Here is a 57,671-nt window from a genome sequence, read left to right as displayed (position 1 = left end):
CATTTTCCTTGCGCTCGCTATGACTATCGCCTGTGTTCGCCTGATGCTCCCGTTCGGCGTGCCGCGGGTGGTGATCCACGCTAAGGACTTTAGCGTTGTGGGCGAGAAGGGCATCTTGAATTTGGTGCGCTTTGCCGGAGCGGTGCGCGAAAAGGTTCTCTACAAGGATTTGTAATATGATTCTTTCTAGGTTTTTATCGCGGATAGACTACGAATCATACGAAGATCTCTACGAGAACTTTAAACTCTCTATCCCCGAGAATTTCAACTTCGCCTACGACGTCGTGGACGTGTACGCCAAGGAGGAGCCCAAACGCGAGGCTCTTGTGTGGTGTGACGACAATGACGAAAGCCACATCTTTACGTTTAAGGACCTGTCGATTGCTTCCAAGCGTACGGCGAATTTTTTGGTAAGCGTTGGCGTCAAAAAGGGCGACCGCGTGATGCTTGTGCTCAGGCGTCGTTACGAGTTCTGGTTCTTTTTGCTGGCGCTCCACCGCATTGGGGCTATTGCCATCCCGGCGACGAACATGCTTGCCGCCGAGGACTTTGAATATCGCTTTAATGCCGCCGAAGTCAACATGATTGTGACGTACGACGATCCCGCCCTGCAAAAAGAGGTGGAGACGGCGCAAAAGAAGTCCCCGTCGCTCAAGAGCCTTGTGACGGTTGGCCAGCCGCGCCAGGGTTGGATCAGCTTTTACGACGACTACGAAATCAGTTCGCCGGAGTTCGACCGCCCCACGGGCGAGGCCGCGACGACCGGAACCGATACCATGGTCATCTACTTTACGAGCGGGACTTCGAGCAACCCGAAGATGGTGGCGCACACGTACACCTACCCGCTCGGGCATATCATCACCGCGAAGTTCTGGCAGAACGTGGTGGACGGCGGCCGACATTTGACCGTCGCCGAGACAGGCTGGGCCAAGGCGCTGTGGGGCAAAATCTATGGCCAGTGGCTTGCGGGCTCCGCCGTGTTCACCTACGACATGAACGTGTTCATTCCGGGCAAGCTGCTCGAAAAGATGGTTGAGTTCAAAGTGACCACCTTCTGTGCGCCGCCCACGGTATACCGCTACCTGCTTTTGCAGGATCTTTCCAAGTACGACCTTTCGAACCTCAAGTACTGCACCACGGCGGGAGAGGCCTTGAATGTGGACATCTACAACAAGTTCCTTGCCAAGACGGGCATTAGCATGCGCGAAGGCTACGGTCAAACCGAGCTCACGCTCACTACGGGAAACTTTCCGTGGATGGAACCGCGCCCGGGTTCCATGGGCAAGCCGTCCCCCGGCTACCGCATGGACATTGTGAACGCCGAGGGTGAAAGTTGCAAGCCCGAGGAAGTTGGCGAGATCATTATCCGTATTGATGAGGGCAAACCCTTTGGCATGTTCGGCGGCTACTATCGCGACGAAGAGCGCACCGCGCGTGTGTTCGAGGGCGGAGTGTACCACACGGGCGACACCGCCTGGCGTGACAAGGACGGCTATTACTGGTTTGTGGGCCGTACCGACGACCTCATCAAGAGTTCGGGCTACCGCATTAGCCCCTTCGAGGTGGAAGAAGTTATCCACAAACACCCGGCGGTTTTGGAAGTCGCGGTGACTGGTGTGGAAGACAGCTCGCGCGGGCAGGCCGTGAAGGCGACCATTGTGCTGCAGAAGGGCGTCGAGGCGTCCAAGGAGCTGGCGAAGGACATCCAGCTGTTCACCAAGAAGGTGGCTGCCTCGTACAAGAGCCCGCGTTTCATTGACTTTGTGACGGAACTCCCGAAGACCATTAGCGGCAAGATTCGCCGTGCGACCATCCGCGATAAGGACAAGGCGGAAATCGAAAAGGCTGCCGAAGCAAAGTCCGACGAGGTGGAAAAAGCTGCGGAGTCGAATCCCGCAGACTGCCCCCCGGAAACAAAGGAAGGAAATTGACTTGAGCTGCGTAGCGGCAACGACCGGCGTCGTTATCCTGAGCACGATAGCGTGAAGGATTCAGGAGTAAAAGGAAAAATATGGACAGAAGAAGAATTGTGATTACTGGCATGGGCGCCGTGACGCCCGTAGGCAAGAACGTGAACGCCCTCTGGGAATCCATCAAGCAGGGCAAGTGCGGCGTAGGGCCCATCACCCTGTTCGATGCGAGTACGAGTTCCGTGAAAATCGCCGCCGAAGTGAAAGATTTTAAGCCCGAGGATCACGGCATTGACCCGAAGGACGCCGGTCGTATGGCTCGTTTTACGCAGTTCCTGCTCGCCGCCTCTAACGAGGCCATCGCCGATGCAAAGCTCACCGAAGACGATTTGCGCGCCGATACGACGGGCATTGTCGCCGGATGCGGCCTTGGCGGCATGGACGTGATTGATGAAACGTTTACGCAGTACATTGCCCGCGGCAAGCGCCGTGTTTCGCCCCTCGCCATGCCTGAACTGATTCCGAACGAAGGCGCTGCCAACGTCTCTATCGCGCTCGGCATCACGGGCTGCGCCTGGACTATTGCGACCGCTTGTGCCTCGGGTACCGACGCCATTGGCGTGGCGCTTGACGCCGTACGCAGCGGACGCCTGGATGTTTGCCTCGCGGGTGGCTCCGAAAGCGGCATCACCGAATACTCCATTAAGAGTTTTGCCGGCATGCATGCGCTTACCGACAAGTTCAACGACTGCCCCGAAAAGGCTTCGCGCCCCTTTGACAAGGACCGCTCCGGTTTTGTGATGGGCGAGGGCGGTGCCGTGCTCATCCTCGAAGAACTGGGACATGCGAAGGCCCGCGGCGCCCATATTTACGCAGAACTTGCGGGCTACGGCGCTTCCGCCGACGCCTACCATATCACGAGCCCCAAGCCCGATGGCGAAGGTTGCGCAAAGGCGTTTATGCGCGCCATGAAGGATGCGGGCGTCACTGCCGAAGACATTGACTACTACAACGCCCATGGCACTTCCACGCACTTGAACGACATGACTGAAACCGCGATGCTAAAGATCGCCCTCGGCGAACGCGCCTACAAGATCAAGGTCAGTAGCACCAAGAGCATGACGGGTCATTGCGTAGGCGCCGCCGGTGTTTGCGAAGCCATTATCAGCACGCTCGCCATTCGCGATTCGTTCTTCCCGGCGACCATCAACTACGAGACTCCGGATCCGGAATGCGACCTCGATTACGTGCCGAACAAGGGCGTCGAAGGCAATATCGACGTTGCCGCCTCGGCATCCCTTGGCTTTGGCGGTCACAACGGTGTCGTGATTATCAAGAAGTTCGCTGAATAGCCTGCCTGCGGGCTATTCTACGCGCCCCGCTAGTCCCGTCCGCGAATTATTTCAGCGTCCAGGTCGTGCCTTCCTTGGAGTCCTTGATGACCACGTTCATCGCGGCGAGTTCGTCGCGGATGCGGTCACTTTCGGCCCAGTTCTTGTTGGCACGGGCTTCCTTGCGGGCGGCTATCAGAGCTTCAATCTTGGCGACATCCACGCCGTCGTTCGCGCCCTTCTTGGCGTATTCTTCACGAGGCTGGTCGAGCTTCAGACCGAAAATCTGGTCGAAGTCGGCCACCAGGGCGGCCTTCTCGCCGTCATCGATATCGCTCTTGAGCATCGTGTTCATGATGCCGAGGGCGCGCGGCATGTTCAAGTCGTCGCCGATAGCGTCCTTGAACTCGTTCTGGAATGCCTTGGCTGCATCGCTGGTAATCGCGGTAGCCTTGCCGATCAGCGGGTCCGTCTTCTTGTGCAAGCTCTTGAGGCCTTCCTTGGCGCCTTCCAGGGCTTCCCACGTGAAGTTCAGGTAGTTACGGTAGTGGCTGCCAATCGCGAAGAAGCGGTAGTCGAGCGGGTTGAAGCCGCGGTCCATCAACAAGGAAACTGTCAGGAATTCGCCGCTGGACTTGCTCATCTTGCCGAACTTCTGTTCAGTTGTGCCGTCTTCGAGCTTTTCTTCGCTTGCGGTGCGCAGGAATTCGCCGTGCATCCAGAAACGGGCGAAGGTCACGCCGTTCGCGCATTCGCTCTGGGCGATTTCGTTGGTATGGTGCACGCGGATGTGGTCGGTACCGCCGCAGTGAATATCGAGCGTCGGGCCGTTGTACTTCATGGCCATGGCGGAGCATTCGATGTGCCAGCCGGGGAAACCAACGCCCCACGGGCTGTCCCATTCCATGGCGCGCTTCTTGTCCTTCGGGCTGAACTTCCACAGAGCAAAGTCGGTGGCGTTCTTCTTTTCGCCCATGTCGATGCGGCTACCCTTGCGCAGGTTTTCCACGTCGAGGCGGGCGAAGTCGGCGTAGCGCGGGAACTTGAGGCTGTCGAAGTAGATGCCATCGCTGGTGCGGTAGGTGTAACCCTTTTCTTCCAGGGTCTTCACCAGGTTGATCTGTTCCTGGATGTGCTGCGTCGCCGGCGTCCAGCGGGTCGGTTCCTGGATGTTTAAGCGGTGCCAGTCGGCCATGAATGCGTCGGTGTAGAACTTCGCGATGTCCCAGACGGACTTGCCTTCGCGGGCGGCGCCCTTTTCCATCTTGTCGTCGCCGGAGTCGGCGTCGCTGGTGAGGTGGCCCACGTCGGTGATGTTCACAATGTGGTTCACCTTGTAGCCGTAGTACTTCAGCGTACGCACCAAAAAGTCTTCGAAAATGTAGGTGCGGAGGTTGCCGATGTGGGCGAAATGGTACACCGTCGGGCCGCAACAGTACATGCGCACGGCGGGAACGCCTTCCGGGAGAGTGAATACTTCTTTCTTGCGCGATGCGGTGTTGTAGAACTGTAGAGCCATTTTAGCCTCCGTTAATGCGGCGCAACATGCGCCAAGCGGGAACAAAGATAGAATTTTTACGATTTGCGTGCAGCCAGTTCTTCAGGTGTACGGGCGAGGATGTCCCAGTCCCCGCGCTTGATGATCTTATAGGCGTATCCCTGCTCGGTCAAGAACAGCTGGCGGTTCATGGCGAATTCCTGTTCCTTGGAATCCTGCGTCACGATGCTGTAGAAGTGTGCCGCACCGCCGTCGCTCTTGGGCCTAAGCACGCGGCCCAGACGTTGGGCCTCTTCCTGGCGGCTGCCGAACGTCCCCGAAACTTGGATGAGCACGTTGGCATCGGGCAGGTCGATGGCGAAGTTGCCGACCTTCGAGACCATCAGGTTCTTTTGGCTGCCGTCACGGAAGGCGGCGTACAAGCGTTCGCGTTCCTTGTTTGGGGTCTTGCCCGTGATGAGCGGGATTTCCAGGTCCTTAGAGAGCGCTTCAAGCTGGTCGATGTACTGACCAATGATGAGCACGCGGTCGTCGGGTTTGTCAAAATACTTGAGCAGGCGTTCAACGATATCCGTTTTCTCGGGGTTCGTGCTTGCGAGCGTGATCTTTTCACGGATGGGGGCGAGCGCGTACTTCATCTTGAGCTCCGTTTCCATGGGGATGCGAATCTCGTTACAGTCGGCGGTCGCGATCCAACCCTGTGCCTCGAGTACGCGCCACGGGATGTCATACTTTTTAGGGCCAATCAAGCTGAACACTTCTGTTTCTTTGTGGTCTTCACGTACGAGCGTTGCTGTGAGGCCAAGGCGACGGGTTGCCTGCATCTCGGTGCTCAGACGGAAAACGGGGGCGGGGAGCAAGTGCACCTCGTCGTAAATCATAAGGCCCCATTTTTGCTCGCTAAACAGCGGGAAGTTGGCGAGTTCCTTCTTCACTTCTTCGTCGCTCATCTCGAGGTTCTCGGTGTTCGTCTCTTCGCCTTCTTTTTTGACACGCTTGCGCTGGGTCAAAATCTGGTAGGTCGCGACTGTTACGGGGCCGATTTCCTTGACTTCGCCGGAGTATTCCTTCACCTGGTCAATGGTCAGGTTCGTCTTGTCGCAAATTTCGCGAATCCACTGGCGGCTTGCCGAGATGTTCGGGGTGAGAATGAGCGTCTTGGTTTGGATGAGCGCCATGGTCGCAAGGCCAATGACGGTTTTGCCCGAACCACAGGGGAGCACGATCACTCCCGAGCCGCCCTTTTCGCTTCCGCTGGCGTAGAACACCTGTGCGGCTTCTTTCTGGTAGTCGCGGAGTTCGAACTTTTTGCCGGCGAGGGTCGTTTCGCGGAGCTTGATTTCGAGCGGGTCGCCCACGGTGTAGCCTGCGAGGTCCTCGACGGGGAAGCCCGCGTTGGTGAGCGCCATCTTGAGGTGGCCGCGGCGTTCCGGGTCCATCACGGCATGCGTATCGTCGATGAATTCGAGTACAAAGTCCTCGACTTCCTTGAGCTTGCAGATTTCGACGAACATAATCTTGTCGTCGGATTCCATGATCAGGCGGTCGTCCTCTTTTTTGAGCCGCAATAGCCCGTAGCGGGCCATGTAGTCTTCGATCTCGGTAATGACCGATTGCGGCACAGGGTAGCGGCTTTCGCGTTCAAGCCTTTCGACGACGTCCTGGGCGCGCAGTCCGGTGGCGGCGGCGTTCCAGAGGGAGAGGTGGCTAATGCGGTAGGTGTGCAGGTGCTCGGGGCTCTTCACCAGCTCGGTAAAGGGGGCAATCGCATCACGGGCCGTTTCGTAATTGGGGTTGTCGACCTCGACCATAATTTCGAGGTTGCTCTGAACAATAATTGCGCCATTCGGATTCATAGGGAGCGCAAAGATAGTAAAAAAAAGGGCCTGAGGCTAGATGTGCGATGTGGAGTGTGAAATGAAAAAAGTCCCGAAACCTTGACGGATTCGGGACTTTCGAGCCACCCAGCAGATTTGAACTGCCGACCTGCTGATTACGAATCAGCTGCTCTACCAGCTGAGCTAGAGTGGCATAGCGGGGTCAAAAATAGCAATAGGCTTGTTTTTTGTCAAGATAAGGGAGGGGCCGGTTGGCAAAGTCCGTGTTTTTTGCTATGATTGGGTCACAAATTTTAAAATGGAAGTCGAAAATGGCTAACGAAGCAAATCAGAACAATTCTGAACTCAAGGATTTTTTTGTCAATCATGGAACCAAGGCTCTGGTGGGCCTGGTCATTATCTTGGTCGTTGTTGCGGGCATTGTCCAGTTCCGCGATAGCCAAAAGGCTGCCGCTGCCGAACAGGCCGAACTTCTTGGCGTGGGCATGACGTACCTCTATGCCGACCAAAAGGATAGCGCCCTGGTGGAATTCGAGTCCCAGATCAAGGCTGGCAAGATTGACGGTTTGGCTCTTGCCAAGGCGGCCCTCTTTGCAGGCAACATCAAGTTCGAAAAACAAGATTTTGACGGTGCCGCGGCACTCTTCCAAAAGTCGCTCGACAATGCCGGTTCTGTGGTGCTGGTCCGGTCTGCCGCCATGCACGGCCTTGCTGCTGTGAAAATCGAAAAGGGAGACTATTCCGCTGCTGCCGGTCTCCTCGAAAAGTACGTGAGTGAATTCGGCAAGCGTACGGGCGACAAGGAAGATCGCTTCCAGAAGGAAGAACCGCTGGACGAAGCCCCGATGGTGGCCGACGCCATGTGGAAGTTGACCCTCGTTTACCAGCAGCTCGGTGCTAACGACAAGGCCAGGAACATGGCCGAACGCATTGTCGAAGTCTATGGCGACAACCAGGTGTACGCCGACAAGGCCAAGAAGTTCTTGGCGGAATAATAAAAAGCTGTAAATGCGAATTTGACGCCTCGTGAAAACGAGGCGTTTGTCTTATGTGAGGGCGTTCTTCCAGCCGAAGACGAAAAAGCCGAAGTAGAACATCACCCATAGGAGGTCGGCGGGCGTCATAGGCGTCCCCCAACGGAGCGTCTTCTTTTTGGGAATCAGCCCGCACAAACATCCCATAATAAATCCATAGGCGTGCCCCAGAATGTCGGCGTTCTCGCCAAGGCCGAGGAACACGGCGAGCGAGAGCGCCCCGCACAAAGGCGCGAACCTGCGCAAAAGCCCGCGAGTCTCGTGCGGCATCAGGCGGAACTCGATAACCGCGAGCGCACCGATGGCGGCGAACACGAACGACGAGAACCCGAGGGCGCGGTAGTCGGCCTGCACTGTCGCCGCGACACAAAAATTCGCGATGGCACTCCCGATGGCAAGGAACGGCACCATACGGGCGAGCGGGATGCGGTAAGACATCAGGTTCAACACGATGTAACCCGTGACTAGGTTCCCGGCGAGGTGGCGTGCGTCCCCGTGCAGCGTGATGGCGGTAATCGTTCGCCACCATTCCCCTCGCAAAATCTTTTCGGCGTCGGCGATGCCTTGCAAATGCATGCGCTGGATAAAGTTTCCAAAGTCGGCAAACGTGCATAAGATGGGCACGAGCAACACCCAAATGGGCTGCAGGCTAAAGCTGAGCGGGATGGGCGGGTTCTCCTCTTTGGGAGGGTTCTCCTTGATGTAGAGCCCAAGCTGGAGCCTGGACCGCGCCTCATTCTCGGGCGTGACAAAAATTTCGAAGGGCCCTTCGGGCGAGCGTTCCAAACGGTGGACAATGTTCTGGGAAAGCAAAACCAAACTGTAGTCACGAATTTGTCTGTAAGTTCCAGTGGCAACCTGTACAGATTCCTCGGGCAGTTCTTCGGTCAAGGCATCCCCTTGCGGCGCAGCACTATTTTGGGGGCTCTGGTTCGTTTCGCTCTTCGGTTTGTCCACCGGGTCGTTGTCCCTGTTCGTCGGGGGCCGACGTCGCACCATGGGGCTCATAAAACGCGGGCTCATGGCGCTACTCCTGTTCAATCTTGGCGGCAGAAGTCAGGGCGAAGTGCCCGTCGGCGGTGAGGCATTCGGCGCGCAGGTAGGCGTAGTCGCCGGCGTTCACGGCAATGTCGGTTTCGGACCTTGCTGCGACAACGCTCTCGAGGCACAGTTCCTCTTTGTCGGCGAACTTCCCGCTGGGCAGGCGCTTGCGTCCGTAAATGCGGATGTAGCGGAACGCACCGCCGTAGTCCTCGGTGTTCCGCGCGTGGAAAAAGATGGCGTTGCTGTAGGTCTCGATATTGGCTTCGTCCATGCGTTCCCACCACAGGGCAGGTCCGTTCGTGATGTAGCAGTTGTCGCCTTCAAACGCCTTGTGGAGCGACTCTGCGGTCAAACCGTGATTCGCATTGGCGGAACTGGACCAAACTTGCTTGATGGCGGTACGCACGTTCCCGAACACGTGGTCGCGGGAGTGCTTCAGCGAAATGAGCGGCAGGTCCACGGCGGTCGTGTCGTTCAGGTCTCCGTGGGCGTCGTTCCCGCCAATGGGTAGTAAAAAGTTCCCCTTGCCCAGTTCCTTGATCCAAAACTCTCGACCGAGTTTAAATCCTTCGTCCAAGACGCCGTTCCAAAACTGGATGCCGCGTAGTCCGGCCAGGTCTTCGCTGTTCCAGTAACCGCGTCTGAAAATAAATTTCTCCAAAAGCCCCATTTGCTGGAAGGGGTGCGCGGCAAAACAGTGCGACTCGGTGTCGTTTGCAATTTGCAATACTTTGCGTGTGGGTTTGTTCTCGAGCCAGTAGCGCCCGCAGTCGCCAAGTCCGGGCAGGTAGCCGTCATTTGCCATCACGGTCACGTGGACGTTTTCACCCTTGCTGTTGCCTGCCGAAACTTCTTCGCCGGCGAGCATCAGCGGGCATCCGTCGCGATTGGAACCATCGTCGTTGTTCAGCGCGGCCACTTCGTCGCGGAGCGCCTTGAACCGCGGTGCGGGGGACAGCGCTTCCTTGGTGTAGTCCTCGTCGGTAAAGGCGAAGTCGTAGGCGTGGTCGGTGCAGCTTACAAAGTCGAGGCCAATGGATTTTGCTGCCTGCTGGAACACGAAGGGCGAGGCGCCGAATTCCACGTGGTCGCGTGAATAGTGCGTGTGAGAGTGCGTTTCGCCAACTGCGAAACCGGGCGCTTTGGGGGGCGCCTTGGCAAGGACCTGGACCTGGAGCGGTTGTGGTCTCAGCCCCGGCAAATTCCAACGGTTGAATGTGCGCTTGCGTTCTTTGCCGCGCGCAGTGTTCGGTCCTATGGCTTTGATGGTCGCCTTCGGGAAAATGCGGTATTTGCCCGGGGAGAGCTTCCCGAGTGGCACCGGGAAAAATTCAACAGCTTTGCTTGCGTTGAGGTTCAATTCAAAAGTGCGGGCCTCCGTTGCATCGCCTTCGCGAGTAAACTCGACTTCTGCCGATTCCAAAACAACAGGGAAGCGGTCGGCGTCACGGATTACAATCCACAAGGTTGGCTCTGCCGAGGGCACCACCTGGAAAGGCATGTCAAAAATAATTTCGGGCCATGGTCTGTACAAAAGGGACCAGGGCAATTTAAACTTGAAGTGCGTTTCCGCGTAACGCAACTTTTCGCCCGGCCACAAACTCATCACTGCCCCTTTGCCACTGGTGCGCTTTTGACTGCTGGCGTACTTATTTCCGTCTTCGTGGCTCCGTCACTTTCCTTGACCTCGCCGTCGTTGTCGCCTTCGTCTTCATCTTTGGGCTTCGGCTTGTTCCAAACGCCAAAGCTCACGCGAATCTGCAACTGCAATCCGCCCACGTTCCACTTGGCTTTTTTGTCGTCGGCCCCGCCGGGCACAAGGTCGGCAAAGGTCTTTTTCGATTTTACGCTAATGGAGCTGAAGCCTATGTCGCCAAAGACGTTCACGTTTTTCCAGTTGGCAATCAGGTAACCGATGCTAATGCCAAAACCCGCTCCCAGCGGGGAATTCTCGGCATCGATTTTTCCCCAGGTCGAATAGATCTCGGTGCCGGGCAATGTCCAGTACCAGCGGAGGACAATGCTAAAGAGCCCTCCATCAGAAAGCGTCATTAGGTTGAGCGGTATGGCAAGGCGGTATTCCAAATAAAGCGGAACGCCCTGGATTGTGTAACTGTAATTGTGGGTCTTGTTCCGGCGGTCGGTCAGCACCACGGATTCGTTGTCGTAAATAAATCCGAGGCCCGCGCTAATAAAATGGTCCTGCAAAACCTGGAATTGGAGACCGCCTGTGATGGGGAAGCAAAAGTTGACCTTTTGGAAGTCCTGCTTGGCTACGGTGAGGGATTCTTCTGCGGTCAGGGCGTTGGCGCGGAACTCCTGGTAAATGGTGTCGATGGCGTCCTGGAAGTATTCACGTTCTTCAAAACTCAAAAACGAAATGGCCGGCTGCAAAAAGATGGAAATCCGGGAATTGTCGTGCTGCACCACGTCGTCACTGGCGGCGAACGCGCTTGTGGCCAAGAGAAGGCTCAAAACACAGCATATCTTTTTTACCCAGCCGCCCATTCACAATCCTAGTTGAGCATTTCCTTTTCTTCTTTTTGCTGACGCTTCTTCTCGGAATCCTTCTTCAAGCGCTTTTCGAACTTGGCCTCGGCCTTGGCGATTTTCTTTTCGGTCTTGACGAGGAGCTTTTGGATGTCCTTGTCGTTTTCGACGAGTTCCTGCTTGGCTTGTCCCAAGTATTCGCGGGCCGACTCAAACTGGTCCAGCTCGGTGTAGGCTTGGGCGATGAGGAACAAGACCTCTTTGCGGCGCGGAGACTTCTGGTAGGTGTCCAGGAACTCCTTGAAATAAATGACGGCGGCCTGCGGTTTGTCCATGCGCAAATAAAGACGCCCTGTTTGGAATTCCTTTTCGGCCAGGCGTTCGACCAGCAGGTTGTAGTAGTAATTCACGGAGTCGCGTAGCGGCGAATCGGGGTAGTTGGAGAGGTAACGCTCAAAGTCCTTCATGGCGATGGTCGTGTTGGCTTCGTCACGGTTCACGCGGAATTCCATGTTGAAACTCGAAATGGCCTTGCGGAACTCAGCGGTCTCCACGAACGGGGAGCCAGGGAAGTTCACAATGAAGCTGCCGTATTCGCCACGGGCCTCAATCCATTCTTCCAGGTTGAAGTAGCTCTCGGCTAGCAAAAACTGCGACTGCTCCATATAGCCTGTGCCGGCACACAGCGAGAGGATGTCTTCGAGTTTGTCTTGTACGCGCCCGTACTTACCTTCCTTGAACATCGCCTCGGCTTTTTCGTACTTGCCACGGCAGAACTCTGTATGACTCACCTTGCCAGATCGATCCGAAGAACAGCCACTAAACAATGCGGCCAAAATCAAAAGGTTGAGCAATATGGGTAACTTTGCAAAAGATTTCATTTTTTTTTCTTTGGTTAATTCTAATTTTCACGCATCAAATTAGAAAAAACTGGTCGTCAAGAACAATGATTTTAGTCCGTTATGTGTTGAAAGAGCTTATTGCGCCGTTCCTGGCGGCTCTATTTGGCATCACGTTCTTGTTCATTGTTGACTTCCTGGTGAAGATTCTGGACAATGTGCTTTCCAAGGGTTTGCCTGCCTCCACGGTTCTCGAAATCTTTGTGCTCAACTTGGCTTGGATGCTTTCGCTCTCGATTCCCATGGCCGTTTTGGTGGCGTGCCTCATGGCTTTTGGCCGCATGTCGGGGGACCACGAGATTACGGCGGTCAAGGCGGCAGGCGTTTCGCCGCTTTCGATGATGCGTCCGGTGCTCTTGGTCTCCATGCTGCTCACCGTTTTGATGGTGCTTTTTAACAACTGGGTTTTGCCCGAGGCGAACCACCGTTCGGTGGAACTCATGAACGCAGTCTCCCGCAAAAAGCCGCATGTGTTCATTGATGCGGGCAGGCTCATAACGCAGTTCCCCGATGTTCAGTTGTGGGTCAACCGGATTGACCCGGTCTCGGGGACGCTCTATGGTATCCAGGTCTACGAGATGGAGCGCAAGGGCGCCCCGCGAATTGTATACGCCGACAGTGCCACCATGGATTACGTCGATAACGGCGCCACTCTGATGTTCCGGCTCCGCAGCGGCGAGACCCACATTGTGGATCCCGACGACCCCTCCAACTACTTCCGCATCCGGTTCTTCTCGCAGGACCTCGCCATGAAGAATGTGGACGACCGCTTGGAGCGCCGCAGCCGCAATTACCGCAGCGACCGTGAAATGCCGGTCGAGATGATGATGGACGTGGTGAAAGAGGCCCGCGCCCGGTACGACACTATTTGGAACGAGGCCATGGGGGAGCGCCTTCCCACGTTGCTCAATGTGCGGTCGGGTCTTGTGGGCGATACCGTCGTTCCGGACTCCACGGGCAAGCTCCAGGTTCCTGACTCCATCCAGCTTCGTCGGTCTTTGCAAAAAGTTCGCACCCAGGAGATGACTTCGCTTCGCAATACCGAACGCGTTTATGGCCGGCTGGAATTCGAAGAAAAACGGGCGGCACAGTACTTGGTCGAGATCCACAAAAAGTTCAGTACCTCCTTTGCTTGCTTTGTATTTGTGTTGATTGGCGCCCCCCTTGGGATTATGGCGCGCAAGGGCGGTATTGGCACGGGCATCATCTATAGTCTCGCATTCTTTGTCATTTACTGGATTTGCCTTATTGGCGGCGAGAACCTGGCTGACCGCTTGATCATCTCTCCCGAGCTTGCCATGTGGGCATCCAACATCATCATTGGCGTCTTTGGCGTGTTTATCACCATCGCAATGGTCCGTGACCGCTTTAGCGGGGATTCCAAGTTCTTTAGGGCGATGCGCGCCATTGGCGGGTTCTTTAAAAGGCTTACCGGGAGGTTCGGATGAGATTCTCCCGCTACCTCATTTGGAACTTTTTAAAAATGTTCCTCATCGTGACCATCGGCGCCATTTTAATGTTCGCTGTGATTGACTTCGTGGGCAACATCAAAACGTGGCTTGCTCGCGATATGAAGGACGTGGGCGAGTACTACTTCTGCTACTTGCCTTACATGCTCTACTTGATTACGCCCGTGGCGATGTTCATCGCGGTGCTTGCCTCCGTGGGCAACATGGCTCGCCATTTGGAAATGTCCGCCATGCAAAGTTCGGGCCAGAGCCCGCTTAAAACGCTCATGCCCATTTTCTTTTTTGGAGTCGTTATTTCTTGCGCCTCCTACCTGATGAGTGAATTGTGGCTCCCTGACGCCAACCACAAGCGTTTGGAACTCATGCAGACCAACGCCCAAAAGCGCAAGAACCCGCGCATCAAAGAGAAGCAGAACTTCACGTTCATCGATAGCGAAAAGATAAGCTGGTTCTTCAAGTATTACTCGGGCCGCACCAAAATGGGACGCGATGTTGTTTTGCTTTTGCGCGAGCAAGGGCACATGCGCGAACGATACGACGCCAAGCTAGTGCGCTGGGTCGAGGAGGACAGTGTTTCGTACTGGTCTTTTGAACGAGGCTTCCACAGAATCTTCCAGAAGGACGGCTCCGTCACGGTCATTCCGATTGTAAAGGAGAACATGCTTGGCCGGGTGAGTACGCATCCCGACGACCTTATCAACGAACGTCAGGTTGCCGACGAGATGGATTCCAAGATGGTGCGGCACCGTATCGAAGTGCTTAAGCGTTCTGGCGAAGACACCCGGGTGATGGAGACTGCCTACTATTTTAAGCAATCTGCACATTGGATGAACCTGATTGTCCTCTTGATTGGGGCGGCTCTTTGCCACCGATATACCCGTTCTGGGGGGCTTTCCCAGAAGTTCGGTATTGGACTTATTTTAGTTTTTAGTTATTATATCTTAGAGAGGATCGGATTGAAGATGGGCGAAAATGGGGCGTTGACTCCGTTCTTTGCCGCCTGGATAAGTCATTTTGCTTTTGCAGGCATCTCGGGCGTCATGCTTTACCGGTCTTTTAGATTGTAGAAGGCAGGAAATGTTAGTATCGAATATTCTTTTTATTGTCGCCGGTTTGTTGCTCGGCCTGGCTTTCCAAGGGGGAATGCTGTTGTTCCTCATCCCGGTGGCGGGTGTGGCCGCTGCACTAGGCTACATGAACTTGCCCCGTGTGCCAGGGGGCAAAACGGCCTCGATTCCGGTCATCACTACGGCGATGCGCGCTACGGGCATTAGCCCCGCGGTTTCTCCCGATATTCGCAATTCCATCAAGGACGAAGCCGTTGAATTCAATGAACCGAATTCTACCTTGCGTGTGAACCAGTGCTGGGCGCGCACCAATGCCGACGTGACCCGCGCCACAAGCGACTTGTTGCAGGGACTCAAGCGCATCATTCCAAACGCGTATTCGCTGATTGTGTTCTCGCCCATGGCGAGTGCCAAGGAATGGGGCATCCGTTGTTTCCAGAGCGACCCCAATGCCCAGGTGGCGACCGACGTGAAAATCACCGAGAACTCCGGGCTCATTAGCCAGTTGTTCCGCCCCGAGGTGAACCGCCTGCTCGAGGGGGACCTCATGGGCGGCAAGACCCTGCTCTACTACATCGACAACCCGATGATCAAGTCTTTGGTGGCGGTGCCTATGCTGGACCGCGACAAGAACCGCATTGGCGCGATTGTGGTGGACTCGCTTTACCCCAACGCCTTTAGCCAGTCTACGGCGCAGGCGTTGACGTTTATCGCCAGCAATCTGTACACGCTCACGTTCAAGAGCTTTGCCTCTACAAAGAACTACATCGCTCAGCAGCAGTTCAGCGTGCTGTACAACTATCAGCACAAGTTCTTCCAGACCATGACGGTGAAGGATATTTACCGCCAGATTTTTGAATACATCAAGGAGAACATTCCCTTCGACAGGATGATGATTCTCGCCCTGGACAAACAGGAAAATCTTCCTCCGCACAAAGAGAGGGAAGGCCGCGTGGTTTGTGTCGACGGCATTGACTGCGAACAGTTCTCCGGTAAAAAGTTCACTCTTTCCGACAAGGGTCTTGCGGTGCTCGCTCTCCTCAAGAACCGCCCGGTGGAGCGCTTGTTCTCTTCGAGCATGGGGCAATACGTGCCGCGTATCGACAACAACGAAAAGCGCAATATGGATATCCGTCAGTTGTTTGTGATGCCGATTGCGACCGAGAACAATGCAGAACAGGCCGAGCTCGCCATTTGTCTGGAAAGCCGCACTCCAGGCCGTTATACCGAGCACGAGATGGAACTCCTCAAGGCGTTTGCCGGTGTCGCCGGTTTTGCATACGCCAGGGCTTGCCAGTTTGAACAGGGCAAGGACCTCGCTTCTCGCGACGGGCTTACGGGGCTTATCAACCACCGCACCCTCCACGAGACGCTTCGCACCGAAAAGATCCGTGCCAACCGTCAGCAGTACAACATTGGCGTGCTCATGATGGACATCGACCACTTCAAGAGCGTGAACGATACCTACGGTCATCCGATTGGAGACGTGGTCATTAAGGGAATTGCGGGCGCCATCAGCGGCGAAATCCGCAAGGAAATCGACTTGGTCGCCCGCTATGGCGGCGAGGAATTTGTTGTAGGACTTATCGACACGACGCCCGAGGGCATGCTCGAGACGGCGGAACGCATTCGCATTGCCGTGAGCAAGCTGGAGTTCGATGTGCACCAGGCGGAACCGCTCCGCGTTACGGTGAGCATTGGCGCCTTCCTCGTGGCTCCGGAATTCCACGACATGAAGAAGGCGGTGAATAATGCCGACCAGGCTTTGTACAAGGCCAAGGAAGGCGGCCGTAACCAGGTCATCCAGTACACGGAGCTCCCGGTGGAAGCGGTTGTATAAACTGCTAAAAAATGAATAATGAACAATGAATAATGTGAAATGAGTAATTAAACGTTCCGCATTTTACATCTCACATCCTGCATTTCAAATTATGTTTACTTTAATCGATTGGATCGTCCTCTTCGCCTACCTTCTCTTTTCGCTTGCGATTGGCCTTTGGGTTTCTCGCGGCAACAAGAACCTCAAGGAATACATGTTCGGTGGCGGCGCCATGCCATGGGTGGCCGTGGGCATCAGCCTTATCGCGACTTCGGTGAGTGCGACCACGTTCCTCGGCGCTCCTGCCGATGTGTATGGCGACGACATGACGTTCCTCATGTTCCAAATCGGCGCCTTGCTCTCTATTATTGTTGTCGGTTTCGTGTTCATCCCCCGGTTCCGTTCAGCGGGCATTAACAGTGCCTACGAGTTGTTTGAACGCCGGTTCGGTTCCCTTGCCGTGCGTCGCCTGGCGGCGCTTTTCTATTGCCTGCATCTGCTGCTCCGCACGGGCATCTTGCTCTATGCTCCGTCGCTTGTGCTGGCGCAAATTTTGCATGTGGACTTGCGTGTGGCGATAGTCGTCTCTGCCGCCGTCGCCATTTTTTACACTTGGTTTGGCGGCATCAAGGCGGTCATCTGGACCGACGTGATGCAGTTCTGCGTGTTCTTTGGCGGTGGAGCCTTGGTGCTGATCCTCATCTCGAACGCCGTGGGCGGTTTTGGCGAGATGGCTGCCATGGCAAGCGAGGCAGGCAAGACCCGCTGGTGGAATCCGTCCATCGACATTTCCGACGCACGCACGCTTGTTTCGGCTGGCTTTGCCTATGCAATCCTCGAGATTGCCATTCGCGGTTGCGATCAGCAGTTTGTGCAGCGCTACCTCAGCTGCAAAGACGTGAAGGCGGCGAACCGTTCCAGCATCCTCTCGATGGTGCTCGGTTGCGCGGTTTCGATTCTCTTTTACTGGGTAGGCGCGGCGCTGTTCGTCTATTACAAGGTGACGTGTGTTTCGAGCCTTCCTGAGGGCATCGGTCAAAACGACGTGTTCCCTTACTTTATTGTAAACGGTCTCCCGATAGGTGTGACAGGCCTTATAGTCGCCGCCATCTGTGCTGCGGCCATGAGTAGTCTCTCGGGCGCCATCAATTCCCTCAGCAACACCTCGGAGCACGATTTTTTGGGCTGGAAGGAGGACGAGGGCATTGGCGGCCTCAAGCGAGCCAAAATCTGGACGGTCGTGTGGGGAGTCTTGGGCGTATTTTTTGCGCTCTTTGCGGCGACGCAGCAGGGGAGCCTCCTCAAGAATGCGCTCTTCTTTACCGGGCTCTTTACCGGCCCTCTCCTCGGCATGTTCATCCTCGCGTTCTTTGTCAAGAATTTGCGCCCGTGGATGGTCATCGTCGCGGTTCTCTGTGGCATGGCGAGCCTTGTGCTCATTCAGGGAATCCCTGCATTTGGTGTTCCGGCTCTCCTCGGCGGCATCTTTAGCTGGCCGTGGATGCCCTTCATCAGCATGACGACGACCATCGTTGTCGCCGTTGCTTTGAAGCTGGTCTGCACGCCTTTCCTTAAGACTCGCAAAGCATAACTTGAAAAGCATAAAAGGAGTCGTCATGAAATTCGGAATGATTTCGGGAATCGTTTTTTGGGCACTTGTTTTTACCGGCTGCGATTGTTGCAAAAATACGCCCGAGGTCCCAAAGGTGGATGTTTCTGGCAGCAAGTCGCAAAAATATGCGGCGAATCAGTTCGTTTCTACTTTTTCGCTGGAACTCCGTGATGCAAGCAAGGACGGCGTCTACAAAAAGTTGACCGAGCGCCGCCAGCGTATTTTTGAAGTGACAAAGTCCATTGACGTTGACGAATCCGGCGTAGAGCAGAACAGCGTCTCCCTGACCAAGGAATGGTCGTACGACCATGGCGACCGCCGCCTTGTGGGTTACGTAGCCAGGCAGGAGTTTAGCGTCAAGCTGGATTCGCGCAAGGATGCTGCGATGCTCACGCAGCTTCTTTCGACCGAGCCCGACGTGGAAATCTACCCGACTTCGGCAACGGTCAAGAATTTGGATTCCCTCCAGGGTGTGGTTATCGAAGCAGCGGTCAAGAATGGCCTTGCCAAGGCGTCGCACTATGCCGCGGGTGCAGGCCTCAAGCTGGGAAAGGTCCTTTATATAGGTGGCGACGAAGCTGGAGTCATTCGTCTCGGGGCGCGGCGCTCTAAAAGCATGCTCTATATGGCGAACGCAACAGATGCTGCAGGAACCCTCGACGAGAACTCCATTGCCGACTCGGTCGAGGTCCAGGCGAAAGTTCACCTTTCCATAGAACTCAAATGATCGTTACGAACAAATTATTTTCTTGTGTCGCTTTCTTTTTGTCAAGGGAAAGCTCGTAAAAAACATCACTTTTTTTGTTGATAAGTTCTAACTATTTGTTCATTATGGGGTTAGGTCTATTATATACTCCAAGTTGGAGTAATGATAATTTGGGCCTTATGGACAACCTGTTGATAGAATTTGTGTAAATTTTTAGAAATATTACAAAAAAATTATAATTTTTTCAAAAAAATCGTCTTTTTCTAAAAACTTTTATTATCTTATAGCCTACATCTTGTGGTGCACAACCCTGTTTAAGCACAAGATATAGTAATTTTGGGTTTTTTGGCTTCAAATGTCCTTTTGGCTGCCAAATACCGGATAGAAGGATCGGATTAGATGATTTTTACAGTCAAAAAGCGTGACGGCCGCGAAATGCCGTTCAACATTGAGAAGATTTCTGAAGCCATCATCAAGGCTTTCCGCGCCTCCGGCGAATTGAACGAACAAATTAAAGCTTCCCAGGACCAGCTGGACCTCCTTGGCCACGAAGACCTCCTGACCAGCTCCGCCCTCAAGGTGTCCGCCTATGCCGTGGGTCGCCTCGAAGCCGAGGGCAAAAACAAACCCGACATCGAAGAAATCCAGGACGCCGTCGAAAAGGCACTTACTGAATGTGGTTATGCCGACACCGCCAAGAGCTATATCTTGTACCGCGCCGAGCGCACCCGCATCCGCGAAGTCAATACGCGCCTCATGCACACGCTCCGCGACATTACGTTCAGCTCCGCCAAGGAGTCCGACCTCAAGCGCGAAAATGCGAACATCGACGGCGACACCGCGATGGGCACCATGCTCAAGTACGGTTCTGAATCGGCCAAGCACTTCTACACGATGATGATGCTCAAGCCCGAGCACAGCCGCGCCCACATGGACGGCGATATCCACATCCACGATCTGGATTTCTACTCGCTCACCATGACGTGCTGCCAGATCGACCTGAAGAAGTTGTTCAAGAACGGCTTCAACACCGGTCACGGCCACCTGCGCGAACCCAAGGACATCCGTAGCTACGCCGCCCTCGCCGCTATCGCCATTCAGAGTAACCAGAATGACCAGCACGGCGGCCAGTCCATCCCGAACTTTGACTATGCCATGGCCGACGGCGTGCGCATCACGTACCGCAAGTCCTACCTCTCGAACATGGTGAAGGCGCTCATCCTTCTGACGGGCAAGACCGAAGAAGAAATCCAGCCTGTCGTGAAGAAGCTCCATACGGAAATGGCCGAGATGGGCATGGTCGCGACCCTCGTGCCGAACGAGAAGTTTGTCGAGGCCGAAGCCCGCGAACTTTCCAAGACTTTCGATGTCGAGACGGTGATGAAGGCCCAGAAGTTTGCCGAGAAGATGGCCTACGAGGAAACCGACAAGACGACGTTCCAGGCGATGGAAGCGTTTGTTCACAACCTGAACTCCATGCACAGCCGCGCCGGTGCGCAGACCCCGTTCTCTAGCATCAACTACGGCATGTGCACCGAACCGGAAGCCCGCATGGTGATGAAGAACCTGTTGCTCACCACCGAGGAGGGCCTGGGCGGTGGCGAAACGGCCATCTTCCCGATCCAGATTTTCCGCGTGAAGAAGGGCGTGAACCTGAACGAGGGCGACCCGAACTACGATTTGTTCAAGCTTGCTTGCCGCGTGAGCGCGAAGCGCCTGTTCCCGAACTTCAGCTTCCAGGATGCCCCGTACAACCTGCAGTACTACAAGGAAGGCCATCCGGAAACAGAAATCTCTTACATGGGCTGCCGCACCCGCGTTATCGGCAACAACTACGACCCGACCCGCGAAATCTCGTACGGCCGCGGCAACCTGAGCTTCACCTCCATCAACTTGCCCCGTATCGCCATCAAGATGAAGTCCGTGGACCTGTTCTTCAAGGAACTCGACCGCATGCTGCAACTGGTGAGCGACCAGCTCATGGAACGCTTTGCCGTCCAGAGCAAGCGCAAGGTCAAGAACTTCCCGTTCCTCATGGGACAGGGCGTCTGGATCGATTCCGAGAAGCTCGGCTGGGAAGACACCGTGGGCGAGGTCATCAAGCACGGAACGCTTTCCATCGGCTTCATCGGCCTTGCCGAAACGCTCGTGGCCCTCACGGGCAAGCATCACGGCGAATCCGAAGCGTCCCAGGAACTCGGTCTCAAGATTATCAAGCACATGCGCGAATTCTGCGACAACGAGTCCAAGCGCCTCGGTCTCAACTTCAGCTTGCTCGCCACGCCGGCAGAAGGCCTCTCGGGCCGCTTCGTTCGCATGGACAAGAAGAAGTTCGGCATCATCCCGGGTGTTACCGACCGCGATTACTACACCAACTCGTTCCACGTGCCGGTGTACTACAAGATTTCGGCCTTCAAGAAGCTCGCTCTCGAAGCCCCGTACCACGCGCTCACCAACGCTGGCCACATCAGCTACATCGAGCTCGATGGCGACCCGACGCAGAACCTCGACGCGTTCGAGAAAATCGTGCGCTACATGGCCGAGGTGGGTATCGGTTACGGCAGCATCAACCATCCGGTCGACCGTGACCCGGTCTGCGGATTCGTCGGTGTCATCGGCGATGTGTGCCCGCGTTGCGGACGTAGCGAAGGACATGCGATTTCCGAGGCGAAGATCGAGGAACTGCGCAAGCTTTATCCCGGCATGCCCGTGTTCAGGGGTGTCCGGTAACCAGTTTTAACAAGCAAGGAGTAAACAACAATGTCAGAAAAAGAACTGAACAAGTTTGGCGAAGGCGTCGGATTCGAACGCATCCGCCGTATTACGGGCTACCTGGTCGGAACAGTCGACCGCTTCAACAACGCGAAGCGTGCCGAAGTGAACGACCGTGTCAAGCACGGCGTGTAATGCCTGGACATTTGTCCGGGTACGAAACACCTGCTAGGTAATCTTAGGCGGGCATGTCCCGCCGTTTTTTATTTTGTTGTAAATAGGGATTTTTTTAGGAATGGAACAGGAAACTCCGAGACTTCGCATTGCGGGCATCGAGCCCGAATCTTTCGTGGACGGTCCGGGCATTCGCATGACGGTCTTTACGCAGGGATGCCACCACAACTGCCCCGGTTGCCAGAATCCGCAGACGCACGATTTCAACGGCGGGCATTTTATCGAAATCGACGAAATCCTTGCGATGATTGACGAGAACCCTCTGCTCGACGGTGTCACGTTTAGCGGTGGCGACCCGATGGACCAGGCGGCGGCGCTCGTTCCGCTAGCCCGCGAAATCAAGGATCGCGGCCTGAGTCTTGTAATCTTTACGGGGTACACGTTCGAATACCTGCAGCAGCACTGGGAAGAAATCCCGTCGTTCCTCGACCTGCTCGCCTATGCCGACATCCTTATCGACGGCCCGTTCGTCATGGCGAAAAAGTCGCTCGAACTCAAGTTCCGCGGTTCGAGCAACCAGCGTATCATCGACGTGCAGCAGAGCCTGGTGAAAGGCCACGTGGTGCTTCACCAGATTCAGCTGGACGAGATGAAAGAACATCCGGAATGCGTCCTGCAGGGCTAGCCTGTTGCAAATCGGGGTGAAATAATATAGTTTCACTTCGAGGTGCCCTATGCTAGCAGATTTGCGAAAACCCCAAGTTTATTCACTTGCACTCGTGGCCGCTGTGGCCGTTGGCCTGGCTGCCTGCGGTGACGATGACAGCGACTTCAGCGCGCGCCCGGAGAAGCTGCCCGATAACGCAGTCTTGTCTATCGACGACTTGAGCAACTGCACCGCCAAGAAGGCGGGTAGCCTCGAGTTTGTCAAGGACACTCCCTATGTTTGCGTGGAATCTGGCGACAAGTTCAGGTGGGAGAAGGTTTCCCAGACTGAGGACGAGCCGGAAGATTTCAAGGTCTGCAACCAGGGCAGGGAGGGGCAATACGCCCTTGCGTCCGAGGAAGAAATTCTTTACACCTGTTCCGACGAGGAGTGGATTCCGGTGGGTGGCGTGTCTTCCAGCAGCGGCAAAGAAGGCGGCTCCAGCAGTTCTGCGTCGAAGTCGTCGGATAGCGGCAAAGACGTGGAGAGCTCCAGCAGTGTATCTTCTAGCAGCGGCAAGTCCAGTTCTAGTGGCAAAAGTTCAAGCAGCGTAACCTCCAGCAGCTCCGAGTCAAGGTCATCGGATAGCGGCAAAGATGCGGAAAGCTCCAGCAGTGTATCGTCCAGCAGCGCGGCTTCTAGCAGCGGAACTTCCAGTAGCGAAGTACGCAGTTCTTCGAGCATTCCGTCGTCGTTCAGCGTGGGCGATGACAGAAGCGTTTACGATGTCAAAAACAACACCCTGACGGACTACCGCGACGGCCAGGTTTATAGAACTGTAACGATTGGCGAACAGACCTGGATGGCAGAAAACCTGAACTTTGCTTACTTGGTGGCCTCAGATTCCCTTGACTCCACCAGTTTCTGTTATAATAATGATCCTTCCCGATGCTCCAAGTACGGCCGCCTTTACACCTGGGCTGCCGCGATGGACAGTGCTGCCATATTTTCTAATAATAGCAAGGGCTGTGGCTATGGTACGAGGTGTTTCCTGACATCTACTGTGCGGGGGGCTTGCCCTAAGGATTGGCACCTGTCGACGCAAAGCGAATGGTTCAAGTTGATTGCCCTGGTCGGAGATGAATCTGAAGCGGGTAGATTGCTCAAGTCCACCGAAGGTTGGTTTATTGATAAAGAAGGGACGGATGCCTATGAGTTTTCTGTGCTCCCTGCGGGCAGAAGCTCCATGGGTGTGGCCTCCCGTGTGGCGTATACGGAAAGGTCTAGCCAAGCGTACTTCTGGACTGCTACAGAGTGCGGTTCCGGTAATGATGCGTACGGCATATCTTTTTATTCCGCCGACATAGTCATGAAAAATTACTCCTTCTTCAAATACGAAGGATATTCCGTCCGTTGTGTTAAGGATGTTGTTCCTTCATCTTCTAGCGCTACGCCGAAATCAAGCAGTCGCATGGTAATTGAGTCCAGCAGTAGCGTCAATCAGGCGGTTGTTGACCCTTCGACGGTGGTGACGGGAACCATGACTGACGAGCGTGATGGTCAGACCTACGGGACTGTGACGATTGGTGAACAGACCTGGATGGCGGAAAACTTGAAGTTCTCTTACAAGGCGGACCCGGATTCCCGTGATTCCAGCAATTTCTGTTTTAGTCATTCGGGTGATTGTATCAAGTATGGTCGCTATTACACCTGGGCTTCCGCGATGGACAGTGCGGGTGTATGGAGTTCGGATGGCAAGGGCTGCGGTATCAAAGAGTTATGTACGCCAACCTTGCCTGTCCAGGGTGTTTGTCCTAGCGGATGGCATTTACCTAGCAACTATGATTGGCAGGTCTTCTTAAGGGCGGTCGGCGGATCCCCAAGAAAAGTCAGTGTGTCACTTTACTGGAAAAGTGAGTTTGGAACGAATGAATATAGGTTCTATGCGCGTCCTGGAGGGCTCCTGTCTGGAGATCGAACTTATATGTTTGAAGGCTCGGGCGCTTATTTCTGGAGTTCTGCAGGGTTCTATTTGCACATTGACGTCGGCAACACCATGTTCTTGTATCAAAGTGATGGCAAGGAAAATGTAGCGTATAACGTCCGTTGCATAAAGGACTAAAAGCATAGAGCGGGAAAAGCGTGCTAAACGAGTGTCGTAGAAAAATGTGTGCATTTTTCTCCTCATAGAGGATAACTCAACTAGAGAACTAAAGTTCTAAGTTTTGTATATATGACCGAGTGACGCCGCGGACGCCGAAGGCGTCAAAAGGGATTACTCGGCTTCGGGCCCTCGCTACGCGAGCCGAAGCCTCGCCCTACGGGCTTGAGGCTTGCGCCTCAAGTGCTGAAATTTTTCAGTTATGCTCACGATGTTCGCATGTGAAAAATTTCAGTCGCACCCTCTTCTCGGCTCCGAGTTCCTTTTTATCCCGGCACATAAAAAAAGAAACCACCCAAAAGGGTGGTTTTCTTTTTTTAGAGCGGGAAAAGGGACTCGGACCCTCGACCCCGACCTTGGCAAGGTCGTGCTCTACCAACTGAGCTATTCCCGCGAGGTGAGCACAATTATAGCTTATGGATTTAAGTTTGTCAAGGGTTTTTGCAAAGAAAATATCAAAATTTCCCGTTTTTTACCCCTTAATTCGAAAAATCCCTCTTTTTTGCTCAGGTACCCGTGGGGGAGGGGCTTGGGCAAAATGTCCTGGAGTTCCTGGGAAATCAAAAATTCCTGCCCCAATTTGGCGCAAAGGGACTGGATTCTGCTGGTGGTGTTCAGCACGTCACCGTGGTAGGCCATTTCGCTGCCAAAGTTCCCGACCTCGGTCGAGATGACCTTGCCGCAGTGAGCCCCCGCCTTGAACGTCGGGGCGATGCCATAGCGTCTCAAGAACTTCGCCTTGGTCTTTTGCAGGCACTCGTCAAAGTCGTAAAAGAGGTTGATTGGGCGCGCTTTCTTTTTGCAGTTCTTGATTTTCCAAGTGATGAACGCGCCGTCGCCTGCGATCTGGTAGATTTCGCCCCGGTTCTCCTCGCAACAGTTGGAGAGCAGCTTGTAGTAGTCTTTCATAAAGTTGCTGTAGGTGACGTGCCCCAGTTCCTCGGCAATGTCGGTGGAACGTCGCAAGTCAATGAACATGAACACCAGCTCCTCTTCAATGGGATCCTGGTACTTGCCCAGTATGGTGTTGATAAACACGCGGGTGCCGAACTTTTTATGGACCGATCGCACGAAGGTGATGAGGTGGCTGAGGATGAACAGGAATATGATGGCGATTTGCGTATGACGGTCGCTAAAGACTTCGCCAATGTGGGCGAGGTTCCGCTCGTTGATCAGCGTATGCGCCTCGGGGGCGCTCCACAACAAAATGCACAGCACTATGTTCGCCGCAATGCTGCAAATAAAGAAGGCGGATCTGATGAGGAACGCGACGGAAGGCGGCCTGTGGTCCATTTCGTCCTGCAGAACCACGACGTCGTAAAGTCCGTGCGAAAGCCCCATGAACAGGGACCACTGCAAAACAAAAAGAACGAGGTGCCAATTGAAAGGCTGCTCGGAGGCGTACTGCATCAATAACGCAATGCAATGCGTGCTTACCACCCAACTCAAAACGTAGTAGCAGATGGCCTTGAACTTGCGCTGTGTTAGACGGGTCATTGCCATAGGCTAGTGGATGAACAGGGGAAGAGACCAGATCATCACGATCAAAATGATGTCTTTGTAGGAGTCTTCCAAAAGGAGGGTGGAGGCGAAAAAAAAGATGATGGTGCACAATGTCAAAAAAACAAGGAGCGGCAGCCGCTTCTTGAGCCTGTTTTTCAGCCTGTTCTTTTTTTGTACATCCATAACAGTTCTATAAAATAAATTAATTTTTACGATAAACGAGAAAATCTTGATTTTAGTGGCGAAATGCTTGGTCTATACCTACATATTCCATTTTGTTCTAAGGTCTGCGACTATTGCGACTTTCACACGATCCAGTCGCCGGAACGGCTTCATTTGGAGTATTTGCAGTTGGTTTCCGCGGAGATTTCCGCTTTTGCCGAGCGCCACCCGGGGGCGTTGGAACGTGTTGAGACCCTTTATGTGGGCGGCGGAACGCCCTCCCTGCTCTCCCCGGAGCTTCTCTCGAGGCTTTTTGCGGCGCTAAAAAGGGCGGGGATCCCCTTAAAGGAACTCAGGGAGGCGACCATGGAGTTCAATCCCGAGAGTTGCGACGAGGAACGCTTGGCTGTGGCGGTGGAAAACGGCATTGACCGCGTGAGTATCGGCCTCCAGACCTTCCACGAGGACCTGCTCTCCCGTATAGGGCGCAGCCATGTGAAGGGGGCGGGGCAATATGCCCTGGAATTGCTCCTCCGGAGGCCTGGTTTGCGGGTCAGTGCCGACCTCATGTTCAATTTGCCAGGGCAGTCCCTGGACGGATTTTTGGGCGATTTGGACCGCATTTCGGATTACCCGCTGGGGCACATCAGCTTTTACGGGCTCAAGGTGGACCCCAGGTCCCGTCTGGGCAGGCGGATTGCCCGTGGGGAGGAATCCGTGGACGAGGATTTGTATGGCCCCATGTACCTGCGTGGGGTCGGGATGCTTGCCCAAAAGGGCTTTGAGCGCTATGAGACCTCAAATTTCGCCCGCTCTGGTGAGGAGAGCCTCCACAACCTGAATTACTGGCGACGGGGCGAGTATTTGGCCTTTGGTCCGGGGGCGCACGGCTTCTTTGAGGGGACCCGTTTTTATGCTCCCGAGATGTATGCGTCGTGGCGGAAATACGTGCTCTCGGGATGCCCCAAAAGCGGGCTTACCCTGGACCCGATCGGGCCCGAAGAGCGGGTTGCCGAGTACCTGCAGCTCTCGTTGCGTACAAAATATGGTGCGAACCTCGAAGCCTTGCGTGGCTTGGGTCGGCGCCTTCCACAGCCAGCTGTGGACAAGTGGGTTGACCGGGGTTATCTCACATGTCAAAATGACGTGATCTGCTTAACAGGCGAGGGGTGGCTTTTTATGGATTCCGTGGTCGCCGACCTCTATTCCAACTTGGAATAAACCGACTTGAAGTTTAGAATTGAGCCAGTGTGATTCTCGTCCTTCATTTTTGGATAAAAAAAAGATACATTTAATAATGTATTGTCCTAGCATTTTGCTGATGGGTTTTTGAGGTGTTTTATGTTTTACGTGAATGCAAATCGTGTTTGCTTGTTGTGGTTGTCGTTACTCTTGTTTACGACCGGTGTTTTTGCGCAAGAGAAAATTGATTGTCGAAACTATTCTTCCTCGACGGATTCCCGTTGTGCCTATGTCCGCATCGAGAAGGGCGCCGGCATGTACCTTTTTGTGGTTCCCGATGGCGAGGACCCGCTGGACATAAGCAAGGCCATCCCGAACGCCGAAATGTACGTTTACGCTCCGCTGGCCGATAACGATTCCGTGACCTACAAGCTCTATGTCGAGGGTACCGATATCGAGAACCGTCAAAAGCTGGTTGCCAATGATCAGGGCCTAATCGCCGTGTCCGTGAATGGCCTTTATCCCATCTACAACGTGATGCTTGGCGTGTCCACCCGTGAGGACATGGAAGACGTCAGCATCAATCGCGTGTACAACTTTTACGCCCCGACTCTGGAATACTGCCTGGACGCCGATTGCAAAAAGAAAATAGAAGACAAGAACATCTCTGCCACCAAGATGGAAGTGGGCGATACCCTCACCATTTACGTGCGCGCGATAAAGCCCGTCGATACCGACTCAGCGGGCTACTTGGAAAGCGACCTCGACAAGACCTTCTACATCAACATTGACGAAGGTTCCGATGCGGAGAACCTCAAGTTCCTCGACATGGTGGGCGACCCGCTCAAGCACCGCGACTTGGGCTACCAGCTGGATTTCAAGGGTGGCAAGGCGTCGTTCAAGATTACCTCCGACAAGGCACTGACCGACGGTTCCGCCTTCTCTTTGGACGCCTACCCCGATGGCTACGACGAGAAGAACAACCCGGTCTTTATCGTCTCGGAGGATTTTCCGGGTGGTCTCCGTTTTGACGATCATGACACGCCGACTCTCGATAGCGCTTTTGTATACGACACCGATGGCGACGGCGCCGCCGACAGTATCATGGTGTACATGGGTGGGAACCTGGAATACATTGACGGCGAGAAGTTCTTCTACAACTGGCCTGACGAAGGCAAGTACAAGGAGTCCACGGAGTTCTCCCAGAACGGCAACGAGTTCACCTTGAAGGACGTGAACTCTGTGGCTACGAACGATTCGGCGAAGGGTTACGTGAAGGCGACGGTGCATGCCTCCAATACTGGCGCCTCGACCGACTTGAAGCCCGTCGAAATCCAAGACCGCATAGGTCCGGTCATTAAGCATGCCTCGTTGACCGAAGGCGACGGTGACGCTCCTGACACCTTGGTGGTCCGCTTCAACAAGAACATTGATTCTTCGTGGACCGAGGGCAAGGGCCTTGTTATTAACGGCAAGTCCATCCCGGTCGAGGCGATTGTCAAGAATGGCGACGTGTGGACCTTTGTGGTCGACGATGGCTTTGTGAGCACGGGCGACTCCTTGCAGATTGCCACCAGTTGCGCCAAGAATGCCTGCCCCGACGGTCTCATCAAGGCTGCCGACGGCAACGAGACCGGAAAGAACAATCCCGTGGAAGTAAAAGACGCGGGCCAGCTCTACACTGCCGACGAGAACAACGGTTACTTTGATATGGATGGTGATGGCCGTATGGATAGCGCTACGGTGGCCTTTAAGAACCCGCTTAGCGCGAAGGACCTCGAGAATCTCAAGGTGAAACTCTACTGGCTCGATTCCAAGGGGAAGGTGGTGGAAATTCCGCTCAACAACCTCGACTCCCTCATCAAAAAAGGCGTAGTGACGCTCTCTGCCGACAGCACCATTTTGGGTGTTTCCGTAGATCCCGACGAGTACGACATTAAGAAGATGCTCACTTCGATTGACCGCAGCTACTCCAAGTCGGGAGACGAATACGGCTACTCGGTGGTGCTGAATGAGGTGACCGATGTGGACGGCAAGAAGAGCACCAAGGTCGATACGCTCGGCATGAACGATCGCATTTCCCCGATGATTTCGGGAACTTTCCTGCACCCGGAATCCTTCCAGCGCATGGAATCGGACGAACTGGTGGTGAACTTCTCCGAAGCCATCGATTACAAGAACATTTCTGACCTTTCGCAGGCGTTCCTCTTTAGCGCCAACGGCAAGGATTGGAAACCGCTGGACTTTACCAACGCCAAGTGGAGTGGTGATGGCAAGTCCGTGACCATCCGTCTCGAGGTGGGCGTGGAGCTCGAGGACCGTATGAACCCCGCCGACTTTATCCGCTTCAACGAAAGCTACAAGGGCTTTAACGATGTCGCCGGCAATAACGTGTTCGAGACTCCGGCTACGGTGATGCTGCAGGGCGACCCGCGCGTACTCGCCAAGACTACCTCGCTTGCCACGCTCGACTTTGCCGATGTGCTCTCCGACAAAAAAGACTTTACGGTACGTTTTGTGCCGGCAGATTCTTCGCTTGACGACGAGATGAAAATGTCGCTCGGCGTGTTGATGAACATCGGTTTCTCTACAATCATGGGCGAGGACTCGACCGGGAGCAAAGTTCCAAATTTGGATGAAATCGGTCTTTCGTGGGAAATGTACGTGTACACAAACCTGGGCGCCTATGTGGCGAGTTCCTCGGGTAAAATCATGTGCGATGATCCCTACTTTAAGCCCGAGGGAAAGAATGTGGACGAGGGTAACTGTTTGGAGAACCCCAAAAAACTCTATTTCCGCTGGAATATGCGCAGCGCAAACGGTCGCAAGGTGGGAATAGGTGTATATTTGGCGAAATTCAGAGTGAAAGTATTTGGAGCTAAGGAAACATTTGAATATGAAAGGTACTACAACTGGGGCGTCAAGGCGGGCAAGAACGGCCTTGATCTGAGTTCCTTGGACAAGTAGGACTTTTCAGAGGATGATGCTATGAAAAAGATGGCAAAAATAATCTCGATGTTTGCGGTGTTGTGCGGAATAAGCTCAGCGGGCGCTGGGACTATGCCGCCTCCCGATAACCCGGCTACCGGTATTTGGGTTCAGCAGGTGGGCGACATTGTCCCGCATGCCGATACCAGGGCGACTCTGTATTATACCAAGTATGCTGGCTACGACAAGGATGCCGTTAAGAGCCTTAAGTATTATTACGATGGCGCGGGTTATTTGCAGTTGCTGCAAAAGGATACGCTTTGTGGTAAAGAAGACGGCATGTCTGGTGCCGACGGTATTGTGCACCATCCCGATGGTGACTTGTTGATTGCGGCCCAAGGACGTTTTGCCCACAAAATTAGCAAGACCGCTAAAAAAACGGGTGGGAGGGGCGCCTGCTTGGTGAAAACGGTGGAAACTGACCATTCCGATAACGGTATTTGGCATTTGATGATGGACCCGAACCAAAAATGGCTTTGGGCGGCAGGTATTCCAGGTCATTTGCGCCGTATTTCGACTGCGGATGATCCGGAGAACAAGAATTTTGGCCCCAGTTACCAGGTGCTCCTGGAGCCGAATGAAAATGACCGTGTTAAACACCATTCTCTTTCGACTTTGATTTGGGATGCTGATGGAAACGCCTTCTTTACGTATTCCAGCTATAGTGGTGGCGGTTGTGAATCGAATGCGAACACTGGTGCGGCCTGTTCCGAAGAACGCAAAAAGGAGCAAAGGGCGACTGCGTATTTTGGCTATATCACCGATACCGTGTGGACCAAGGTGACTGCCGGGAACCAGTCTACGGTTGGTGGCAAAATTGGCGATTCTGTCATCACGAAGTTTAAAACTAAAATACTGATTGATTCCCTGGAAGGTGCCCATGGTGGTACCTATGACCCGTACTCCAAGACCATTTTTGTGTTCGGCGGTGCGAGAATCGTGCAAATCCAGCCGCGTGTCGAGAACGGGGAAATGAAGGCGCGTGTGGTCGCCTACATTGACCTGCGTGATTGGTTCTTCAATGAATCCCTAGACAATTTGACGCTCCCCAGAACAAACGACGGCGGCTATGTGGGCTGGCGCTTGGACCAGGGAACGGTCGATGGCATGGGCCACCTGTTTGTGGCGAGCAACACGGGCCACCTGGTGTTTGTGGACTATGCCGCCAATGTGAACAAGTATATTAACGATAATGTCTTGGTGCACTTGCAGTGGATCGACAACTATCTCGATGACTTGGCTCCGCTTTCGGGTGCGGGCGTCATTAGGACGGGAGCCGAAACGGGCGAGGACGGTGAACTCTCCAGCAGTAGTGGGGTAAGTTCCTCGCTGGTGGAATACTCTTCTAGTAGCAGTGTAAAATCCAGCAGCAGCGTCAAGTCCAGTTCTAGTGTCAAGTCTTCCAGCAGCATCAAGAGCTCCAGCAGTTCCTTGATTGTGTATTCTTCCAGTTCCAAAACGAGCAGCTCTTCGGGGGGCACTTCTTCTACGACTGGCAGCAGTTCCTCCGGGACGGTGAATTCGAGCGGCTCGGTGACGAGCTCCGGAAGCACGACTTCTTCGAGTACAGTGGGCTCCAGCGGCAGTACTGGCAACTCTAGTAGCGGTACGGGAACGTCGAGCGCCAATAACGGCTCCAGCGGCTCTAACGGGTCTTCTTCGAGTGGTGGCGGTTCCACGTCGTCTTCGAGCAAGAACCAGGGTTCGGGTATCGATATCGTGGGCGGCTCCAGTTCGTCGAATCGCTATGCCGGCTTTACGGACTTTGATTTGAGTAGTAGCGGCGGTCTTGACTTCTACCCGTCTCAAGACAAGTTCGACGATGGTGACGATATAGTGTCTACCACGACAGTGCTGATCCCTGTGGATACGGCCAAGGGAACGCCGGGTACGGTGACCATTGGCGAGAACACCTACTTGGTGGAAAATAACCCCACGGGAATCCAGCTTGACTTGCGCTATAATTCCAATATCGACTCGGCGCAGGTGGGACAGTTGGTTGCCATTACGCTGGACTCTGCCAAGATTGCTGAAATCTTTGGCACCACAGCGGATTCGCTCACGTTCGCCACGAGTTACGATCTCGTTTTGATTGATCCGAACAACCCGCAGCCGACAGACACCATGAACGTCAAGAACAATGGTGACGTGACTATTTGGGTGACCGCCGAGGAGGCCATCCGAGGTGGTTCCATTATTGTGGCGCACGACGGCAAGGTGGTCATTATCGACAACATTAACTTCTACGATCCGATTCCGGATGCCGACAAGGGATTCATCAAGGATTCCGATGGCGACGAAAAACTGGATTACGTGGAAATCGTGCTCAAGGATACTTTGGAACATGGCTTGAGTGTACGCTCCGTGGCTCTTGTGGTTAACGGGGACACCATGACTGCGGCCGCAGTGCCGACAGTCAATTTCGCCACGGTCCAGGCGAACTCTTACGAGACCAAGCGCGTGAATACGATTTCGCTGGATGTGTCGGACTTGAATTTGCCGGAAGATTTCCCGAAGGATGCCTATGCGATTATCACCTACGCCAACTCCGACGACGTTCTTTACACGCGTAATGCTTCGATCTCTGAGGTTGGTAGCCAGATAATCAAGGCGGCCGAGGCCATTCGAAATAGCAAGGGTAAGGATTCCTTGTTCGTTGAATTCAACATCGACATTATTCCGGCGGACCTCTCGGAGCCCGAGATGCTTGTGATGATCAAACAGAATTCCAAGCGCTTTGGCTTTGTGGGACAAATCTCCAATGTGTACCTGCCGACCAAGAACGTTGTGATTTTGGTGGGTGACTCCCTGGGACTCAAGGGTGAAATGAAGGACAGCGTCTCGTTGTTCCCCAATGTGACCTTTAATAGCACGCCGTACCTGACCTCGGACGAGTACGACCGTGAAGTGCCCATCAAGGTGACGGATCGTCTGCCCTCGTCCAAGAATGTGGAATACTGGGATACCGACGGCGATGGCAAGCTCGACAAGATTGTGACCAACTTTAATGGAAAGCTCACTCCGGAACAGGCGGGGATGCTCTACATGACCTTCCCGTGGTACAGTGACCGCGGTATGCTGATCCAGATGCAGGCACAGCCTGGAGACCTGGCGCTTTCTGAAGATTCGACGAGTGTTTCTTGGAATGTGTTTGCCACGTCGCAGATTGTTTCGGGCGTGACCAGCATTAGCGAAGACCTGCCGCAGGCGACGGTCTTTACCTACTACCCGGTGCTGGGCCAGACTTTTGTGAACGAGGAGAATGTGCCGCTGGTCGACAAGATGTCGCCTGTGATTGCCGCTGCTACCTTGGATTACGGCAAAAAGGCGGACACCTTGACGGTCGTGTTCTCTGAACCGATTGTGTACAAGAACCTGGAAGGAAGGGACTTTTTCTCGTACATCCATGGCAAGGACACCATTGATCTTTTGCCGAGCAGGATTGACTGGGCCCAGGACGGCAAGTCGGCAAAACTGATAATTGACGGTAGCGTCTCGACGATTTTGCCTGGCGACTCCTTGATGGTGGTGCGCGGTCTTAAGGACAATATTCGCGACAACTACGGCAACGTGGCAGGCGAGAACCCGCAGGCTGTGGTCATCGCGGGCTTGCTGAACCACCTGGTCGAGGCCACTAAGATGGGTTCGTTCGATGTTCATGATGACCGTGTGGTGAGCGAAGACGGCGAGAAGCTGCAGACGATAAGCTCTGTGAACCTGCGCTACGTGCCGAGTTCCACGACCAAGGAGGACCTTGAAAAGGAAGGTGCCCTGGGTCAGTTGGTGCAGTTGGGCGAACGCTTTGTGCCGCAGCTTTTGGACCGTGCCCAGATTTCGGCCGATGGTACAGTAGACCCGTCCGTGCTCGATTCCCTGGATCCGTCTAAGGTCTACATCACCTTCGTGGTTAATTACTACGATCACTTGGGACAGTATGTGAACGACACGACCATCATGGTGCCGTGTAACAGCCCGAAGTTCGGTGGCAACTGCTTGAGCACCGACCAGAAGGTGTTTGTGAACTGGAACTTCAAGGACCATACCGGCCGCTTTGTGGGCTCGGGCGTGTATAACGTCCAGTTCAAGATGGTGGTCCGCTACGAAAAGAAGAAGATCGAGGAAGAAATTAAGGACAAGTGGGGCGTCCGCCGCAAGAAGCACAAGAAGTAATCGCCCTCCGTTGATTCCCGAAAGAATATAAGAGAAGTCCCGGCCAAGCCGGGACTTTTTCTAATGCTTCGCAATCGTAGGGGCGGAGCCCCATGCGTCACGGGGCGGCTATTACTTATTGATGCTTCGCATCCATAAGTGCTTCGCCTCGGTCATGCGCAAGCCTTCGGTTTGCGCGCGACGCTCGGCTTGCTACTTATTGATAGCTGCCAAAAACGCGTCTTTTTTCTCTTGGAGGAATTCCTTGCTGTTGTACTTGCGGATGCGGCGCAGGGCCTGGTCACGCAACTGGCGCACGCGTTCGTGGGAGATGTTCATGGATTCGCCCACCTCGCGCAATGTTTGCGGGGCTTCCTGATTGATGCCGAAGATGCCCGTGATGACCTTCGCTTCGCGTTCGGGGAGCTGCTCCATCAAGTCGCGGGCCAAGGCCTCGACGCTCTGGATTTCGGAATCGGCTTCGGGGTTCGATGCCGCGGTATCGGGGAGCACTTCGGCGTAGGTCGCCTTGGAGTCGGCCTTGAGGGGGCTGTCGAACGAGACGCCGCGCTGGCCAATTTGGATGAGCTCGCGGATTTCTTCGTTGATTTCTTTACCGCGGGACTGTTCGTGCAAAGCCTTACGCACGCGGAGGTGTTGGTTTGCCGGCAAGCGAATGAGGTTGCCCTGCTCGTTGATGGCACGGGTAATGTAAGCCTTGATCCACCACACGCCGTAGCTGATGAACTTGAGGCCACGGTCGTATTCAAAGGATTCGATGGCGCGCACTAGGCCCATGGCGCCTTCGCTCACCAGGTCCGGCAGCGGGATGGGACAGCCGCGATACTGGATGGCGACTTTGAGCACAAAACGCATGTTGGCTGAAATCAACTTCTTACGTGCAATTCGGTCACCTTCTTTGGCCTTTTTAAAGAGAATCTGCTCTTCTTCACGGGAAAGCGGTGCAGTACGTCTAATATCTTCTAGGTAACGCTTGAGTGTGGTATCGGTAGAGTCAATATGCATTGTAATTCCTTGCACCTTAAATATCGCTTTTTTTATAAGCAAGTTGCGTGCCAAAAGTGTAAAATTTTGCCATAATCATATTAATGGGGGCTGTTTTTGTCGATTTCGGCGTCCGCTTCGGTGTATTTGTCATGAAAAATAGAAAAAAAATCTTGCTTTGTCACGTATTTGTGACTATTGTCATGAAATTAGTAATTTTTGACCGGGTGCGATTTCCGACCCGCGCCCTATATTTATATCGTTACAAGACAATGATTTGTAAAGATTTTTCGTATATTTTTGCGCGTTATGTCTATTAAAGAGCCTGATCAATCTGTTTGGAATCGTTTTTGGCAGAGAAAGAACGACATGGACAAGGTTTACCCTTCGTCTCCCTCTGTTTTGGAAGCTATCAAAAAGAATTTCAAGCTTAATGGTCTAAAAATTTTGGAAGTTGGCGCCGGTACCGGCCGTGACAGTGCCGAATTGGCCCGCTTGGGTGCCGATGTCTATGTGCTGGATTTTGCCGAGAACAGTTTGAAGATTGTGGACGCTCTGCGTGCCAAGGAAAACCTTTACGATAATTTGAAACTGGTGCGCGGAGACGCGTTCAAGTCGCCGTTCCCCGACTGTACGTTTGACTTGGTGTTCCACCAGGGCCTGGCGGAACACTTCAAGGATTCGCTCCCGCTGATCCAGGAGAATTACCGAATTTTGAAGCACGGGGGCTGCTGCCTTTGCGATGTGCCGCAGACTGTCCACCCGTACACAGTGATCAAACACATTTTGATTGCCATGGACAAGTGGTTTGCGGGCTGGGAAAAGCAGTTCACGATGCCGCAGCTCAAAAAGCTCATGGCCGATGCTGGCTTTGTGTGCGAGTACGCCTACGGGGACTGGATGCGACCGAACCTGTTCTATAGAATGGCTCGCGAGTTCGGTTTCAAAGTGGGCGTGGAATTGCCCAAGTACCCGCTGCAGGGCTCGACGTATCAAAAGGCGAAGGACGCTATTTTGGATGCGCTCAAGTCTGTGTCGGTAATGCATTACACCCAGTTGAGCATCGGAGTGATTGGCCGCAAGCCTTAGTAACTTATGGCGTTGAATCCCAAACTGAAATCCACCCTGGTTTTTTGTCTGAAGCTGGTGGTGACTTTGGTTCCGGCGTACTTTGTGTACCGGAACATTGTAGGCGCTCCTGATTGGGACGTCGGGGATTTGTTCCGTCTGTTTTCGTGGAGCGGCGTGCTCCCGTTTGTGATTGCGCTTTTGTGCCTTGCTGTTTCGAACTTCACGGCCTGTTTGCAGTGGAAACTGCTTTTAGAAAAGCAGGGAGTGCACCTGAAGTACGGCCACCTGCTCAAGCTCTACTATGTGGGGCTGTTCTTTAACAACTTTATGCCGGGCAACGTGGGCGGCGATGTCAAGAAGGTTTACGACATTCGCATGCAAGGCGGGCAGGACTCGGTGGGGGCCGGGCTTACGGCGACGTTCTTCGATCGTTTGTTCGGACTCTTTTTTGTGACGCTCTTTGCGCTTGGCATGGGCGCCCTGTTTTTTGTGCACGATGACGCCCAGCGCGCCTTTGTGTGGCCCTCGATTTGGATATTCCTCGGATTTTGCCTTTTGTTCGCGTGCCTTTGCAGCAGGCGGCTTGGGCGGCTATGCAGCAATTTGATGGCGAAAGTGCTGCCGCAAAAAATTCATTTCCGCCTGGACCACATGTTCAACCGTTTCCAGTATTTCCGTTCGTTTAGGCTGTGGGTGCAAATCTCGCTCCTCTCGGCGGTGACGCAGTCGCTGCGAATTTTTGTGCATTACTTTTGCGGGATCGTGGTGGGCGTTGACCTCTCGATTTCGTGGTACTTCTATTACATCCCGCTGGTCGCCATCGTGAGTGCGCTCCCGATTTCGATTGGCGGCTTTGGCCCACGCGAGTTGTTGGCCCAGTCACTGTTTGCCAAGGCGGGTGTTGCCAGTTTGGAGTCTGTCGTCATCCAGCTCTTGGCCTACTTTGTGAGCCTCTTGCTGAGCCTGTTTGGCGCGTTCGTGTTTTTGCTGGGCGACAAGCCCGAGCATCCCAAAGTGAAGGCAGAATAGCCTTCTTTGATAGAGAGCCGCCGGCGTTCTTGGCGGCATTCCATTGAGGTTCCCATGGATGCCCAAAGCATCTTGGATGGTCTTAACAGTGACCAGAGGGCGGCCGTTTTGCACGACCACCAAAAAGGCGCGCAACTTTTGATTTTGGCGGGGGCGGGTTCGGGCAAGACCTCGGTTTTAACGAAGCGCATCCAGTATCGCATTGCGATGGGCGTTGATCCCGAAAAAATATTGGCGTTGACTTTTACGGCGAAGGCGGCGGCGGAAATGCGCGAACGCGTGCAAAAGCTGTTCCCCAAGGCGGGAGTGCGGCTATGTACGTTCCATTCGCTCGCGCTGTTCATGCTCAAGCAAAAAATAGGTTCGCGTTTTGCCTACGAGATGGTGGGCTTTAAAAAGCCCCCGGTGCCGCAGGAATCTGCGGAGCGAGATTTTTTGACGAAACTCTCCAGACTCAGGATTCCTTCGGGAAAATTGAACCGCGAGGAGCTCTTTGCCGATACGTACCCGGCCTCCTTGGTGCCTAAGTTGAAAACGCTTAGGCAAGGAGTATTGGATTCGGGTTCGGTTGTTTTTGAAGACCTTATTTACTTGGCAATTAGTTTGTTAGAAAAACACCGGGAGGCGCGGGATTACTTTAGGGCGCAGTGGTCCGAAATTTTGGTGGACGAGTACCAGGACATTAACCCCTCGCAGTACCGTTTGGTGAAGGCGTTGCTGGGGAGCCGCAAGGAACTTTTTGTGGTGGGGGACGATGACCAGGCGATTTACGGGTTCCGCGGAGCCGACATCGGGAACATCAACCGGTTTTGTGAAGACTTCAAGGAGAGCTCGCTCATCCGCTTGGAATGGAATTACCGCTCTGTGCCCGAGATTTTGCACCTTGCCAATTCCATTTTCGAGAACAAGCCGCTTCGCTTGCGCAAGGTGCTGCGGGCGGGCAACACGAGGGGCTCCGGCGGGAACCCTCTGTACCGCGAGAACCGTAGGCCCGAGGTTTGGTATTCCGAGAATCCGGTCGAAGAAATGCTGAAGATTGTGGGGTGGATCAAGGAACTGCGGGAGAGCTATGAACTGGAATGGAAAAATTTCGCCATACTGGTGCGCTACAACCGTCAAAGGCTGTATTACGAGGCGGCTCTCAAGGATGCAGGGCTCCCCATTGCGGGGGTCGAACTGGACGAGGGCGAGACCCTGGAAAACGGCGTCCATGTGGAAACGGTTCACGCCTCCAAGGGACTGCAGTATGCGGTGGTGTTCTATGCGGGGCTGGCCGAAGGGCTCACGCCGGGGGAGTGCCAGGGGAGCCGCGCCGAACGCCAAAGGCAGCTGGACGAGGAGCGCCGATTGTATTATGTGGGGGTTACCCGTGCCGAGGCCTATTTAATTTTGTTATATTGCAAACAGAGGTTTTGGAAGGGCAAACTCCGGAAGTTCAAAAAGTCCAGGTTCTTGCCGCAGGCCCGTCCCAAAAACGAGGAATTGAAATTGCCCCTTATTTTGTTCAAAATATACGTGGTGGTGAGGGTCCTGTTCGTCATGTTCGAACACATTCTCAAGCTCCCGTTTGTGTACTTGTTCCACAAAAACGAAGTGGATTTGTGGGTCGACAAAAAAATTCAGTGGTTCTCGAATTTTTGCATGGACATTATCAACATCGACTTGACCATTGAGGACCAGGCGCTTTTGGGCAAGGTGGACTGGACCCGTCCTGTGTTTGTGATGGGAAACCACAATTCCTTTGTCGATATCCCCGTGGTCTTTTTGACCATCGAGAGGACGATTGGCTTTATTGCCAAGGCCCAGCTGGGCAGAATCCCATTCCTCAATTTTTGGATGCACAAGATTGGCTGTATTTTTATCAATCGCGAAAAGGGCGGTGGCGCCGACCTGGTGCGCGAAGCCTTGGCGCATGGCCGCGTCCCTCGCATTTCGGTGTTCCCCGAGGGGACCCGCGGCAAGAGCGACGACCTTGCCCCGTTCAAGAGCGGTTCCTTTAGACTTGCCATCGAGGCGCAGGCGACGATTCTCCCTGTGGTCATCAAGGGCTCGGCGGGTGCTTGGGAACGTCGCCGGGATTGCGGTCGCAAAAAGGTGACCTCCCGGGTTCTGGAACCCATAGACGTGAGGGCGTTGATGCAGGAGAAGGGCGAACTGGAACCTCGTCGCGATTTGATGAACGTCATTAGGGAGAGGATGGAAACGGCTCTATGATTGGCGTTTTTGACTCGGGCTTTGGCGGCCTCACCATTTTACGGGATTTGCAGAAGGTGCTGCCGCAGTACGACTTTATGTACCTGGGCGACAACGCCCGCGCGCCTTACGGCTCCCGCAGTTTCGAGACCATTTACCGCTATACGTTGGAGTCGGTCCGCGCGCTTTTTGCCCGCGGGTGCCCGCTCGTTATTCTCGCGTGCAATACCGCGAGTGCCAAGGCGCTCAGGAGCATTCAGCAGCAGGTGTTGCCCTTCGAGTTCCCCGACCGCAGGGTCCTGGGGATTGTGCGCCCGACCGCCGAGGAAATCGGCAAGTACAGCAAGACGGGACACATCGGCATTTTTGCGACGGCGGGGACGGTCTCCTCGAAGAGCTATGTCATTGAAATTAGTCACTTTTTCCCAAAGGTGAAGGTGACGCAGCACGCGTGCCCCATGTGGGTGCCCTTGGTCGAGTGCGGGGAAAGCGGTACCGAGGGCGCAAAGTTCTTTGTGAAAAAAGAAGTGGATGCTCTCCTGGCCGAGGATCCCGAAATCGACACGGTGCTTTTGGCCTGCACGCACTACCCGCTCTTGGAGGCCGAGATCCGTGCGGCCCTGCCGCCTCATGTGCGCCTGGTGTTCCAGGGGGACATCGTTGCCCAGAAGACGGTCGATTACCTGAAGCGTCACCCGGAGATGGACGGACGCCTTACGAAGGGCTCGAAGACCCAGTTTTTGACCTCCGATACGGCGAAATTTTTCGAAAAAGGCGCTTTTTTGTTCGGAATGCACGATATTTCGGCGGAATCGTTGACTTTCTAGCCCTTAAATATTATTTTGCTAAATGTTACTGACGAACCTGTTTGGGTCCGCTTGTATTTTTATTATCGAACTGCCGACCTCGGTCGGCGGTTTGGTAGGGTATCACCTTTTTGAGTGGAATAGAAATGCCGAAAACACAGATTAATCTCGAAGGTTGGCAAGACTATCGCGGCAACGCTGCCGGAAGCCTGCTTTATGTTGAAACGAGTCACCAGTCCGAAATGCCGGTCCGTGACCAGATGAACGAAAATGGCAAGGGTTTCTTTTACGAACCGAACTATGAAACGAGCACCTACGGCCTAATGAGCTGCTGCAATGTGAAGAACATCAACGCCATTGTGAAAGCGAAGAGCCGTTACATTCTTTTTGGAACTCGCTACGAGGGTCTGAGCGATTCCGAAATGCGCAACAAGTATTTGATTATGGGCTACATGCGTATCGACAAGATCAAGGACGTGCGTACCCGCCATATCCAGCGCTATATGGCGAACCCGGAATTGCCGGAACCCGAAAGCATGCAGTTGGAACACAACTATGCCGTGTGGGGTCCCATGCGCTTTGTCTCCATGGACGACTCCTTTGTGGTGACCGACGAGATCCTCAAGGAATGGGGCTACAAGGGCCACGCCAGCCGCCAGCTCAAGGCCGTGTTCAACAAGGAACACCTGGAGCAAATCCTCAACCACTTGAATAGCAAGGAAGACAAAATCGACGAATACATCGCCATTGTCGACGAATTCAAGGAAGCCATGGAAGAGGGGTGATAGCGTCGCTAAAGCGCCACAAAAACAGAAAGCCTCCGTCTAACAACGGAGGCTTTCTGTTTTTAAGTTCGATACCAGATATTCTAGTAACTATTTCTTCAGCGCCTTTATGGTCGAAGCCTTTGTCTTCACGATATAGGCGCCCTGGCGCACGTCGAGGCGGAGCGAGCCGCTTGCATTGAGGGCTTCGCTCTTGAGGCCTTCCCAAACGAGGTTGCCGTTGAGGTCGAAGATCTGTGCGTGGTAATGGCTGTCGTTCACAGCGAACTTCTTTGCCGGCTTGATGGCGCTGGTGCCGCCGCAACCGGTCGCTACGATCTTTGCGATGTAGATGCCCGCGTTGTCGCTGTTGAAGCTGAACTGCTTGGAGCCAAAGGCGAGCCCTGTGGAGTCGAGCTCGTTTTTGAGCGGGACACTGACCTGGGCCCATTCGCCCGCGGGGGCGGTGTTGCCGTACTGGTAGTTGATCCAGCTGCTGCCGCCGGCGCCGCCGATGTTCACGGAGGCGTCCTCGGTGTCGAGGCTACGCATGGTGAATACGAGGTCCGTGCAGGTGGTGAGCGGCTTTTTGACGATGATGTCGTCCTTGATGGTGTAGAGCTGGTGCTGGTAGCCGCAGTCGTCCTGGGCGCATCCGGCGAGCGGGACCTTGACATAGCTGTTGATGCCATCGAGCGGGGTATTGACAAATTCAACGGCGGCGAGCTTGTCGGGGCTGCTCCAGGTTCCGGCGGAGGACTCCTGCGTGAAGTCCACAATCACGAGGCTGTCGCCGAACTGCGTGGACGGGTCGATGTAGGGATCTTCGATGGGGGAGTCTTCGCAGGTGAGCGCCGCGGTGTTGCTCGTGGTGAACACGATGGTGGTGATGGACTTGGACGGGAGGCTGAAGTCATTACCCGTGGCGGCGATGGCCTTGCTCTTGTCGCCGCTTTCGACGGATTGCACCGCGTAGACGGAGTTGTAGCCGTTCACGCTGGTGGTCAGCTTCATGGCGGAGGAACTCTTGTTGATGGCGATGACCGAGATGGAGTCGCAGTCGGCGCTGCGGAAGGCGACCGTGTAGAGATCCGAGGTCGTGGTGGTGGCCGAGACGACGCGCCAGCCCGGGTTCACGAACTTGGAGTAGTGACGCATGGCGTGGTACTCGGGGTTGATGTAGATCTTTGCCTCTTTGCAACCGCTCCAGCCTTCGCCGGGGCATACGCCAATCAATTGACCATTTTCTTCGCCCCAGTACAGTTCCCAGGCGATGTAGGCATTCAGCTTGCCGCTGGTAAAACCGACCTGCATGATGTGGGCGAGCCCGAGCATGTCCTGTTCGCGGATGGCGTTTTCCATGGTGCAGAATTCGGTCATGATGATGGGCTTGTCGTCACTGCCGTAGCTTGCGGCGATGTCGCTCATGGCCTTTGCGAAGTTTTGCGGGTTCAGGTAGTTGGTTCCTGAGTTGTCGTTGCCGTCACCGGCGTGGTACAGGTGGTAGGCGTAGCCGTCGAGGTTCTTGTCGTCGAGAGCTTTTGCGTACTTCTCGAAGTTGCTGTAGCCGATGCCCAGCGGTTCGGGGCCGATAATTTTGGGCGGGTTGGCGAGCGTGCTGAGGGAATCGCGGACTGCCTGGAGCGCCTGCTTGTAGCCGGCGATTTCGGAAGTCTCGGTCGGTTCGAACAAGGTTTCTTCGTAGGTGGCTTCCATGTCCGGCTCGTTTTGGAGGGAGATGTAGTCCGGGGCGATGCCGAAGTCCACGTAAGTCTGGTAGGAGGTCTTCCACCAATGGGCGAACTCGCTGTAGACGAACTTGCCGTAGGGGTCGGAGCTTGAAGTTTTGAGGGTCTTCTCGCCCTTGGAGTGACCGTCGGAGCCGTTGACGCTGCCGCTCGGTTTTAAACGGCCGGGGGCGGACCAGCTGGACATCTCGATTTTGAGGTGGTTGCCCAGACGTTCCTTGCCTGCCTTGACGATGGCAACGTCGTTGGCGATGGAGGTGGTGTCTTCTTGCTTCCAGTTGCCAATGCGGAGGAACGAGATGTTCAGCCCGGTGAAGGCGGTGTCGTAGAATGCCTTTTGCATGGAGGCGTCCATGGCGGTAATCCAGCTTTGGTAGTAGACGCTGCCGGCGCCAAAGCCAAGGATTTTTTGCTTGGTTGTGGCGGGGTCAACGGTGATGTTCGCTGCGGTTTGCGCTTGTGCGAAAGAGAAAAATGCCGATGCAGCCAACGCTGCCGGTATCAATGATGTTTTCATAACACAGACTCCTAAATGTCTATTGACAATATAAATAGAAATAGGCGTCGCTCCTTTTGCATGGAGGTTTTTCTTGTGAAAATGTCAAGACTCTGGCAGCAAAAGTAACGCCTGCTAGCAATTGAGGAACCGAAAGTTCCGAAATGTCTTTCGTGAGGCGTAATCGCCGATATTAATCGGCGATGAAGCCGACCTTTGGACACTTGCGCTTTAGCGCTTAGTGTACATGGCGACCTTTAGGTGGGAGCGAGCGAAAAACCGGATGTCTTGATATCCGACGTACTGAGCGAGCGGTCTTTCGTGAGGCGTAATCGCCGATATTAATCGGCGATGAAGCCGACCTTTGGACACTTGCGCTTTAGCGCTTAGTGTACATGGCGACCTTTAGGTGGGAGCGAGCGAAAAACCGGAGGTCTTGATATCCGACGTACTGAGCGAGCGGTCTTTCGTGAGGCGTAATCGCCGATATTAATCGGCGATGAAGCCGAGAGCGAGCGAAAAACCGGAGGTCTTGATATCCGACGTACTGAGCGAGCGGTCTTAATACGCTCCATCGCCCTTGAACACGACCTTGAACGTCTTGAGGATAAGCTTCAAGTCTTCTCCGAGCTTGGCGTCCCTGCGAATGTAGTCGTTGTCCAGGCGCATCTGACCCTCGAACGGTATATTGCTGCGGCCGCTCACCTGCCAAATGCAGGTAAGCCCCGGTGTCACGGAGAGTCGCATACGGTGCCACGGCTCGTATTCCGCCACTTCGGACGGGATAGGCGGACGTGGACCCACTACAGACATGTCTCCCTTGATGATGTTCACCAGCTGCGGGAGTTCGTCCAAGCTGAACTTACGAAGCACATGGCCGAACGGGTAAATGCGAGGGTCGTTCTTCATCTTGAACGTTTTGCCGCCAGTCTCGTTCTGGGCCATCAACTCCTTTTTGCGCTCCTCGGCGTCCACGTACATGCTGCGGAACTTGTACATGGTGAACAGCTTGCCGTTCCTGCCGACACGGGTCTGCTTGAATATGACAGGTCCCTTGGGGTCGCTGAGCTTGACTGCCAAAGCGCAGAACAACAGCAGGGGAGAAAGGATTATCAGGGCGAGGCTCGCGCAAATCAAGTCAGTAGTACGCTTAATGACGTGGCGGAACTTGATGGTGTGCGGATGCTCCCAAATGTCCGAAAGGTTCAGGCGTTCCAGCGTAAAGAAACTGCCGTTGGTGCTGTTGAATTCCTTGAGCTTTTCGTCCAGTTCCAGGTTGTCTTTTTCTTGGAGGCCCGAGTAAAGGTAGGCCTGGAATATGGGGTTCTTTGGCCTGTGCCTCAGCGCCTGGATAAGACCGGCGTCGTTCAGCTTGTGGAGGATTTCCTTGCGGATTCCCTCCAGCGTGCTCATATCAGAATTTAGCAGAATGACGCCGATGCCGCTGCTGTCGCTCAAGTAGCCCAGCACGTCGATAAAGCGGAGGTGCGAGAACATGGTGAGCAGGCTGATGCGCCAGGTTTTTTCGACAATGCGGGACGGGCGTCCCCAGCCGAGGAAGTCGTACTGGTGGGAATAAATCTTGATGAACAGGAATGGCCTGCGGGTGCGGTTCGCCCTCAGGAATTCCTCGTTGAGGCGCGTTCTGAAAAGGCGTGCCGGATAGACGATATTTTTCAATTTCTGCTCGTTAAGCAGATTGTCAATCGCTGGATTTGAGGTTTCCTGTTCCATGTCAAGTAATTTAGAAAAAGTGGTCAGTAAACAGTGGTTAGTAAACGGGATTGCAAATGAGAAAAGCGTCATTTTTTTGACCAATCACTAATTACTAGCCGCTAACCACTAACCACTAATTTCTATCTTTACCGCCGTAAAATTCAAAAATGGAGACGCATTATGCTGCGTATTGGCTTAATTGGTACTGGAACCGTCGGTGGCGGTGTCATTCAGATTCTGGAACAGAAGATTGCCGAGTACAAGGAAAAGCTCGGAGTCGAACTCGAACTCGCTTGCATTTGCGCGAAGTCCGAAGAAGAAGTCGCCCCGTACAAGGCGAAGGGCTACAAGGTTTCGACCAATGCCGACGAGATGATTGCCGGTAACGATATCGACGTGCTCGTGGAACTTGCCGGTGGCTATAACATGCCGCGCAAGTGGATCCTCGCCGCCCTCGAAAGCGGCAAGCATGTGGTGACGGCCAACAAGGCTCTCCTCGCCAAGTATGGTCACGAAATTTTCCCGCTTGCAGCCAAGAACGGCCTGCACGTGCTGTTCGAAGCAGCCGTGGGTGGTGGCATCCCCATTATCCGCAGCCTGCAGGAAGGCCTGCTCGGCTCTACGGTGGAACACCTGAGCTGCATCATTAACGGTACCTGTAACTACATCCTGAGCCGCATGGCCGACGAAGGCCTCGACTTCGACGTGGTCCTGAAGGATGCCCAGAAGCTCGGTTTTGCCGAAGCCGACCCGACCTTCGATATCGAAGGCATCGACTCCGCCCACAAGACGGCCCTCCTCGCTAGCCTCTGCAGTGGCAAGCGCGTGGACTTCGAAAAGATTCACGTGACCGGAATCTCGAAGATTACCGCCCAGGATATCGCATTCGCCAAGGAAATCGGCTGCTGCGTGAAGCTCCTCGGCATTTACCACCGCGACGGCGACCGCGTGGATGCCCGCGTGCATCCGTGCTTTGTCTCTAACGACAACCTGCTTTCGAATGTGAACGGCGTGATCAATGCCGTGTACCTCAAGTGCGACAACCTGGGCGAAACGGTCCAGACCGGCGCCGGTGCTGGCCGCTTGCCGACCGCTTCTGCCGTGGTGGCCGACCTTGTGTCCTTGGCCCGCTCTGTGGACCAGGGTAGCCGTAAGGCACTCCCGATGGGCTGGTTCAATGTCGACAATTCTGCAACGCTCGTGCCGATTTCGGAAACGACATCTCGCTACTACCTGCGCTTCACTTCCCGTGACGCTTGCGGTGTGCTTGCCAAGATTACGAGCATCCTGGCCGAAAACAAGATTTCTATCGAAACCATTATCCAGAAAAACGTGAAGGATCCGGGTAAGGTTTCTATCGTGGTAATCACCGAAAAGACCCAGGATTGCAAGACCTCGAAGGCGGTCGACGCTATCGACGCTCTGCCCGAAATTGTCGAAAAGAGCCAGGTGATCCGCTTCTTGGCTTAACCGCCCGCATTTTTGTAATTTGAGGTTGGTATGATTCGGGCTACTACATTGGAACGCATCTTGTTGGTCCTTTCGGACTTTGTCGCCTTGTCGATTTGTTTCGTCTTGGCGTTCTGGGTGCAGTTCCACAGTGGCTGGATCGCCGACAAGTTTGACCCGAGCAAGACTTTTGACCAGTACATGTACATGGGGATTGTCCTCAACGTGGGGTGGCTCCTGTTGTTTACCTGTGCGGGACTTTACCGTTCCTGGCTGCTGCTCTCGAGGACTCACCAGATTTTGCGCGTGCTTCGCGCGATTGTGGTTGGCATTGTCCTTGTGATTATCGGCTTGTTCGGAGCTGAGTTCTTGGGCAAAATTTTTACGAACCAGCCGTTGAACCAGGATTACCTGTACGGTTCGAGATTCCCGTGGATATTTATCTATGGCGGTCTTGCCCTGGCTTTGGTCTCGGCGTTTCGCATGGCCATTTATTGGTGCCTTCGCGGGCTCCTTCGCCTGGGTTACGGCGCCAACAATATGCTGGTTTTGGGTGCGACCGAGGCGGGCAAGAAGATCGCCGAGGACTTGGCGAAGACGCCTGCTCGTGGTCAGCGTGTGGTGGGCTTTGTGGATGAACGCTTCCAGGTGATTCCGCATGAATTTGCGGGAGTCCCTGTTTTGGGTAAGTATTCCGATTTGCCGACGCTGGTCAAAGAGCACAAGGTGAGCGGCATCATCATCGCCCACGACAGTGCCTCGCCGCAAGAGATTATGCGCGTATTGGTATGGGTTTGCGAACTGCCTATCCATATTTACGTGGTTCCTGAGCTGTACCCCGTGGTGAACGGCCAGTTCAAGGGCAACCTGGTCCACGGCTTTGAATTGCAGGAACTTTTCGCGTTTACCATGCCGCCCTGGCAGGTGCGAGTCAAGCGCATCATCGACATTGTGTTCGGCGCCTTCCTTGGGCTTTGCTCGTTGCCGCTTTGCATTTTTGCCGCCATCGCCATCAAGTTGAACGACCGCGGTCCGATTTTTTATTCGCAAGAGCGTATCGGTTTGTACGGCAAACCCTTTACGGTTTACAAGTTCCGCACCATGCGTACCGATGCCGAAAAGTTCGGTGCGCAGTGGGCTACCAAAGATGACCCGCGCATAACCAAGATAGGCAAGTTCCTTCGCAAGACCCGCATTGACGAACTTCCGCAAATTTTGTGCGTGCTCAAGGGCGACATGAGCATGGTGGGCCCCCGCCCCGAACGAGCCGTGTTCATTGGCAAGCTCCGCGAACAGATTCCGTTTTACATTAGCCGCCTCAAAATGAAGCCTGGTCTTACGGGCTGGGCGCAAGTACGTCACCATTACGACACCAGCATTGAGGACGTGCAAATCAAGTTGCAGTACGACATGTACTATTACGAGAACATGAGCCTGCTCTTGGATTTCCAGATTCTCGTGCGTACGGTTTACGTAGTGCTGACCGGAAAAGGAGCGCAGTAGAAATGTACGGTGATAACTCAACACCTAAATTCCCTGTAGAAGATGCCCTCACTATGATTCGCTTGGCGCTTGCCGAGGATGTGCGCACGGGCGACGTGACAAGCGAGTGGACCATCCCCAGCGACCAAAAGCAGCATGCCCGCCTGATTGCAAAAGAAGACGGCGTACTTGCGGGCCTCCCGGTGATTGAACTCGTGTTCCAGGAACTGAAGGCGAAGACCTCCGTGACGCTCCACAAAAAGGACGGCGACGTGGTGAAACCCGGCGACCTGATCGCGGAACTCGACGGGACGACGCATGAGCTTTTGACGGGCGAGCGCACGCTCTTGAATTTTGTCCAGCAGTTGAGTGGTGTGGCGACAGTCGCCCACAGGTTCCAAGAAGCCCTGAAGGGCGGCAAGACGAAGGTGCTCGATACCCGCAAGACCGTTCCTGGATTCCGTACTTTGCAAAAGTACGCGGTGCGCGTGGGCGGCGGTTCTAACCACCGCATGGGCCTTTTTGACATGGTGCTTGTGAAGGACAACCACATTGCGGCCGCCGGTGGTGTGCTCCAGGCTTTGGAAGTGGTCCGTGCCCACAATACCAAGAATTTGATGGTCGAGATGGAAGTCGAAAACTTTGACCAGCTCCGTGCGCTTTTGAACAAGGGCGTGGACGTGATTATGCTCGACAACATGAGCAACGAAATGATGGCCGACGCCTTGAAGATTATCAAGGAAAGCGGCGACAAATGCCTGGTCGAGGGCAGCGGCAACATGACGCTGGAACGCGCCAAGCAGATCGCGACGCTCGGGCTCGACTACATATCGGTCGGGGCGCTGACGCACAGCGTGAAGGCGCTCGATATTTCGATGCGAATCTAGTAGGCTAAAACCACAAAACTCTCGTTTTTTTATATTCCTTGAAAACCCAAGGAGTATCTTATGGAACAACAGGCTGTTGAAGTTGTATCCTATTTTCATGGAACGTTCTGGGCACTGGTGCCCTCGGTTGTGGCCATTGTCCTTGCCCTTATAACGAAGGAGGCGTATTCGTCCCTGTTCGTTGGCGTATTGATGGGTGGGCTGTTCATTAGCGAAGGAAACTTCCCGCATTTCTTGGACGCCGTATTCAAGGATGGCATGGTCAAGCAGGTGTCGGACCCGTGGAATGTGGGCATACTCTTTTTCCTTGTCATTTTGGGAACGATGGTCGCCTTGATGAACAAGTCCGGCGGGGCGGCCGCATTCGGCGAGTGGGCAAAACAGCACATAAAGTCCAAGGTGGGCGCCCAGCTGGCGACTGTCATCTTGGGTATCTTGATTTTTGTGGACGACTATTTCAACTGTCTCACGGTGGGTTCCGTGATGCGTCCCGTTACGGACAAGTTTAAGCTCAGCCACGAAAAGCTGGCGTACTTGATAGATGCCACGGCGGCTCCGATATGCATTATCGCGCCAATCAGTTCGTGGGCGGCGGCGGTGACCGGCTTTGTCGAGGGCGAAGATGGCCTGGGACTTTTCGTGAAGTCGATTCCCTACAACTTTTACGCTCTGCTTACCATCGCGGCTCTGTTTACGGTGATTCTTTTGAAGGTGGATTTTGGCCCGATGAAAAAATACGAGACCGCGGCCGAAAAACTGGAGGCGCAGACGGAGTCCCTGAAGCGCGAAGACTCCCGCGGGACTGTCGCGGATTTGATTTTCCCGATTGCCATATTGATTGTATTCTCCGTGACCGGATTGATTTACACGGGCGGATTCTTCTCGAGCGGAGAAGCGCATAAGGGATTTGTCGATGCGTTCGGTGCGAGCGACGCTTCGGTTGGCCTTGTGATTGGCAGCTTTGGTGCGCTTGTGGTGACGGTGATTTGGTACTTGGGGCGCCGCGTCTTGAAGTTGGGCAAATGCCTGGAGTGCCTGCCCGAGGGCTTCAAGGCAATGGTCCCCGCGATTTTGATTCTTGTGCTTGCCTGGAGCTTGAAGGGCGTTACCGATACGCTCGGTGCGAAGGATTTTGTGGCGGGTCTCATTTCGGGAAGCGCGGCCGGATTTATGAACTTGATGCCGGCGGTTATCTTCCTTGTCGGTGTGGGGCTTGCCTTCTCTACGGGAACCTCGTGGGGGACGTTCGGCATCTTGATTCCGATTGTGGTGGCGGCGTTCTCGAGCATCGATCCGAACCTGATGATTATTTCTATTTCGGCGTGCATGGCGGGGGCTGTGTGCGGTGACCATATTTCACCGATTTCGGACACGACGATTATGGCGAGTGCCGGTGCGGACTGTAACCATGTGAACCACGTGAATACGCAGTTGCCCTATGCGCTTTCGGTGGCCTGCGTGAGCTTTGTCTGCTATATCGTGGCGGGATTCACGAGGAGCGCGATACTTTCGCTCGCCATAGGCCTTGCGCTGATTGTCGGGGGTGCTCTGCTCCTCAAGAAGAAACTGCGGTAGGCCGAATTTGCTATTTTTTTGAGCAAACAGTGATTTGCACATGAAAAAGAATTTGAAAAAGTCGGATACGTTCTCGTTTGTGGTAGATGTGGGCAACTCCCACACGGTTTTGGGTATTTTTAAAGGCGACAAGGTGGTGGACCACTGGAGGCTCACGACCCGCAAGGAAACCACAAGTGACGAGGTGATGAACCGCATTGGCGGCCTCGTCCGTTTTTCCGAGATCAAGCCCTCGGCGATTACGCATGTGGGCCTCTCGACGGTGGTGCCTGCGCATGAACGCCCCTGGATCAAGGCCTTGCAGACCCTTTTGAAGCGCCCGGTGCAGGTGGTGAGTTCCAAGAACTGCCTCGGCTGCCCGATTTCGTACCCGAACCCGGCATCGCTCGGTTCCGACCGACTCTGCAACATTATCGCGCTCCGCGACCGCGGCTACAAAGACGCCATCGTGGTGGACATGGGTACGGCGACTACGTTCGACGTGATGAAGGACGGCGGTTTTGCCGGTGGCCTCATTATCCCGGGCATTAGCGCGAGCTTGGATGTGCTGACCGAGAAGGCGGCGCGCCTGTTGCCGGTGAGCATCGAATGGCCGGAACACGTGATTGCGAACAATACCGATGATGCCATCCGTGCGGGCCTTTTGTACGGCTTTATGGCGGAGCTCGAGACGCTTGTCGAAAAGATCAAGGCGGAGATGGGCAAGAAGAAAGTTCCCGTATTTGCAACGGGTGGCTGGGGTCGCATGGTGATGGGCCACAGCAAGGTGATTGATACTTACGATCCGTACCTGACTCTGAACGGTGTGCGCCTGGTGGCTCTCCATGGCAACTCCGCCGCAGAACTGGAACGAGATACTGAAGAAGAATAAAGCTATTGACAACTTCTGTTATATATAACATTGCAGAGAAATTGATTATTTTATCAAAAAAATGGCTTTTTTAAGAGTATATTCGCCCGGTATCGCCGAGGGATACTTTTACGAAGAAACCATGTGTAAGAGTTTGAATTGTGTAAACTGACATTTTACATGCAATTCTACATACATATATATATATATTCAAAGTAACGTCATTTGCATGAGGTTACTTATTTTGTTTGGAAGGCGTTTTATCCTCGCTATCGTCTTGTTCTTTGTGAACATGTCTTTCGCTCTTTCTGTGGAGACGAAAGACGAGCAAATTAGTTTAAATAATATGATGGTCCTTCGTTTGCGCATAACAAATAATGAACATCAGAACTTGAAAAATGTAAGAATCAAGTACTATTTGCAAAATAACAATGACCTGAATGTTGATATATATGATGATGCAGGAAAAACGATAACCATCGATACCATAAATTCAGAAATTATTGCTCTGACGATAGCAGTAGGCGAACTCCCCGTGGGATTATTCCCCTACGAAGCCGGAATGTGCTTTGGCATTTATAGGAGAGATTGGGGCTCGTATGACAAATTTGCAAACTATAGTTATGTAGGCAGCGAAAATTTCAAATCCAATACAAATGTGGCCGTATATGTGGAGGATTCCCTTGTTTACGGATTACCGGTTGATTTTGCTGAACCAGAAGTTTTACCCAATGCAAGTTCGAATACGTATCCTTCGGGTACGAAAATTTTAAAAGATTCAGATAATGTCATCCACTTTGTCTGGAATCAGGTTGGATATGCAGAGATGTATCGTCTTGTTGTTTATGACAAAGATACAAATATGGTGTACGAAACGGAAACGTCGAGGAATATGGTTCCTGTAGCCTTGGATACAGGAACGTATTATTGGAAAGTTGAAAGCGGGAATCGTTACATGCCTTTGCCAGACGCTCCGAGTCCGACAATAAAACCGGGTGAACTTAATGTAATAAGTTACATAACGGAGGAGTATGAGCCTGTTGCCGTAGATTCTTTTGATGTGGAAACCTTACGTGGCGCAAAGGATACACCATTACTTTATATGAATTATGGCGAGTATACTCCATATAGGAATTGGGACCATGTTGATGAAACAATTTTTTTCAATCCGGAGGAAGTTGTTGGAGCAAGGTGCTGGGCCATCGCCATTCAAATGATGTATCGCTATTATAAAAAGAAACTTACGGGGATAAATGACGATGGCGATTTGACGCAGGACGAAATCGCCATGTATGTCAAAGCGGAAAACGATAATATTTATGAGCCCTTCCAATTGTATGATGGGGGACTCGTTGAAGAAGATAAAAAAGGCTTGAAATGGGCTCTAAACCTATCTGAAGATGATATCCATTTGCATAAAATAGGTGAAGACAATTTATCTAACCATAAAGAACGCATAAAATTTTTTATCCAAAATAGAATGCCTGTATTTATTGCATCTTCAGGAACGAGGCATGTTATGGTTGTGTGTGGCTTTCAGGAATTTTCCAATGGAAATTTCTATTTAAAACGATTGAACGCCGATAATTACGGGACCGTAGATTGGATTGAATGGAAAACTGTTTTGCAGGAATCTTCTAGGAATCTTGATACATATATAGCTGTTGAGACTCCTAGGAGTGTGCTGTTGACGAATCCTCTTGTGCATACAGACTCGGATGGCGATGGTTTGGTCGATTATGACGAAATCTATAGATTCCATACCTGTTCTGGAATAACCACCTATGATCCAGACTATTGTGTTGGGATAAACCCTCGGGATTCTGATGGAGACGGCATAGAAGATAAGGTTGAAATCTATTCCTACACAGTTCGAACGCATGTTCCCAATACAAAAGTTCCACAGGTCGTGGAAGACCATAGGAACGAAGATGGGTACCCCTATATGTGGTTCTTTTTTAGCGAGGGTGGGTTATTTCCAAGTCCTTTAGCGGATATAGATGGAGACGGCTATCGGGCGGAACTCGATTCTGACTCGGATGGCGATGGAATTTTAGATGGGGATGAAGACTTGAATCATAATGGTATTGTGGATGAGGGAGAAACGGATCCGTACGTTGCCGATGATGCAAGTCTTGAAACGGTTGCTGTGCCAAGGAGTATAGCTCTGTATTCCTTTGACTATGTAATGATTAATGATGGAAGTAAAATTCAGGTTCGAAAAGCCGGCTCTTCAATAGCTTCGGAAAATGTTGTTGGCCCCTATGGAGTTCGTTTGGGCGTCAGAGCTAGTGTAAAAGACATTTATGCAAAAAATAGGGCTTGGTTGAGGAACTACGCATCCGCTGAGCAAGTTCATTACTATGGTGCTCCTGATAAAATTTTTAACACGGAACTGCAGGACAATGCAAAAATAGGCTTTGATGTGAACATGCCAAAGGAATCTTGGCCTTGGACTTTGCCTCATCAACTATCTTCCTTTGACGTAGGTTCTGTTGAGAAAATTGTGAAAAATGGTGAAGTTTTCACACTAAAAGACGAAAGTGTATATAGATTACTGAAAGTGGAATTTGGCGGAACTTTGCAGATAGAGTCTGGAACAATGCATGTGGGAACATTACAATTGGATGCCGGTTCCAAGGTCAAATTCTCGGAGCCTGGCTACAGGACGGATTTACATGTCAAAGAAACTTTACTATGGAATGCAAAACAAACTGTTTTTTCTATTGGAAGTACGATAGCGAAGGGTTTTCGTTTGACTTATCATGGAACATCCAGGCTTGACATTGCCGGAGAGTGGGCGGGGAGCCTAATCGCTCCTTATGCAAAGATTGTTTTGGGACAGGGTGAGAAAAGCAAGGTCCTGTATGGGCAGTTTTTGGGTAATGGGATTACGGTTCACCAATATTCAACAATTTTTTATGTACTTTTTGATCCGCTTACAAAAGAAAATCAAATGGATGTGGCTTTGTATGAGGGGGCTTTATGAAAAAGTTAATTGTATTTTTATTTCTTTTGACAAGCTTGGTTGCGAATGCGCAAAGTGATTCTTTATACATAAGTGATGTAGACGTCTACATGAGTGTGTATATTGAAGATTATACGGATTTGTTGGGAATTTCAGAATACAAACAAGATACGCTTTCTCCGCTATGTAAGAAATACTTTGGGTACAGACAGCAAAAAAGCTGGGAAAATTTTAGCATTTGTGTCGACAATGCTTGCGAGTCGGTGTTGGATTCAAACTATTATGTAAATTTTCCAGACGATTATCATCCGCATCTTGGTCATGTAGACTATGATGGTGAATTGGTTTTTGAGTTTTTTGGCAAGTACGGAGCCGAACATACGCCCTTTGAAGTTATTCGTGACCATTTGGTGGGATGGAGCCGCTGTGGTTTCTTGCGTTTAACTGAATCACAGGTTGATTCTCTGGTCAACAGGATTCAACAAAAGGCTGGAAAAATTTGGTCTAATGAGGTTTCGGAGCATGCCGGAAGAGTGCTCCGTTATGAAAGTCTTTGCCTGAATACGACATTTAAAAACGACTCTACCGCAGATTGCTTGTATTTGGATAGGTATGATTATGTTCCCAATAACAATTTCCCGCTTCCGATTGCCGACGAAGATTACGAATCGGCCGGCGTTTCCGTAATGTTGCAGCGAAACAGTCCAAGCATTCAGGTGATCGATGGTCGCCTTGTGGCTCCGGCGTCCCTTGTCGGTAGCCCGTATAGCCTTCTGGACCTAAACGGCTGCGTACTCCGGAGCGGCTTGCTAGAGCAAAACATGCCCTTGCCCCACTACCCGGTAATTCTGAAGATAGAAGGCCAAAAAGAAATCTTCATCAGAAATTAGTAGAAATACTAGATACAGTTTTTTCTGGTGAAAAGAATAATTCTATATTATACGAAGTGATTTAGGGCCCACTCTTTTTTGGAGTTCAGTATGCGTTGCTTAGTTACCGGTGGTGCAGGATTTTTGGGAAGTCACTTGTGCGAACGTCTGCTGAACGACGGGCACGAGGTGATTTGCCTTGACAACTACTTTACGGGCCGCATGGCGAACGTCGCGCACCTGCGCGATAACCGCTGTTTCGAGCTTATCCGCCACGACGTGACGGAACCGATTTTGTTGGAAGTGGACCGCATCTTTAACCTCGCGTGCCCCGCGAGCCCCATCCATTACCAGTTCAACCCGGTGAAGACCATCAAGACGAGTGTGATGGGCGCCATCAACATGCTCGGTATGGCCAAGCGCGTAAAGGCCCGCATTTTGCAGGCAAGTACGAGCGAAGTCTACGGCGACCCGGCGGTACACCCGCAAACCGAGGACTACTGGGGAAACGTGAACCCCATCGGTATCCGCAGCTGCTACGACGAGGGCAAGCGCGTTGCCGAGACGCTCTTTATGGATTATCACAGACAAAATAATGTCGATATCCGTATTGTGCGTATTTTCAATACCTATGGCCCGCGCATGCTCATGAACGACGGTCGCGTGGTGTCGAACTTTATTGTGCAGGCGCTCAAGGGCGAAGACATCACGATTTACGGTGATGGCAGTCAGACGCGCAGCTTCTGCTACGTGGACGACCTCATCGAGGGATTCGTGCGTATGATGAACCAGGACAAGATCATTGGCCCCGTGAACATCGGCAACCCCGGTGAATTCACGATGCTCGAGCTTGCGAAGGAAGTGCTTGACCTGACGGGTTCCAAGAGCAAGATTGTCTATAAACCGCTTCCGGGCGATGACCCCAAGATGCGCCGCCCCAATATTGACCTGGCGAAGAGTGCCCTCGGCTGGGAGCCGACCATTCCTTTGCGACAGGGACTCGAAAAGACGATCGCCTATTTTGACAATTTGCTGAAAGCTAAACAATAACGCTAGAAGATCCAGTAGCTTAGACCCAGCTGCAAAATCCAGTCCTTGGGATTCAAGTCTTTGGTGACGTAGTCTTTTACGTCGTCGTTGAGTATGGGCGTAAGCCCCAAAATGAATGCGAATTGCAGGTCAATGGGGTGCCCCTTTACCGTAAGGGTTTTCCCTGCTTGGAGTAAGGTGCCTAGGTTGAAACCGGGGGCGTATGTCTTTACGTCCATCATCAAGATATCCAGTTTCAAGTCGGCCTTGAGGATGTACGAAACTTGCAGGCCCGCGTCAATGAAGGTTTTACCTGGCAGAGGGACTCTTGCAAAAATTGGCAGGTCCAGGTTCCAGTACTTGATCCCGAAATCGTGCTTGCCTTCGCTGATGTTTTTTTGCTGTGTTTCCAGGGAGTCTTCGCGGAAAAGTTCCGTGTTGACGCCAAGACTGCGGAAACCCAATAGCAGGTGGGAGTGCAGTTCGAGGTGGGAGGTGACGGGTTTTGAGAATGCCGCCCCAATGCTCCATCCAAAGCCGTCGACGTTTTCGCCTTCGGTAAAATAGCGCTGCTTGGAATCCTTGAAAAGTGGCTTTTCTGTTCGTTTGGATATGGCGTCTTTTTTGATGGACACCTTGTCGTAAAAATTCCAAACGGTATTGTATGAGCCGTTGGCCTGAATTCCCAAATGGTATTCAGCGCCTGCGGAAAAGCCGCATAGAATCGATACGAAAAACAAAAAAGCTCTCATAAAACAACAGCCTGACATGCGTCAGGCTATTCTGTAAGTGTATTGGAGATTACATGAACCAGTAGGTGGCGCCTACATGGATGATGAAGTCGCTGGGACGGTCATCGGGTGCATAATCTTCGTAGGTGTGGTCAAGCCAGTCGTCGGCATCGTCGCTGGTAAGGGAAGTGATTCCCAAGGTAAAGCGTGCGTCGAGAAGATGCCCCAAAGTTAGTTGAAATTTCTGCAACCAAAAAGAAAAAGGTGGTCTCCAACTTGTAAATTTGGTTCAGCAAAAAAACACCAAGCAAGAGGATAACCACCATGATGAAAAGTACAAAAAGAACCCCAAAACTGTCAATCGTCCGCCGCGAAGAAATCGACATTTCGACCAGTATCGGGGTGGTTCTGGCCGACCTTGCCGAACAGGGGAAAAGCTGCCTTGACGCGCTGTCGAGGGAGATGGGCGCAAGGCTCGTGGAGGCGATACTCCTGGCCGAAAGGGAACAGCTCGGCGGTGCAGCATACCACCCCAGGGAGGGCTTCAAGAAGTGGTCCAGCCAGGGCGGTTCCGTGTACATCGCGGGCGGCAAGGCGAAGGTGCGCGTA

Annotated in this window: 43 protein-coding genes and 2 tRNA genes (1 of these 45 running past the window's edge); 30 read left to right on the top strand and 15 right to left on the bottom strand. The window is 53.3% G+C overall.

Annotated elements, in window-relative coordinates:
• The 3 genes from BUB55_RS10275 to fabF form a co-directional block, all read left to right on the top strand.
• On the top strand, window positions 1–175 hold the 3' end of the coding sequence (locus BUB55_RS10275; RefSeq protein ID WP_073190824.1) for a DUF2334 domain-containing protein. The gene continues 587 nt to the left of window position 1, outside the view; the window shows 175 of its 762 coding nt (coding positions 588–762); its start codon lies beyond the left edge, outside the window; its stop codon occupies window positions 173–175.
• Window position 176: 1 nt separating this feature from the next.
• Window positions 177–1,931 carry an AMP-binding protein gene (locus BUB55_RS10270; protein ID WP_083596976.1) on the top strand — a complete coding sequence of 585 codons (1,755 nt, stop codon included), beginning with the start codon at window positions 177–179 and terminating at the stop codon, window positions 1,929–1,931.
• Window positions 1,932–2,011: 80 nt separating this feature from the next.
• Window positions 2,012–3,262, top strand: a complete 1,251-nt coding sequence (gene fabF, locus BUB55_RS10265; protein WP_073190820.1) for a beta-ketoacyl-ACP synthase II — start codon at window positions 2,012–2,014, stop codon at window positions 3,260–3,262.
• Between the two features lie 46 nt (window positions 3,263–3,308).
• Here fabF and cysS read toward each other — a convergent pair whose 3' ends face one another.
• The 3 genes from cysS to BUB55_RS10250 all read right to left on the bottom strand — a co-directional run bounded on the left by cysS (window position 3,309) and on the right by BUB55_RS10250 (window position 6,770).
• Window positions 3,309–4,760 (bottom strand): cysteine--tRNA ligase, encoded by a 1,452-nt coding sequence (gene cysS, locus BUB55_RS10260; RefSeq protein ID WP_073190804.1) that lies wholly within the window; start codon window positions 4,758–4,760, stop codon window positions 3,309–3,311.
• 56 nt (window positions 4,761–4,816) lie between these two features.
• Window positions 4,817–6,595, bottom strand: a complete 1,779-nt coding sequence (locus tag BUB55_RS10255; RefSeq protein ID WP_073190800.1) for a DNA repair helicase XPB — start codon at window positions 6,593–6,595, stop codon at window positions 4,817–4,819.
• Between the two features lie 102 nt (window positions 6,596–6,697).
• Window positions 6,698–6,770, bottom strand: a tRNA-Thr gene (locus BUB55_RS10250).
• A 118-nt stretch (window positions 6,771–6,888) separates the two neighbouring features.
• On the opposite strand from BUB55_RS10250, the gene BUB55_RS10245 reads away from it, so the two are divergent.
• Complete coding sequence (locus tag BUB55_RS10245; protein WP_083596975.1) at window positions 6,889–7,572, top strand: tetratricopeptide repeat protein; 684 nt, start codon at window positions 6,889–6,891, stop codon at window positions 7,570–7,572.
• A 51-nt stretch (window positions 7,573–7,623) separates the two neighbouring features.
• Here BUB55_RS10245 and BUB55_RS10240 read toward each other — a convergent pair whose 3' ends face one another.
• The 4 genes from BUB55_RS10240 to BUB55_RS10225 are packed head-to-tail and all read right to left on the bottom strand — an operon-like array spanning window position 7,624 to window position 12,026.
• Window positions 7,624–8,634 (bottom strand): rhomboid family intramembrane serine protease, encoded by a 1,011-nt coding sequence (locus BUB55_RS10240; protein ID WP_073190793.1) that lies wholly within the window; start codon window positions 8,632–8,634, stop codon window positions 7,624–7,626.
• A 4-nt stretch (window positions 8,635–8,638) separates the two neighbouring features.
• Window positions 8,639–10,261, bottom strand: a complete 1,623-nt coding sequence (locus tag BUB55_RS10235; protein WP_073190791.1) for a PHP domain-containing protein — start codon at window positions 10,259–10,261, stop codon at window positions 8,639–8,641.
• Window positions 10,261–11,130 (bottom strand): hypothetical protein, encoded by an 870-nt coding sequence (locus BUB55_RS10230; RefSeq protein ID WP_143153009.1) that lies wholly within the window; start codon window positions 11,128–11,130, stop codon window positions 10,261–10,263. The genes BUB55_RS10235 and BUB55_RS10230 overlap by 1 nt, the downstream gene beginning before the upstream one ends.
• A 41-nt stretch (window positions 11,131–11,171) precedes the next feature.
• On the bottom strand, window positions 11,172–12,026 hold the full coding sequence (locus BUB55_RS10225; RefSeq protein WP_083596974.1) for an outer membrane protein assembly factor BamD: 855 nt from the start codon (window positions 12,024–12,026) through the stop codon (window positions 11,172–11,174).
• A gap of 83 nt (window positions 12,027–12,109) precedes the next feature.
• Here BUB55_RS10225 and BUB55_RS10220 point away from each other — a divergent pair, with 83 nt between their 5' ends.
• The 9 genes from BUB55_RS10220 to BUB55_RS10170 all read left to right on the top strand — a co-directional run bounded on the left by BUB55_RS10220 (window position 12,110) and on the right by BUB55_RS10170 (window position 24,371).
• Window positions 12,110–13,492, top strand: a complete 1,383-nt coding sequence (locus tag BUB55_RS10220; protein ID WP_234971897.1) for an LptF/LptG family permease — start codon at window positions 12,110–12,112, stop codon at window positions 13,490–13,492.
• A complete protein-coding gene (locus BUB55_RS10215; RefSeq protein ID WP_073190777.1) occupies window positions 13,489–14,580 on the top strand; it encodes an LptF/LptG family permease in 1,092 nt (363 codons plus the stop codon). The genes BUB55_RS10220 and BUB55_RS10215 overlap by 4 nt, the downstream gene beginning before the upstream one ends.
• 10 nt (window positions 14,581–14,590) lie before the next feature.
• Window positions 14,591–16,420 (top strand): sensor domain-containing diguanylate cyclase, encoded by a 1,830-nt coding sequence (locus BUB55_RS10210; RefSeq protein WP_073190775.1) that lies wholly within the window; start codon window positions 14,591–14,593, stop codon window positions 16,418–16,420.
• A gap of 91 nt (window positions 16,421–16,511) precedes the next feature.
• The gene (locus BUB55_RS10205; RefSeq protein ID WP_073190772.1) at window positions 16,512–17,990 is read left to right on the top strand and encodes a sodium:solute symporter; all 1,479 of its coding nucleotides are present in this window, start codon (window positions 16,512–16,514) and stop codon (window positions 17,988–17,990) included.
• A 25-nt stretch (window positions 17,991–18,015) separates the two neighbouring features.
• The gene (locus BUB55_RS10200) at window positions 18,016–18,738 is read left to right on the top strand and encodes an SIMPL domain-containing protein (RefSeq protein WP_073190769.1); all 723 of its coding nucleotides are present in this window, start codon (window positions 18,016–18,018) and stop codon (window positions 18,736–18,738) included.
• Window positions 18,739–19,116: 378 nt separating this feature from the next.
• Complete coding sequence (locus BUB55_RS10195) at window positions 19,117–21,447, top strand: anaerobic ribonucleoside triphosphate reductase (protein ID WP_073190767.1); 2,331 nt, start codon at window positions 19,117–19,119, stop codon at window positions 21,445–21,447.
• Window positions 21,448–21,477: 30 nt separating this feature from the next.
• A complete protein-coding gene (gene nrdD, locus BUB55_RS14015) occupies window positions 21,478–21,624 on the top strand; it encodes an anaerobic ribonucleoside-triphosphate reductase (protein ID WP_073190763.1) in 147 nt (48 codons plus the stop codon).
• 100 nt (window positions 21,625–21,724) lie between these two features.
• The gene (gene nrdG / locus BUB55_RS10185) at window positions 21,725–22,288 is read left to right on the top strand and encodes an anaerobic ribonucleoside-triphosphate reductase activating protein (RefSeq protein WP_073190760.1); all 564 of its coding nucleotides are present in this window, start codon (window positions 21,725–21,727) and stop codon (window positions 22,286–22,288) included.
• A 49-nt stretch (window positions 22,289–22,337) separates the two neighbouring features.
• Complete coding sequence (locus BUB55_RS10170; RefSeq protein ID WP_083596973.1) at window positions 22,338–24,371, top strand: FISUMP domain-containing protein; 2,034 nt, start codon at window positions 22,338–22,340, stop codon at window positions 24,369–24,371.
• 360 nt (window positions 24,372–24,731) lie between these two features.
• On the opposite strand, the gene BUB55_RS10165 is transcribed toward BUB55_RS10170, so the two are convergent.
• The 3 genes from BUB55_RS10165 to BUB55_RS10155 all read right to left on the bottom strand — a co-directional run bounded on the left by BUB55_RS10165 (window position 24,732) and on the right by BUB55_RS10155 (window position 26,096).
• A tRNA-Gly gene (locus BUB55_RS10165) sits at window positions 24,732–24,804 on the bottom strand.
• Between the two features lie 20 nt (window positions 24,805–24,824).
• Entirely contained in the window at window positions 24,825–25,907 is a 1,083-nt protein-coding gene (locus tag BUB55_RS10160; RefSeq protein WP_073190748.1) for an adenylate/guanylate cyclase domain-containing protein, read from the bottom strand.
• A gap of 9 nt (window positions 25,908–25,916) precedes the next feature.
• Window positions 25,917–26,096: a hypothetical protein gene (locus tag BUB55_RS10155; RefSeq protein ID WP_073190745.1), complete on the bottom strand. Its 180-nt coding sequence runs from the start codon at window positions 26,094–26,096 to the stop codon at window positions 25,917–25,919.
• Window positions 26,097–26,159: 63 nt separating this feature from the next.
• On the opposite strand from BUB55_RS10155, the gene hemW reads away from it, so the two are divergent.
• The 3 genes from hemW to BUB55_RS10140 all read left to right on the top strand — a co-directional run bounded on the left by hemW (window position 26,160) and on the right by BUB55_RS10140 (window position 34,415).
• Window positions 26,160–27,296, top strand: a complete 1,137-nt coding sequence (hemW, locus tag BUB55_RS10150; protein ID WP_073190742.1) for a radical SAM family heme chaperone HemW — start codon at window positions 26,160–26,162, stop codon at window positions 27,294–27,296.
• A gap of 159 nt (window positions 27,297–27,455) precedes the next feature.
• Entirely contained in the window at window positions 27,456–30,224 is a 2,769-nt protein-coding gene (locus BUB55_RS10145) for a hypothetical protein (protein WP_143153008.1), read from the top strand.
• A gap of 21 nt (window positions 30,225–30,245) precedes the next feature.
• Window positions 30,246–34,415, top strand: coding sequence for a hypothetical protein (locus BUB55_RS10140; RefSeq protein ID WP_143153007.1), 4,170 nt, complete (start codon window positions 30,246–30,248; stop codon window positions 34,413–34,415).
• Window positions 34,416–34,607: 192 nt separating this feature from the next.
• Here BUB55_RS10140 and BUB55_RS10135 read toward each other — a convergent pair whose 3' ends face one another.
• A complete protein-coding gene (locus BUB55_RS10135; protein ID WP_073190735.1) occupies window positions 34,608–35,420 on the bottom strand; it encodes a sigma-70 family RNA polymerase sigma factor in 813 nt (270 codons plus the stop codon).
• Between the two features lie 288 nt (window positions 35,421–35,708).
• Between BUB55_RS10135 and BUB55_RS10125 the strand changes: the two genes are divergently transcribed.
• The 5 genes from BUB55_RS10125 (at window position 35,709) to BUB55_RS10105 (ending at window position 41,283) form a co-directional block, all read left to right on the top strand.
• Window positions 35,709–36,488, top strand: coding sequence for a class I SAM-dependent methyltransferase (locus BUB55_RS10125; RefSeq protein ID WP_073190729.1), 780 nt, complete (start codon window positions 35,709–35,711; stop codon window positions 36,486–36,488).
• Between the two features lie 6 nt (window positions 36,489–36,494).
• On the top strand, window positions 36,495–37,499 hold the full coding sequence (locus BUB55_RS10120; RefSeq protein WP_073190727.1) for a lysylphosphatidylglycerol synthase transmembrane domain-containing protein: 1,005 nt from the start codon (window positions 36,495–36,497) through the stop codon (window positions 37,497–37,499).
• A gap of 54 nt (window positions 37,500–37,553) precedes the next feature.
• The gene (locus tag BUB55_RS10115; protein ID WP_073190724.1) at window positions 37,554–39,713 is read left to right on the top strand and encodes a UvrD-helicase domain-containing protein; all 2,160 of its coding nucleotides are present in this window, start codon (window positions 37,554–37,556) and stop codon (window positions 39,711–39,713) included.
• Window positions 39,710–40,519, top strand: a complete 810-nt coding sequence (murI, locus tag BUB55_RS10110) for a glutamate racemase (RefSeq protein ID WP_073190721.1) — start codon at window positions 39,710–39,712, stop codon at window positions 40,517–40,519. The genes BUB55_RS10115 and murI overlap by 4 nt, the downstream gene beginning before the upstream one ends.
• Before the next feature lie 125 nt (window positions 40,520–40,644).
• A complete protein-coding gene (locus BUB55_RS10105) occupies window positions 40,645–41,283 on the top strand; it encodes a hypothetical protein (protein WP_073190718.1) in 639 nt (212 codons plus the stop codon).
• Window positions 41,284–41,373: 90 nt separating this feature from the next.
• Here the strand turns inward: BUB55_RS10105 and BUB55_RS10100 are convergent, their stop codons facing one another.
• Window positions 41,374–43,527, bottom strand: coding sequence for a glycoside hydrolase (locus BUB55_RS10100; RefSeq protein WP_159431963.1), 2,154 nt, complete (start codon window positions 43,525–43,527; stop codon window positions 41,374–41,376).
• A gap of 540 nt (window positions 43,528–44,067) precedes the next feature.
• The gene (locus BUB55_RS10095) at window positions 44,068–45,240 is read right to left on the bottom strand and encodes a sugar transferase (protein ID WP_073190712.1); all 1,173 of its coding nucleotides are present in this window, start codon (window positions 45,238–45,240) and stop codon (window positions 44,068–44,070) included.
• Between the two features lie 162 nt (window positions 45,241–45,402).
• Here BUB55_RS10095 and BUB55_RS10090 point away from each other — a divergent pair, with 162 nt between their 5' ends.
• The 8 genes from BUB55_RS10090 to BUB55_RS10055 all read left to right on the top strand — a co-directional run bounded on the left by BUB55_RS10090 (window position 45,403) and on the right by BUB55_RS10055 (window position 56,352).
• Window positions 45,403–46,692, top strand: a complete 1,290-nt coding sequence (locus tag BUB55_RS10090) for a homoserine dehydrogenase (RefSeq protein ID WP_073190709.1) — start codon at window positions 45,403–45,405, stop codon at window positions 46,690–46,692.
• A 30-nt stretch (window positions 46,693–46,722) separates the two neighbouring features.
• Window positions 46,723–48,174, top strand: a complete 1,452-nt coding sequence (locus BUB55_RS10085; RefSeq protein ID WP_073190706.1) for a sugar transferase — start codon at window positions 46,723–46,725, stop codon at window positions 48,172–48,174.
• Window positions 48,175–48,176: 2 nt separating this feature from the next.
• The gene (gene nadC, locus BUB55_RS10080; protein WP_073190703.1) at window positions 48,177–49,040 is read left to right on the top strand and encodes a carboxylating nicotinate-nucleotide diphosphorylase; all 864 of its coding nucleotides are present in this window, start codon (window positions 48,177–48,179) and stop codon (window positions 49,038–49,040) included.
• A 60-nt stretch (window positions 49,041–49,100) separates the two neighbouring features.
• Window positions 49,101–50,615 (top strand): Na+/H+ antiporter NhaC family protein, encoded by a 1,515-nt coding sequence (locus BUB55_RS10075; RefSeq protein ID WP_073190699.1) that lies wholly within the window; start codon window positions 49,101–49,103, stop codon window positions 50,613–50,615.
• A 40-nt stretch (window positions 50,616–50,655) separates the two neighbouring features.
• The gene (locus BUB55_RS10070; RefSeq protein WP_073190696.1) at window positions 50,656–51,486 is read left to right on the top strand and encodes a type III pantothenate kinase; all 831 of its coding nucleotides are present in this window, start codon (window positions 50,656–50,658) and stop codon (window positions 51,484–51,486) included.
• A 271-nt stretch (window positions 51,487–51,757) separates the two neighbouring features.
• The gene (locus tag BUB55_RS14475; RefSeq protein WP_200778529.1) at window positions 51,758–54,454 is read left to right on the top strand and encodes a hypothetical protein; all 2,697 of its coding nucleotides are present in this window, start codon (window positions 51,758–51,760) and stop codon (window positions 54,452–54,454) included.
• Window positions 54,451–55,323: a hypothetical protein gene (locus tag BUB55_RS10060; protein ID WP_073190690.1), complete on the top strand. Its 873-nt coding sequence runs from the start codon at window positions 54,451–54,453 to the stop codon at window positions 55,321–55,323. Before BUB55_RS14475 ends, BUB55_RS10060 begins: the two co-directional genes overlap by 4 nt.
• A 90-nt stretch (window positions 55,324–55,413) precedes the next feature.
• Entirely contained in the window at window positions 55,414–56,352 is a 939-nt protein-coding gene (locus BUB55_RS10055) for a UDP-glucuronic acid decarboxylase family protein (RefSeq protein ID WP_073190687.1), read from the top strand.
• A gap of 2 nt (window positions 56,353–56,354) precedes the next feature.
• Here BUB55_RS10055 and BUB55_RS10050 read toward each other — a convergent pair whose 3' ends face one another.
• Together BUB55_RS10050 and BUB55_RS14240 are read right to left on the bottom strand one after the other, a co-directional pair.
• Window positions 56,355–57,071 carry a hypothetical protein gene (locus BUB55_RS10050; RefSeq protein WP_143153006.1) on the bottom strand — a complete coding sequence of 239 codons (717 nt, stop codon included), beginning with the start codon at window positions 57,069–57,071 and terminating at the stop codon, window positions 56,355–56,357.
• 61 nt (window positions 57,072–57,132) lie between these two features.
• The gene (locus BUB55_RS14240) at window positions 57,133–57,291 is read right to left on the bottom strand and encodes a hypothetical protein (protein ID WP_159431962.1); all 159 of its coding nucleotides are present in this window, start codon (window positions 57,289–57,291) and stop codon (window positions 57,133–57,135) included.
• 95 nt (window positions 57,292–57,386) lie between these two features.
• Between BUB55_RS14240 and BUB55_RS10045 the strand changes: the two genes are divergently transcribed.
• A partial coding sequence (locus BUB55_RS10045) for a hypothetical protein (RefSeq protein WP_143152881.1) occupies window positions 57,387–57,671 on the top strand: 285 nt, incomplete at its 3' end.

Source organism: Fibrobacter sp. UWP2 (assembly GCF_900141705.1).
Lineage (GTDB): Bacteria > Fibrobacterota > Fibrobacteria > Fibrobacterales > Fibrobacteraceae > Fibrobacter.
The sequence above is the reverse complement of the archived record's forward strand: the minus strand, read 5'-3'. Positions and strand labels throughout refer to the sequence as shown.

Bases quoted from the DNA above. Each gene is read 5' to 3' on its own strand.
- BUB55_RS10270 (WP_083596976.1), top strand. From the start codon at position 177: ATGATTCTTTCTAGGTTTTTATCGCGGATAGACTACGAATCATACGAA.
- fabF (WP_073190820.1), top strand. From the start codon at position 2,012: ATGGACAGAAGAAGAATTGTGATTACTGGCATGGGCGCCGTGACGCCC.
- cysS (WP_073190804.1), bottom strand. From the start codon at position 4,760: ATGGCTCTACAGTTCTACAACACCGCATCGCGCAAGAAAGAAGTATTC.
- BUB55_RS10255 (WP_073190800.1), bottom strand. From the start codon at position 6,595: ATGAATCCGAATGGCGCAATTATTGTTCAGAGCAACCTCGAAATTATG.
- BUB55_RS10245 (WP_083596975.1), top strand. From the start codon at position 6,889: ATGGCTAACGAAGCAAATCAGAACAATTCTGAACTCAAGGATTTTTTT.
- BUB55_RS10240 (WP_073190793.1), bottom strand. From the start codon at position 8,634: ATGAGCCCGCGTTTTATGAGCCCCATGGTGCGACGTCGGCCCCCGACG.
- BUB55_RS10235 (WP_073190791.1), bottom strand. From the start codon at position 10,261: ATGAGTTTGTGGCCGGGCGAAAAGTTGCGTTACGCGGAAACGCACTTC.
- BUB55_RS10225 (WP_083596974.1), bottom strand. From the start codon at position 12,026: ATGAAATCTTTTGCAAAGTTACCCATATTGCTCAACCTTTTGATTTTG.
- BUB55_RS10215 (WP_073190777.1), top strand. From the start codon at position 13,489: ATGAGATTCTCCCGCTACCTCATTTGGAACTTTTTAAAAATGTTCCTC.
- BUB55_RS10210 (WP_073190775.1), top strand. From the start codon at position 14,591: ATGTTAGTATCGAATATTCTTTTTATTGTCGCCGGTTTGTTGCTCGGC.
- BUB55_RS10205 (WP_073190772.1), top strand. From the start codon at position 16,512: ATGTTTACTTTAATCGATTGGATCGTCCTCTTCGCCTACCTTCTCTTT.
- BUB55_RS10200 (WP_073190769.1), top strand. From the start codon at position 18,016: ATGAAATTCGGAATGATTTCGGGAATCGTTTTTTGGGCACTTGTTTTT.
- BUB55_RS10195 (WP_073190767.1), top strand. From the start codon at position 19,117: ATGATTTTTACAGTCAAAAAGCGTGACGGCCGCGAAATGCCGTTCAAC.
- nrdD (WP_073190763.1), top strand. From the start codon at position 21,478: ATGTCAGAAAAAGAACTGAACAAGTTTGGCGAAGGCGTCGGATTCGAA.
- nrdG (WP_073190760.1), top strand. From the start codon at position 21,725: ATGGAACAGGAAACTCCGAGACTTCGCATTGCGGGCATCGAGCCCGAA.
- BUB55_RS10170 (WP_083596973.1), top strand. From the start codon at position 22,338: ATGCTAGCAGATTTGCGAAAACCCCAAGTTTATTCACTTGCACTCGTG.
- BUB55_RS10160 (WP_073190748.1), bottom strand. From the start codon at position 25,907: ATGACCCGTCTAACACAGCGCAAGTTCAAGGCCATCTGCTACTACGTT.
- BUB55_RS10155 (WP_073190745.1), bottom strand. From the start codon at position 26,096: ATGGATGTACAAAAAAAGAACAGGCTGAAAAACAGGCTCAAGAAGCGG.
- hemW (WP_073190742.1), top strand. From the start codon at position 26,160: ATGCTTGGTCTATACCTACATATTCCATTTTGTTCTAAGGTCTGCGAC.
- BUB55_RS10140 (WP_143153007.1), top strand. From the start codon at position 30,246: ATGAAAAAGATGGCAAAAATAATCTCGATGTTTGCGGTGTTGTGCGGA.
- BUB55_RS10135 (WP_073190735.1), bottom strand. From the start codon at position 35,420: ATGCATATTGACTCTACCGATACCACACTCAAGCGTTACCTAGAAGAT.
- BUB55_RS10125 (WP_073190729.1), top strand. From the start codon at position 35,709: ATGTCTATTAAAGAGCCTGATCAATCTGTTTGGAATCGTTTTTGGCAG.
- BUB55_RS10120 (WP_073190727.1), top strand. From the start codon at position 36,495: ATGGCGTTGAATCCCAAACTGAAATCCACCCTGGTTTTTTGTCTGAAG.
- BUB55_RS10115 (WP_073190724.1), top strand. From the start codon at position 37,554: ATGGATGCCCAAAGCATCTTGGATGGTCTTAACAGTGACCAGAGGGCG.
- murI (WP_073190721.1), top strand. From the start codon at position 39,710: ATGATTGGCGTTTTTGACTCGGGCTTTGGCGGCCTCACCATTTTACGG.
- BUB55_RS10105 (WP_073190718.1), top strand. From the start codon at position 40,645: ATGCCGAAAACACAGATTAATCTCGAAGGTTGGCAAGACTATCGCGGC.
- BUB55_RS10100 (WP_159431963.1), bottom strand. From the start codon at position 43,527: ATGAAAACATCATTGATACCGGCAGCGTTGGCTGCATCGGCATTTTTC.
- BUB55_RS10095 (WP_073190712.1), bottom strand. From the start codon at position 45,240: ATGGAACAGGAAACCTCAAATCCAGCGATTGACAATCTGCTTAACGAG.
- BUB55_RS10090 (WP_073190709.1), top strand. From the start codon at position 45,403: ATGCTGCGTATTGGCTTAATTGGTACTGGAACCGTCGGTGGCGGTGTC.
- BUB55_RS10085 (WP_073190706.1), top strand. From the start codon at position 46,723: ATGATTCGGGCTACTACATTGGAACGCATCTTGTTGGTCCTTTCGGAC.
- nadC (WP_073190703.1), top strand. From the start codon at position 48,177: ATGTACGGTGATAACTCAACACCTAAATTCCCTGTAGAAGATGCCCTC.
- BUB55_RS10075 (WP_073190699.1), top strand. From the start codon at position 49,101: ATGGAACAACAGGCTGTTGAAGTTGTATCCTATTTTCATGGAACGTTC.
- BUB55_RS10070 (WP_073190696.1), top strand. From the start codon at position 50,656: ATGAAAAAGAATTTGAAAAAGTCGGATACGTTCTCGTTTGTGGTAGAT.
- BUB55_RS14475 (WP_200778529.1), top strand. From the start codon at position 51,758: ATGTCTTTCGCTCTTTCTGTGGAGACGAAAGACGAGCAAATTAGTTTA.
- BUB55_RS10060 (WP_073190690.1), top strand. From the start codon at position 54,451: ATGAAAAAGTTAATTGTATTTTTATTTCTTTTGACAAGCTTGGTTGCG.
- BUB55_RS10055 (WP_073190687.1), top strand. From the start codon at position 55,414: ATGCGTTGCTTAGTTACCGGTGGTGCAGGATTTTTGGGAAGTCACTTG.